This is a genomic window from Kurthia sp. ISK08 (genome assembly GCF_046159805.1).
In the GTDB taxonomy this organism is placed as follows: domain Bacteria; phylum Bacillota; class Bacilli; order Bacillales_A; family Planococcaceae; genus Kurthia; species Kurthia gibsonii.
Genome location: NZ_JBJXHL010000005.1, coordinates 1 through 57,671 on the forward strand (window position 1 = coordinate 1; position 57,671 = coordinate 57,671).

62 protein-coding genes (1 of these 62 running past the window's edge) are annotated in these 57,671 nt (G+C 35.2%); 49 read left to right on the top strand and 13 right to left on the bottom strand.

Annotated elements, in window-relative coordinates; all coding sequences use genetic code 11:
• Positions 1–269 precede the first annotated feature (269 nt).
• Entirely contained in the window at positions 270–1,172 is a 903-nt protein-coding gene (locus tag ACKVQX_RS10075; RefSeq protein ID WP_409136274.1) for an EamA family transporter, read from the bottom strand.
• An 87-nt stretch (positions 1,173–1,259) separates the two neighbouring features.
• On the opposite strand from ACKVQX_RS10075, the gene ACKVQX_RS10080 reads away from it, so the two are divergent.
• Positions 1,260–1,958 (top strand): Crp/Fnr family transcriptional regulator, encoded by a 699-nt coding sequence (locus ACKVQX_RS10080; RefSeq protein WP_068456661.1) that lies wholly within the window; start codon positions 1,260–1,262, stop codon positions 1,956–1,958.
• Between the two features lie 41 nt (positions 1,959–1,999).
• Here ACKVQX_RS10080 and ACKVQX_RS10085 read toward each other — a convergent pair whose 3' ends face one another.
• Positions 2,000–2,566, bottom strand: a complete 567-nt coding sequence (locus tag ACKVQX_RS10085; protein ID WP_068456658.1) for a GNAT family N-acetyltransferase — start codon at positions 2,564–2,566, stop codon at positions 2,000–2,002.
• A gap of 159 nt (positions 2,567–2,725) precedes the next feature.
• Here ACKVQX_RS10085 and ACKVQX_RS10090 point away from each other — a divergent pair, with 159 nt between their 5' ends.
• The gene (locus tag ACKVQX_RS10090) at positions 2,726–3,676 is read left to right on the top strand and encodes a carbohydrate kinase (protein WP_087680987.1); all 951 of its coding nucleotides are present in this window, start codon (positions 2,726–2,728) and stop codon (positions 3,674–3,676) included.
• Between the two features lie 43 nt (positions 3,677–3,719).
• Here the strand turns inward: ACKVQX_RS10090 and ACKVQX_RS10095 are convergent, their stop codons facing one another.
• Positions 3,720–4,385: a histidine kinase gene (locus ACKVQX_RS10095; RefSeq protein ID WP_231726961.1), complete on the bottom strand. Its 666-nt coding sequence runs from the start codon at positions 4,383–4,385 to the stop codon at positions 3,720–3,722.
• 271 nt (positions 4,386–4,656) lie between these two features.
• Here ACKVQX_RS10095 and ACKVQX_RS10100 point away from each other — a divergent pair, with 271 nt between their 5' ends.
• The 10 genes from ACKVQX_RS10100 to ACKVQX_RS10145 all read left to right on the top strand — a co-directional run bounded on the left by ACKVQX_RS10100 (position 4,657) and on the right by ACKVQX_RS10145 (position 13,216).
• Entirely contained in the window at positions 4,657–7,053 is a 2,397-nt protein-coding gene (locus tag ACKVQX_RS10100) for a Na+/H+ antiporter subunit A (RefSeq protein ID WP_068456652.1), read from the top strand.
• Positions 7,043–7,471 carry a Na(+)/H(+) antiporter subunit B gene (locus ACKVQX_RS10105; RefSeq protein WP_409136275.1) on the top strand — a complete coding sequence of 143 codons (429 nt, stop codon included), beginning with the start codon at positions 7,043–7,045 and terminating at the stop codon, positions 7,469–7,471. The genes ACKVQX_RS10100 and ACKVQX_RS10105 overlap by 11 nt, the downstream gene beginning before the upstream one ends.
• Positions 7,472–7,474: 3 nt before the next feature.
• Positions 7,475–7,813: a Na(+)/H(+) antiporter subunit C gene (locus tag ACKVQX_RS10110; protein ID WP_068456644.1), complete on the top strand. Its 339-nt coding sequence runs from the start codon at positions 7,475–7,477 to the stop codon at positions 7,811–7,813.
• On the top strand, positions 7,806–9,293 hold the full coding sequence (locus ACKVQX_RS10115; RefSeq protein ID WP_068456641.1) for a Na+/H+ antiporter subunit D: 1,488 nt from the start codon (positions 7,806–7,808) through the stop codon (positions 9,291–9,293). The genes ACKVQX_RS10110 and ACKVQX_RS10115 overlap by 8 nt, the downstream gene beginning before the upstream one ends.
• A gap of 1 nt (position 9,294) precedes the next feature.
• Positions 9,295–9,780: a Na+/H+ antiporter subunit E gene (locus ACKVQX_RS10120; protein WP_068456639.1), complete on the top strand. Its 486-nt coding sequence runs from the start codon at positions 9,295–9,297 to the stop codon at positions 9,778–9,780.
• A complete protein-coding gene (locus ACKVQX_RS10125; RefSeq protein WP_325943513.1) occupies positions 9,777–10,061 on the top strand; it encodes a Na(+)/H(+) antiporter subunit F1 in 285 nt (94 codons plus the stop codon). Before ACKVQX_RS10120 ends, ACKVQX_RS10125 begins: the two co-directional genes overlap by 4 nt.
• Positions 10,039–10,407, top strand: coding sequence for a Na+/H+ antiporter subunit G (locus ACKVQX_RS10130; protein ID WP_068456630.1), 369 nt, complete (start codon positions 10,039–10,041; stop codon positions 10,405–10,407). The genes ACKVQX_RS10125 and ACKVQX_RS10130 overlap by 23 nt, the downstream gene beginning before the upstream one ends.
• On the top strand, positions 10,404–11,021 hold the full coding sequence (locus tag ACKVQX_RS10135; protein WP_338838445.1) for an NAD(P)H-binding protein: 618 nt from the start codon (positions 10,404–10,406) through the stop codon (positions 11,019–11,021). The genes ACKVQX_RS10130 and ACKVQX_RS10135 overlap by 4 nt, the downstream gene beginning before the upstream one ends.
• Before the next feature lie 18 nt (positions 11,022–11,039).
• Positions 11,040–11,708: an ankyrin repeat domain-containing protein gene (locus tag ACKVQX_RS10140; RefSeq protein ID WP_082701491.1), complete on the top strand. Its 669-nt coding sequence runs from the start codon at positions 11,040–11,042 to the stop codon at positions 11,706–11,708.
• A 98-nt stretch (positions 11,709–11,806) separates the two neighbouring features.
• Complete coding sequence (locus tag ACKVQX_RS10145) at positions 11,807–13,216, top strand: C69 family dipeptidase (protein WP_409136276.1); 1,410 nt, start codon at positions 11,807–11,809, stop codon at positions 13,214–13,216.
• Between the two features lie 193 nt (positions 13,217–13,409).
• Here the strand turns inward: ACKVQX_RS10145 and ACKVQX_RS10150 are convergent, their stop codons facing one another.
• Entirely contained in the window at positions 13,410–14,543 is a 1,134-nt protein-coding gene (locus ACKVQX_RS10150) for an FAD-dependent oxidoreductase (RefSeq protein WP_409136277.1), read from the bottom strand.
• A gap of 102 nt (positions 14,544–14,645) precedes the next feature.
• Between ACKVQX_RS10150 and ACKVQX_RS10155 the strand changes: the two genes are divergently transcribed.
• From ACKVQX_RS10155 to ACKVQX_RS10190, 8 genes are all read left to right on the top strand, one after another.
• A complete protein-coding gene (locus tag ACKVQX_RS10155) occupies positions 14,646–15,890 on the top strand; it encodes a hypothetical protein (protein ID WP_368634318.1) in 1,245 nt (414 codons plus the stop codon).
• Positions 15,891–16,304: 414 nt separating this feature from the next.
• Positions 16,305–16,595: a DUF6509 family protein gene (locus tag ACKVQX_RS10160; protein ID WP_068456613.1), complete on the top strand. Its 291-nt coding sequence runs from the start codon at positions 16,305–16,307 to the stop codon at positions 16,593–16,595.
• A gap of 140 nt (positions 16,596–16,735) precedes the next feature.
• Complete coding sequence (locus ACKVQX_RS10165; RefSeq protein WP_068456609.1) at positions 16,736–17,881, top strand: VanZ family protein; 1,146 nt, start codon at positions 16,736–16,738, stop codon at positions 17,879–17,881.
• Between the two features lie 124 nt (positions 17,882–18,005).
• The gene (locus ACKVQX_RS10170) at positions 18,006–18,773 is read left to right on the top strand and encodes an ABC transporter ATP-binding protein (protein ID WP_409136278.1); all 768 of its coding nucleotides are present in this window, start codon (positions 18,006–18,008) and stop codon (positions 18,771–18,773) included.
• The gene (locus tag ACKVQX_RS10175; protein ID WP_409136279.1) at positions 18,760–20,649 is read left to right on the top strand and encodes an ABC transporter permease; all 1,890 of its coding nucleotides are present in this window, start codon (positions 18,760–18,762) and stop codon (positions 20,647–20,649) included. The genes ACKVQX_RS10170 and ACKVQX_RS10175 overlap by 14 nt, the downstream gene beginning before the upstream one ends.
• A gap of 2 nt (positions 20,650–20,651) precedes the next feature.
• Positions 20,652–20,999 (top strand): YxeA family protein, encoded by a 348-nt coding sequence (locus tag ACKVQX_RS10180; RefSeq protein WP_087680977.1) that lies wholly within the window; start codon positions 20,652–20,654, stop codon positions 20,997–20,999.
• Positions 21,000–21,037: 38 nt separating this feature from the next.
• On the top strand, positions 21,038–21,412 hold the full coding sequence (locus ACKVQX_RS10185) for an HsmA family protein (RefSeq protein WP_068456596.1): 375 nt from the start codon (positions 21,038–21,040) through the stop codon (positions 21,410–21,412).
• A gap of 8 nt (positions 21,413–21,420) precedes the next feature.
• Positions 21,421–21,684 carry a hypothetical protein gene (locus ACKVQX_RS10190; protein ID WP_336663754.1) on the top strand — a complete coding sequence of 88 codons (264 nt, stop codon included), beginning with the start codon at positions 21,421–21,423 and terminating at the stop codon, positions 21,682–21,684.
• Between the two features lie 46 nt (positions 21,685–21,730).
• Here ACKVQX_RS10190 and ACKVQX_RS10195 read toward each other — a convergent pair whose 3' ends face one another.
• Together ACKVQX_RS10195 and ACKVQX_RS10200 are read right to left on the bottom strand one after the other, a co-directional pair.
• Complete coding sequence (locus ACKVQX_RS10195) at positions 21,731–23,161, bottom strand: HAMP domain-containing sensor histidine kinase (RefSeq protein ID WP_336663755.1); 1,431 nt, start codon at positions 23,159–23,161, stop codon at positions 21,731–21,733.
• Positions 23,158–23,847 carry a response regulator transcription factor gene (locus ACKVQX_RS10200; RefSeq protein WP_068456587.1) on the bottom strand — a complete coding sequence of 230 codons (690 nt, stop codon included), beginning with the start codon at positions 23,845–23,847 and terminating at the stop codon, positions 23,158–23,160. The genes ACKVQX_RS10195 and ACKVQX_RS10200 overlap by 4 nt, the downstream gene beginning before the upstream one ends.
• 108 nt (positions 23,848–23,955) lie before the next feature.
• Between ACKVQX_RS10200 and ACKVQX_RS10205 the strand changes: the two genes are divergently transcribed.
• Positions 23,956–24,459, top strand: a complete 504-nt coding sequence (locus tag ACKVQX_RS10205; protein WP_368634316.1) for an HPP family protein — start codon at positions 23,956–23,958, stop codon at positions 24,457–24,459.
• On the opposite strand, the gene ACKVQX_RS10210 is transcribed toward ACKVQX_RS10205, so the two are convergent.
• Positions 24,460–24,906, bottom strand: coding sequence for a hypothetical protein (locus ACKVQX_RS10210; protein WP_068456581.1), 447 nt, complete (start codon positions 24,904–24,906; stop codon positions 24,460–24,462).
• Positions 24,907–25,080: 174 nt separating this feature from the next.
• On the opposite strand from ACKVQX_RS10210, the gene ACKVQX_RS10215 reads away from it, so the two are divergent.
• Together ACKVQX_RS10215 and ACKVQX_RS10220 are read left to right on the top strand one after the other, a co-directional pair.
• Entirely contained in the window at positions 25,081–26,199 is a 1,119-nt protein-coding gene (locus ACKVQX_RS10215) for a YibE/F family protein (RefSeq protein ID WP_368634315.1), read from the top strand.
• A complete protein-coding gene (locus ACKVQX_RS10220) occupies positions 26,196–26,972 on the top strand; it encodes a YibE/F family protein (RefSeq protein WP_068456575.1) in 777 nt (258 codons plus the stop codon). The genes ACKVQX_RS10215 and ACKVQX_RS10220 overlap by 4 nt, the downstream gene beginning before the upstream one ends.
• On the opposite strand, the gene ACKVQX_RS10225 is transcribed toward ACKVQX_RS10220, so the two are convergent.
• Positions 26,969–27,130, bottom strand: a complete 162-nt coding sequence (locus ACKVQX_RS10225) for a hypothetical protein (RefSeq protein WP_156422384.1) — start codon at positions 27,128–27,130, stop codon at positions 26,969–26,971. The genes ACKVQX_RS10220 and ACKVQX_RS10225 overlap by 4 nt on opposite strands.
• An 81-nt stretch (positions 27,131–27,211) precedes the next feature.
• Positions 27,212–27,694 (bottom strand): hypothetical protein, encoded by a 483-nt coding sequence (locus ACKVQX_RS10230; RefSeq protein WP_068456572.1) that lies wholly within the window; start codon positions 27,692–27,694, stop codon positions 27,212–27,214.
• 200 nt (positions 27,695–27,894) lie between these two features.
• On the opposite strand from ACKVQX_RS10230, the gene ACKVQX_RS10235 reads away from it, so the two are divergent.
• The 5 genes from ACKVQX_RS10235 to ACKVQX_RS10255 all read left to right on the top strand — a co-directional run bounded on the left by ACKVQX_RS10235 (position 27,895) and on the right by ACKVQX_RS10255 (position 32,140).
• Positions 27,895–29,049: a betaine/proline/choline family ABC transporter ATP-binding protein gene (locus tag ACKVQX_RS10235; protein ID WP_068456569.1), complete on the top strand. Its 1,155-nt coding sequence runs from the start codon at positions 27,895–27,897 to the stop codon at positions 29,047–29,049.
• Between the two features lie 24 nt (positions 29,050–29,073).
• Entirely contained in the window at positions 29,074–29,730 is a 657-nt protein-coding gene (locus tag ACKVQX_RS10240; RefSeq protein WP_068456566.1) for an ABC transporter permease, read from the top strand.
• 12 nt (positions 29,731–29,742) lie between these two features.
• On the top strand, positions 29,743–30,651 hold the full coding sequence (locus tag ACKVQX_RS10245) for an osmoprotectant ABC transporter substrate-binding protein (protein ID WP_087680971.1): 909 nt from the start codon (positions 29,743–29,745) through the stop codon (positions 30,649–30,651).
• 2 nt (positions 30,652–30,653) lie between these two features.
• Entirely contained in the window at positions 30,654–31,349 is a 696-nt protein-coding gene (locus tag ACKVQX_RS10250) for an ABC transporter permease (RefSeq protein ID WP_068456563.1), read from the top strand.
• A gap of 104 nt (positions 31,350–31,453) precedes the next feature.
• Positions 31,454–32,140 carry a dihydrolipoamide acetyltransferase family protein gene (locus ACKVQX_RS10255; protein ID WP_068456561.1) on the top strand — a complete coding sequence of 229 codons (687 nt, stop codon included), beginning with the start codon at positions 31,454–31,456 and terminating at the stop codon, positions 32,138–32,140.
• 40 nt (positions 32,141–32,180) lie between these two features.
• Here ACKVQX_RS10255 and ACKVQX_RS10260 read toward each other — a convergent pair whose 3' ends face one another.
• The gene (locus ACKVQX_RS10260; protein ID WP_121176529.1) at positions 32,181–33,371 is read right to left on the bottom strand and encodes a class I SAM-dependent rRNA methyltransferase; all 1,191 of its coding nucleotides are present in this window, start codon (positions 33,369–33,371) and stop codon (positions 32,181–32,183) included.
• A 246-nt stretch (positions 33,372–33,617) separates the two neighbouring features.
• On the opposite strand from ACKVQX_RS10260, the gene ACKVQX_RS10265 reads away from it, so the two are divergent.
• Positions 33,618–34,523, top strand: a complete 906-nt coding sequence (locus ACKVQX_RS10265) for an NlpC/P60 family protein (protein WP_325943502.1) — start codon at positions 33,618–33,620, stop codon at positions 34,521–34,523.
• A gap of 259 nt (positions 34,524–34,782) precedes the next feature.
• Positions 34,783–35,592 carry a YitT family protein gene (locus ACKVQX_RS10270; RefSeq protein ID WP_409136326.1) on the top strand — a complete coding sequence of 270 codons (810 nt, stop codon included), beginning with the start codon at positions 34,783–34,785 and terminating at the stop codon, positions 35,590–35,592.
• A 128-nt stretch (positions 35,593–35,720) separates the two neighbouring features.
• Here the strand turns inward: ACKVQX_RS10270 and ACKVQX_RS10275 are convergent, their stop codons facing one another.
• Entirely contained in the window at positions 35,721–36,050 is a 330-nt protein-coding gene (locus ACKVQX_RS10275; protein WP_068456545.1) for a heme oxygenase, read from the bottom strand.
• A gap of 466 nt (positions 36,051–36,516) precedes the next feature.
• Between ACKVQX_RS10275 and ACKVQX_RS10280 the strand changes: the two genes are divergently transcribed.
• The 9 genes from ACKVQX_RS10280 (at position 36,517) to ACKVQX_RS10320 (ending at position 45,525) form a co-directional block, all read left to right on the top strand.
• Positions 36,517–38,076: a sensor domain-containing diguanylate cyclase gene (locus ACKVQX_RS10280; protein WP_338838460.1), complete on the top strand. Its 1,560-nt coding sequence runs from the start codon at positions 36,517–36,519 to the stop codon at positions 38,074–38,076.
• Positions 38,077–38,229: 153 nt separating this feature from the next.
• Positions 38,230–38,679: a helix-turn-helix transcriptional regulator gene (locus ACKVQX_RS10285; RefSeq protein WP_068457578.1), complete on the top strand. Its 450-nt coding sequence runs from the start codon at positions 38,230–38,232 to the stop codon at positions 38,677–38,679.
• Between the two features lie 88 nt (positions 38,680–38,767).
• Positions 38,768–39,595, top strand: coding sequence for a hypothetical protein (locus tag ACKVQX_RS10290; protein WP_409136280.1), 828 nt, complete (start codon positions 38,768–38,770; stop codon positions 39,593–39,595).
• Between the two features lie 136 nt (positions 39,596–39,731).
• Positions 39,732–40,427 carry an ABC transporter ATP-binding protein gene (locus ACKVQX_RS10295; RefSeq protein ID WP_087680965.1) on the top strand — a complete coding sequence of 232 codons (696 nt, stop codon included), beginning with the start codon at positions 39,732–39,734 and terminating at the stop codon, positions 40,425–40,427.
• The gene (locus ACKVQX_RS10300) at positions 40,417–41,703 is read left to right on the top strand and encodes an ABC transporter permease (protein WP_409136281.1); all 1,287 of its coding nucleotides are present in this window, start codon (positions 40,417–40,419) and stop codon (positions 41,701–41,703) included. Before ACKVQX_RS10295 ends, ACKVQX_RS10300 begins: the two co-directional genes overlap by 11 nt.
• 333 nt (positions 41,704–42,036) lie before the next feature.
• Entirely contained in the window at positions 42,037–42,801 is a 765-nt protein-coding gene (locus ACKVQX_RS10305) for a GTP cyclohydrolase II (protein WP_068456526.1), read from the top strand.
• On the top strand, positions 42,764–43,858 hold the full coding sequence (gene ribD / locus ACKVQX_RS10310; RefSeq protein ID WP_409136282.1) for a bifunctional diaminohydroxyphosphoribosylaminopyrimidine deaminase/5-amino-6-(5-phosphoribosylamino)uracil reductase RibD: 1,095 nt from the start codon (positions 42,764–42,766) through the stop codon (positions 43,856–43,858). Before ACKVQX_RS10305 ends, ribD begins: the two co-directional genes overlap by 38 nt.
• 7 nt (positions 43,859–43,865) lie before the next feature.
• Positions 43,866–44,948: an FAD-dependent monooxygenase gene (locus tag ACKVQX_RS10315; RefSeq protein ID WP_409136283.1), complete on the top strand. Its 1,083-nt coding sequence runs from the start codon at positions 43,866–43,868 to the stop codon at positions 44,946–44,948.
• A 13-nt stretch (positions 44,949–44,961) separates the two neighbouring features.
• Positions 44,962–45,525, top strand: a complete 564-nt coding sequence (locus tag ACKVQX_RS10320; RefSeq protein ID WP_409136284.1) for a 5' nucleotidase, NT5C type — start codon at positions 44,962–44,964, stop codon at positions 45,523–45,525.
• Positions 45,526–45,958: 433 nt separating this feature from the next.
• Here ACKVQX_RS10320 and ACKVQX_RS10325 read toward each other — a convergent pair whose 3' ends face one another.
• Positions 45,959–47,455 carry a catalase gene (locus ACKVQX_RS10325; RefSeq protein WP_068456511.1) on the bottom strand — a complete coding sequence of 499 codons (1,497 nt, stop codon included), beginning with the start codon at positions 47,453–47,455 and terminating at the stop codon, positions 45,959–45,961.
• 399 nt (positions 47,456–47,854) lie between these two features.
• On the opposite strand from ACKVQX_RS10325, the gene ACKVQX_RS10330 reads away from it, so the two are divergent.
• The 10 genes from ACKVQX_RS10330 (at position 47,855) to ACKVQX_RS10375 (ending at position 57,363) form a co-directional block, all read left to right on the top strand.
• Positions 47,855–48,913, top strand: a complete 1,059-nt coding sequence (locus ACKVQX_RS10330; protein WP_068456508.1) for a nitric oxide synthase oxygenase — start codon at positions 47,855–47,857, stop codon at positions 48,911–48,913.
• A 20-nt stretch (positions 48,914–48,933) separates the two neighbouring features.
• Complete coding sequence (locus ACKVQX_RS10335; RefSeq protein ID WP_325943494.1) at positions 48,934–49,401, top strand: DinB family protein; 468 nt, start codon at positions 48,934–48,936, stop codon at positions 49,399–49,401.
• A gap of 202 nt (positions 49,402–49,603) precedes the next feature.
• Positions 49,604–50,800 carry a M20 family metallopeptidase gene (locus ACKVQX_RS10340; protein ID WP_409136285.1) on the top strand — a complete coding sequence of 399 codons (1,197 nt, stop codon included), beginning with the start codon at positions 49,604–49,606 and terminating at the stop codon, positions 50,798–50,800.
• Positions 50,787–51,599: a VOC family protein gene (locus ACKVQX_RS10345; RefSeq protein ID WP_068456499.1), complete on the top strand. Its 813-nt coding sequence runs from the start codon at positions 50,787–50,789 to the stop codon at positions 51,597–51,599. The genes ACKVQX_RS10340 and ACKVQX_RS10345 overlap by 14 nt, the downstream gene beginning before the upstream one ends.
• Before the next feature lie 40 nt (positions 51,600–51,639).
• A complete protein-coding gene (locus ACKVQX_RS10350) occupies positions 51,640–52,614 on the top strand; it encodes an aliphatic sulfonate ABC transporter substrate-binding protein (protein ID WP_409136286.1) in 975 nt (324 codons plus the stop codon).
• Positions 52,615–52,626: 12 nt separating this feature from the next.
• The gene (locus ACKVQX_RS10355) at positions 52,627–53,385 is read left to right on the top strand and encodes an ABC transporter permease subunit (protein WP_068456494.1); all 759 of its coding nucleotides are present in this window, start codon (positions 52,627–52,629) and stop codon (positions 53,383–53,385) included.
• 15 nt (positions 53,386–53,400) lie between these two features.
• Entirely contained in the window at positions 53,401–54,162 is a 762-nt protein-coding gene (locus ACKVQX_RS10360) for an ATP-binding cassette domain-containing protein (protein WP_087680956.1), read from the top strand.
• Between the two features lie 137 nt (positions 54,163–54,299).
• Complete coding sequence (locus ACKVQX_RS10365; RefSeq protein ID WP_409136287.1) at positions 54,300–55,472, top strand: MDR family MFS transporter; 1,173 nt, start codon at positions 54,300–54,302, stop codon at positions 55,470–55,472.
• 212 nt (positions 55,473–55,684) lie between these two features.
• The gene (locus tag ACKVQX_RS10370) at positions 55,685–56,242 is read left to right on the top strand and encodes a C39 family peptidase (RefSeq protein WP_068456475.1); all 558 of its coding nucleotides are present in this window, start codon (positions 55,685–55,687) and stop codon (positions 56,240–56,242) included.
• A gap of 14 nt (positions 56,243–56,256) precedes the next feature.
• On the top strand, positions 56,257–57,363 hold the full coding sequence (locus ACKVQX_RS10375) for a hypothetical protein (RefSeq protein WP_409136288.1): 1,107 nt from the start codon (positions 56,257–56,259) through the stop codon (positions 57,361–57,363).
• Positions 57,364–57,492: 129 nt separating this feature from the next.
• Here ACKVQX_RS10375 and ACKVQX_RS10380 read toward each other — a convergent pair whose 3' ends face one another.
• Positions 57,493–57,671, bottom strand: partial view of a CynX/NimT family MFS transporter gene (locus ACKVQX_RS10380; protein WP_409136289.1) — the final stretch only. The gene runs 1,033 nt beyond the window's last position; 179 of the gene's 1,212 nt are visible here — the last part of the coding sequence; its start codon lies beyond the right edge, outside the window — the gene reads right to left on this strand; it ends in the stop codon at positions 57,493–57,495.

A 57,671-nucleotide genomic window follows, 5' to 3' on the forward strand; every position in this document is an offset into this window, starting at 1 on the left:
CTAAAATAATCACTCGTCTGAGTGGTTATTTTTTTGTGTTTCAAAAGGGGGAAACCCTTGAAAAGATTCAAGGAGGACTGCCAAAGAGCACGACATCCAGATTGCCAAAAAACGCGACGTCCTGTCGCAAAGGCGATCCATCTACCTCCATGTACAAGGTAATGGCAATCCGTATCACATTCAGGCCCTTACTTGTAATATAGTAGAGAATTCGTCCTCTTGTATTAACTAAACAAAGACCCCGACATGTAAAATGCCGGGGTCTTTGTTTAGTTTGTATTTAGTTTATGCTTTCTATTTTCTAGAAGAGTCGGTAACGTCATACCAACTAATACAAGAATAATCCCTACAATTTGTAAAGCAGATAAACTCTCATTTAAAACAATAACAGAAGCCATAATCGCTACTGGTAGTTCGGTTGCACTTAGTATAGATGCAGTTCCACCACCCACTTTTGGTACTGCGATTGTGAATAGAATAATCGGTAAGATAATCCCGAAAAATCCAAGTGCTAATCCAAAATATAATAAGCTCGACGTGAATAATGTGCCATTCCACATAACTTCTGGTGCTTGGAAAAATGATACTACAACCAATGCAATTAGAGCCATAATCGTCATGCGTGAGATAGTTGTAACACCTTCTACATGTTTGGAATTGAATTGCATAAAGCAAGCAAAGCTAAATGCAGCTGCAAAACCAAATAGCCAGCCTTTCCAACTAAGTCCAGATAAATCAACATCTAAAACACCAGCTGCTAATATTGTGCCTCCAATTAAAAAGACTAGACTAAATAATTCAATACGCTTTGGTAAACGCTTATGAATTAGACAATCTAAGAATAAGCCAATCCATGTAAATTGGAATAACATAACTACAGCAAGGGAAGCAGGTAGATAATGAATGGACTTACCATACACAATCCCTGTAATCCCTGTGAAAAGACCTGCACAGCATATAATGAGCAATCCCTTTGCGGATAGCTTAGGGAGAGAACGTTGCGTTATAATAAAGAGAATAAACGCTAATAAAAAACCGATCGCATATTGACTCTGTACAGCTTCTGCTGTCGTGAATCCATGTGCCATCGCGACCTTAATAATTGTAGATAAAATACCATAACTGCTAGAAGCAATTACAATTAGTAAGGGGAATAATAACTTCTTATTCATCATGCCAACTCCTATTTAATTCTTTTAATAGTGTATCAAGAGAAAAAATAATAATATAGGACATATGTCCAGAAAAAGAGGTTTTGTATGAAATTAATTGAAGACCCTCAAATTTTAGAACAATACATTCGATTACATCGATTTGAACAAATATTTACGAACATTGAGAATGTACCATTTAAAATATTTGAAGTAGCAGAAGGAGAAAATTTAATGAGTGAAGGAGAGGAACTAACCTCTTTGTATTATCTTGTAGCAGGACGTGTAAAGGTCACTTCTAGCTTACATACGGGGAAGTTCCTTTTACTTCGTTTTAACCATCCTTTGACCGTTTTAGGTGACTTAGAATTAATTCGTCAGGTTCCAGTACAGTCACAAGTTACAGCAGTTATTGACAGTATTATTATGACATTGCCTTTTGACTATATAAAACAGTATGAAATGCAAAATCCTTTATTTTTACAACAGTTATTGCAGCATATTAGTTATAAGTTACAAACGAATACAGTTGCGACACGTGTGAATTTATTAGAGTCTGTCGAAAGTCGTTTTGCAAGCTTTCTATTATCGACTGTTAGCTCAGATCCGGATAATAACTTCGGACAGGAACTACAGACCATGCGGATTGCAGAGATTGCAGATTTATTAGGTACTTCACACCGACATTTGAATCGAGTTGTTAAAAAATTGGTTGAAGAAGGTGTTATTAAACGTGAAAAACGACATCTTATTATTTTAGATGAGCGTCGATTAAGTGATTTATCACAAGGTATTCGATTTGAATAAATAAAAAGAGGAAACACATATCAGTGTCGCCTCTTTTAAAATTATTGAACTACTTTTACCATATGGTCGAACTCTTCACCAATAATCATCCAAGGTTCTGAATACACATAACCTATTTTTTCATATAAGTGACGTGCACGTTTTTTTTGTAACTCGACACTTAACGATAATTTTGGGTAACCCTGTTCTTTACATAACGTTTCCGCATATTTTAATAAGATTGTGCCAATTCCTTGACCTCTAAATTGAGGGTCGACACAAACAGTATCAATATAAAATTCATCTGGGTTTGCTTCTACTTCGATTGTCTGAACAGGTGCGTTTTTAGCAGCTAACCACTTTTCAAGTTGCGCATCGAGTGATACGGCTTGATCACCACCATACACGACCATCATACCTGCCACTTCACCATTACACTCGGCAACGTATGTGTTGAGGTAAGAGTTTCGGTTATCCTCACGCTCAAACAGTTCAATCAGCCCTTCAATGACTGCTTCAGGTGTCTCCTCTCCTGTGATACGATTAGCAATCTCGCCAATAGCATCTACAATAAGTGGCGCAACCTTTGAACCATCTTTTATCTGCGCTTGTCTAACTTTGATCTCCATTGTTATCAAACTCCTTTGTACACTCGCCATTATAACAGATTTGTTTCATAAAGTATAAAAAAAGGGTATTTCGAAATAAATAAGTCTTAAAAGATACTTTTGTGTTGTCAGACTTCATGGTACGATAGAAGGAAGATATTTTATGAAGGAGCTTAATACATGTTACAACCAACTAGAGATTTCGTCTTGATTTACGGGGATGCTTTTGTAGATTACATTGCAGATGATGTAACGAATACAACGTTTACAAAATATTTAGGAGGCACAACGATTAATGTCGCAGCTGGAGTTAGTCGAATTGGTGCACCTTCTGCAATTATTACAGTAACAGGGGACGATGAAACTTCTCAATTTGTACGCAATGAGTTAAAAAATGAAGGGGTTAACACAGAGTATGCGCAAATTATTCCAGAAAAACGTGTAACAGGTGTAGAAGTACATCTGACAGAAGATTATGATCGTATTTTTACGAATTATTCAGATGAGACACCAGACATTCAAGTCGATCCAACTCATTTAGATGATCGTGCTTTTGAACGTGCTTCAGTTTTTAGTTTTTGCTCAAATACGATGTTTCAAGAGACAGCGCTTGAAACGACACGTGCAGCAGTAAAAAAGGCAATCGAGAAAAATTGTTTAATTGCGATGGATGCGAATATTCGTCCATTACGTTGGGAAAGTCCTGAAAAGTGTTTACAAACGATTAGTGAGTTTTTACCGTATGTAAATGTAATGAAATTAGCAGATGAAGAACTATTTTTCATTACACAAACTAAAACGATTGAAGACGGAATTAAAGCATTAGCAAAATATGATTTAAAGATGTTAATGATTACAGTTGGTGAAAAAGGGACATATGTTGTATTCAATGGAAATGTACAACATGTACCTTCAATTGAGATAAATTGTGTGGATACGACTGGTGCAGGTGATGCCTTCATGTCAGGTATTTTACGTTCGATTCACTTATATGGTTTACCGAAAACGGAAAAAGAAGCATATGATTATGTTTTCTTTTCAAATCAATTAGGTGCTTTAACTGCTACAAGAGCAGGTGCAATTACTGCAATTCCGCACTTACATGAAATTGATCGATTAATTAAGCCATAAATAATGAAGGAGGGAGCTCAATATGGGCTTCCTCCTTTATTACTTACATATTTAATTCTTTAATAATACGTTCATCATGTATATAACCATCATCTACTTCAATTTCATACGTTTTACCTTTGTACATAAATTTAAAGCGACCGTTATCAAAATCTGTACTTAGCTCTTTATAAAAAAGTCCTTCACAGATGAACTTATCAGGTAAATCGAAATAAATACGATAGACACCTTCATCATCCACTAGATAAGCGCGAATCGCTTTCTCATAAAGGTGATCTTCTACGTGGATTTGTCGATCAACAGATACAACATGGATGTCAACGAAAGGTAATGCTTTTAGCAATTGATTAATAAATGAGCCTTTCGTAATTTCTTCCCAGCGACTTTGTGCAGTTTGTCCGATAATTACTTGTGTAATATTCAGGTCATTACAAACTTCTGCAATGACTTGTTGAATGGGACGATCTTCATTTGTTTTTAAAATTAAATCATCAATCTCAAATTCTACAGCTAGATTTTGCCAATGTAAAAGGTCAGCTTCTTGTGATGAGTCAAATTCTTCTCGAGATTGACGACTGATGTTCAGTACATATAAAGGGCAATCAAGCATTGTAGCAATTTTATGTCCACGACGAATTAAACGTTCGCCATTTGGTCCGTAATATACACATACTAGTATGCTTTCGTCCATACGTCCATGGAATTTCAAATAAAATCACCTGTCCTTTTAAGTCATAAATTTTCAGTAGTAGATAACGCTTCATACATGAAAGAAATGCTTATTTCATGTATAATTTACATATAAATGTGTTTAAAATAGAATTTTTCCTTACTATTTTATTTATAACACATTATACAGTTAATTCCAAAAAGACGAAACGTTTTTATTTGCTGATTCAACTCCTTATTATGGTGAATCTGCAACCAATAATCAAGTAATTCAAAAAAACAGCATATATTAGCGATGGAGGGATATTTATTTGATTACAAAATGGGCTATTTTATTACCCTTCTTCATGGCAATCCTCATTCCTATTTTCCACACAAGAATTCGTAAGTTTCATTTAGGGTGGGTTGCTTTAGCAGTACCTTTTATACTTTTTATTGCGTTACTACGCTTTCTTCCACAAATCGCATCAGGCGATACAATCTCTCATTCATGGCGATGGATTCCGTCTTACAATTTGACGTTTACTACATATTTAGACGGTTTGAGTATGCTTTTTGCATTACTCATCACAGGGATTGGTGCACTCGTTATTTTATACTCCATATTTTATCTTTCAAAAAAAGAAGCATTACACAAGTTTTATTGCTACTTACTATTATTTATGACCGCCATGTTAGGCGTTGTCTTTTCAGATCATCTTATTATGTTGTACTTCTTTTGGGAGCTTACAAGCATTGCCTCATTCTTACTAATCGCTTTTTGGCATCATCGAAAAGCTTCACGTCGTGGCGCACAAAAATCCATGTTGATTACAGTCACAGGCGGCATCATCATGCTGATGGGTTTTTTAATTCTCGCACATGAAATGGACAGCTATAGTATCCGCACAATCATCTCTACGATTTCAATCGAAAATTTAAATAGATCACTATACTTAGCCATGCTTTTTGTATTACTTGGCGCATTTACAAAATCTGCTCAGTTTCCATTCCACATTTGGTTACCTGATGCGATGGAAGCACCTACGCCTGTTAGTGCTTATCTACATTCAGCTACGATGGTGAAAGCCGGTATTTATATTGTGGCGCGCTTTACACCAATTTTTGCATACAATCTTTCATGGTTTTGGATTGTGAGTATTGTTGGACTTATTACATTATTCTGGGGTTCTTTTAATGCTGTTAAACAGAACGATTTAAAAGCACTTCTCGCTTTTTCAACGGTTAGCCAACTTGGGTTAATTATGAGTTTGCTTGGAATGGGTTCCGTTGTATATGCCACAACAGGAGAAATAACGGACGTTATCTATACACAAGCAACGTTTGCTGCACTCTTTCATCTAGTTAACCATTCCACATTTAAGGGTGCTTTATTTATGATGGTTGGTATTTTAGATCATGAGGTCGGAACACGTGATTTACGACGATTAGGTGGTCTCATAACGATTATGCCCATTACGTTTTCAATTGCTTTAATTGGTGGGTTCTCAATGGCAGGTTTACCATTATTTAATGGTTTCCTCAGTAAAGAGATGTTTTTTGAAGCGACACTAGCTATTCAAGAGATGAATGTGCATAGTTGGATTGTTTTATTCCCTGTAATCGCTTGGGTTGCAAGTGTTTTCACATTTGTTTATTGCTTTATTTTAGTCTTTAAAACATTCTTCGGTTCAGCAGACAAGCTACCGACAGATCGTAAAATTCATGAAGCGCCGATTGGCATGCTGATTTCACCTATTATTTTAGCTGTATCGATTATCTTCATCTTCTTCTTCCCAAATATTCTTGGGAAATTCGTAATTGGTAGTGCGATGCAAAGTGTTTACCCAACAGTACAACCATTTGAGCAGATGACGCCTACAATTGCGGCATGGCATGGATTCAATACAGCGCTCTTTATGACAATAGGTGTTATTGTATTCGGGATTATCTTGTATCTGGCATGGCCAAAATGGAAGCGCCTATATAATCGTCTTCCTGAAAAATGGACACTTAATTATTTATATAATCAGTTGCTGGAAGAAGCTGAGATTGTCGGAAAATTCGTAACAGATTTATATATGACGGGGTCAGTTCGTCACTATTTAATGTATATTTATGTATTTTTTATTCTCATTGTAGGTGGTTACTTTATTCAAAGTCATATTTTCGCAATTGATTTAGAAGATCAAGCACCTGTGGAATGGTTTGAGATTTTATTGATGATTGTTATGGCAGGAGCAGCTATCTTCTTGCTATTCGCGAAATCAAGACTGACAGCAGTTGTATCAAATGGTGTTCTTGGTTTAGGTGTCGCGATGTTATTTGTTGTCTTTAGAGCACCTGATTTGGCACTTACACAACTCGTTGTTGAATCAGTGACAACGGTATTGTTTTTATTAAGTTTTGCTTATTTACCTGAATGGTCGAAGGAACAAAAGCCAAAAGCAACAAAGTCGATGAATTTGCTGATTTCTCTTGCAGCTGGTGCGCTTGTTATGGCCATCTCATTTACTGTATTGAATTATAGTGAGTTCAAAACCATTTCAGGATTTTTTGAAAATGCCTATGAATTAGCTGGTGGTGCAAATATTGTTAATACAATTTTAGGTGACTTCCGAGCTTTTGATACGATGTTAGAGGTTGTCGTGCTTCTCATTGCAGGCTTAGGTGTGTATACACTCATTAAGTTTAGAGCAAGAAAGGGGCAGAAGAAATATGAAGATTAATGATGTTATTTTAAAAACGGTTGTACAATTTGTTATCTTTATTATTTTAACAATTGCTATCTATCTATTCTTTGCAGGTCACTATACACCAGGCGGCGGCTTTGTAGCAGGTTTAGTATTAGCTTCTGCTGCCATACTACTGTATATCACGTATGATACTGAAAAAGTTAAGAATGGGTTGCCGATTGATTTTAAAATCGTTGCAGCAATTGGTGTGGCGTTAGCGATAACAACTGGGATCGTGCCAACTTTATTTGGGAAACCCTTTTTGAATATGAGTTCGATGTCAGTACATTTCCCCTTAATTGGAGAAAAGGAAATTGCGACAGTCATGTTGTTTGAACTCGGTGTTGCACTAACAGTCGTAGGTGTCGTGATGACAATTATTTTAAGTATTAGTGAAGGGAGAGATGATTAATTTATGGAGACACTCATGGTTTGTTTAATCGGTATTTTTGTAGCAGTGGCCACTTATCTTCTCCTTTCAAAAAATCTAATCCGTATTATTTTAGGAACGGCCTTATTATCACACGCTGTTCATTTATTAATTTTAACAATTGGAGAAGTGAAAAAGGGGGACGTTCCTTTACTAAAAGAAAAGCCAGGACCCTATACAGATGCACTACCTCAAGCGTTAATTCTAACCGCAATTGTGATTAGCTTTGCTGTAACAGCATTCTTATTAGTACTAGCTTACCGTGTTTATGCGACGAATAAGACAGATAATGTAGAAAAGTTAAGGGGCGATGAATATGAATAATTTAGTTATCATGCCCATGCTTATTCCGTTATGTGTAGCAGTCATTTTAATTTTTTTCCGTACGTATATTAAATTACAAAAAATTGGTGTCTTATTTGCGATGCTGCTGCTCATTGTTACGAATATTTTTCTTCTCGTGACGGTAAAAGAACAAGGTATTCAAACATTATACTTTGGTGGTTGGGAAGCACCCTTTGGTATCACATTCGTGGCGGATTCATTTGCGATGTTGCTCGTTTTAACCGCAAGTATTGTGGCATTATGTTGCTTTCTATACGCTTTTTCAACTTTAACAGAGGATTATGCGAAAAACTTTGCTTATCCATTAATGCTGTTCATGATTGCCGGAGTGAATGGTTCATTTTTAACAGGGGATTTATTTAACTTATTTGTCTGTTTTGAAGTAATGTTATTAGCTTCATATGTATTGATTACACTTGGTGGTGGGAAAGAGCGTTTAAGAGAGTCCTTAAAGTATGTCATCATTAATATTTTTGCTTCATGGCTCTTTTTAGTAGGACTTGCGATGATCTACGGTACGCTTGGTACATTGAATATGGCACATCTAGCTGAGCGTGTACATCAAATCCATCAAGGACCTGTTTTAACAACGGTTGCACTTATTTTCTTAATTGTATTTGCATTAAAAGCAGGACTCTTTCTATTTTATTGGTTACCAGGATCGTATCGTGTTCCTGAAACAGCCATTGCAGCATTGTTCGGTGCCTTATTAACGAAGGTAGGCATCTACGCATTATTCCGCACATTCACATTAATTTTTACTGTACAAGAAAATATCACGCATACATTAATCGGTATATTAGCTTGTGCAACCATCATACTTGGAAGCTTTGGTGCGATAGGTTACCGCGATTTACGTCAAATTGTTGGCTACAACGTGGTCATCGGTGTAGGCTTTGTCTTACTCGGTTTGTATGCGAATCAAACAGAGGCACTGGAGGGCGCTATTTATTATTTTATGCATGATTTTATTGTGAAAGCTCTCTTATTTTTAATGATTGGTACGATGATTTATATAACAGGACGTATTCGTTTTGATGAAATTAAAGGATTGATTCATCACTTTCCACTCTTTGGTTGGCTTTTTTTCCTGATGATGTTATCACTTGCTGGAATTCCTCCATTTAGTGGTTTTATCGGTAAGATGCTACTTGGTATTGGATTAGTTGACGAAGGTATGTACATTACTTTATTACTCGGTTTTTTATCAAGTATTGTGATGTTGTACTCACTATTACGCGTCTTTTTAAAATCAATTTTTGGTGAGTCTATGGCAAGTCATCAAATGAAAAAGTGTATTCCATTTAGTATGATGTTGGCGATGATTTTGCTTATGATTTGTACAATTGGTTTAGGGGTAGGTGCAGAAGTAGCAGCGCCATTTGTGAAAGATGCTGCACATGTATTAACAAATCCATCGGTTTATATTCAAGCCGTTTTATATCCAGAGGGGGGCTAACATGTTATTTCAATTATTTTTAAACATGGTGATAGCGGTTCTATGGATGCTTTTAAAAGATGAGGATAGCGTGAATTTAACAACATTTTTTACAGGGTATTTGATTGGATTACTCGTAATGTATTTAATGCATCGATTTTTTGGACAGTCTTTTTACATAAAAAAAGTCTGGTCTATTATAAAATTATTATTCTTATTTTTAAAAGAACTGATTGTTTCAAGTGCGGTTGTTTTAAAGCAAATTTGCAGTCCTAAAATGAATATTACACCGGGGATTTTCACTTATGAAACAGCACTTCAAAGTGATTTAGAGATTACAACACTTGCTTTGTTATTAACACTAACCCCTGGCTCTGTCGTCATGGAAATTACAGAAGATGGACATACTTTTTATATTCATGCGATGGATATAGAACAATCAAAAGTAGATGTACTTCGTTCTATGAGTCGATTTGAACAGGCAATTATGGAGGTGACACGTACGTGATTACACTCATTTTGAAAGTGGCGCTCGTCTTTTTTGCGCTAACTATCGTTATTTCGTTTTATCGTGTAGTAAAAGGGCCTTCGATGCCAGATCGCATCGTTGCCTTAGATACAATTGGGGTTAATCTGCTATCAATGATAGCTATCGTCTCCATTGTATTTGAAACAAAAGCTTATTTAGAAGTAATCTTAATCTTAGGAATTCTTTCTTTCATTGGTACAATTGCTTTTAGTAAGTTTTTAGAGAGGGGAGTCATCATTGAACATAAATCAGATCGGTGAATGGATTGCTGCTTTCGTCCTTTTATTTGCTAGTATGATGAGCTTGGTGAGTGCTTTTGGTTTACTTCGAATGCCTGATGTTTATACACGTTCACATGCGGCAACAAAGAGTTCAACACTTGCCGTTATGTTAGCTCTTGTAGGAGCCTTCCTTTACTTTTTTGCACATGAAGGTGAAGTGAGCGTTCGTTTATTACTTGGAATTGTCTTTGTCTTTTTAACAGCGCCTGTAGCAGGACATCTCATTTGTCGTGCTGCTTATCGTTCAGGTGTACCGCTTGCAGAACAGTCAGGTGAAGATGCTTTAAAAAAATTCATACCAAAACAGCAGGAGGAGAAAAAATGAAAATAGCTATATTCGGTGCGACAGGGCGAGTAGGTTCTATTTTTATGCAACATGCCTTAGATGAAGGATATGAAGTACAAGCGCTCGTTCGTAAAGGGCGAGATGTAACACCTCACGCAAACTTAACAATTATACGTGGGGATGTAACAAATATAGAGGATGTAAATCAAACAATTGATGGTTGTGATGCGGTATTCTCGGGCTTAAATACAGACGGTACAACAACGCTCTCACAATCAATTGCACATATTATTGAGGTAATGGAGAACAAAAAGATTGATCGTATCGTCACTATAGGGACGGCTGGTATTGTAGAAAGTCGAGTGGAACCAGGGAAACTACGCTATTTATCAAGTGAATCACGCCAGCGAGTTAAGTTCGCTGCAGGTGAACATGAGAAAGTGTATCGTGCTTTGGCAGAAAGTGGGCTTGATTGGACGATTATTTGTCCGACTGCATTAGTGAGTGAGCCGCGTGTAGGTGTATATCGATATGAAAAAGATTATTTGCCGCTTGATGGACGTCGAATTTCTATTTATGACACAGCAGACTTAGCTTTTGAAGCTTTACGTGAACATTTATTCACACATAAACGAGTAGGAATTGCTTATTAGTAAGGGGGCGTGATGCAAATGGACAAGCAAGGATTTGTATCATTTATTAAACAGTCAATTAGCGGTGCTTTTATGAGTGCAAGTGCAAAAGAACCGCAGCCAGAAACAGAAAAAGAACGTTGGTTTCGTGCAGTACAAGAAAGTGACATCTATGCATTAAAGCACTTATTGAAATTAGAGTTCCCAATTAATCAAGTGAATGAACGTGGGCGTACAGCGCTCATGATTGCCACATACAATCGAGATGAAAAAACAGCTGCTTTTTTAATTGAACAAGGGGCAGATGTGAACAAGCGAGACGATCGTTTAAATTCACCTTTTCTTTACGCCGCGGCAGAAGGCTATTTAGAAATTTTAAAGCTGATGGGTTCAAAAGGCGATGTGAAAGTCGTGAATCGTTATGGTGGTATTGGGATTATTCCTGCGAGTGAGAGAGCACACTTGGAAACATTGGAATGGTTATTAAAAAATACAGCGAGTGATGTGAACCATGTGAATAATCTTGGTTGGACAGCTCTTTTAGAAGCAATTATTTTAGGGGATGGCACAGATAAATATGTCAAAACAGTACAATTGCTTTTACGTTACGGTGCAAGTCCGGATATCGCAGATCGTGATGGTGTAACTCCGATTGAACATGCTGAAAAATTAGGTTACACGAAAATTTTAAAACTGTTAGAAGCATAAAAACACCCTATACAAGAGGAAAGGGTATACCTTTTGTATAGGGTGTTTTTTGCGTCATGCTATAATTTTAGACGAAGATGAAAAAGAAGGGTGATACGATGAAAAAAAGAAAATTTGGTTCATGCACAACGATGCTAGTTGGGAAAAAAGCGAGTATAGATGGTTCTACGATGATTGCACGTAATGAAGATAGTGGGACAGCTAATAAAAATCCACAACGATTTATTGTCATGAATCCAGAGGACCAACCGACGTACTATACATCGGTTCAAAGTGCATTTGAAATGCAATTACCAGAAAATCCGTTACGTTATACTGCAACACCTGATGCGATGGAAGGGTTCGGTATTTGGGGAGAGTCAGGTATTAATAGCGAGAATGTTGCGATGACAGCGACAGAAACCATTACAACGAATTCACGTGTATTAGGAGCCGACCCACTTGTTGAAGATGGAATTGGTGAAGAAGATATGCTGACAATTGTATTGCCTTATATTTATTCTGCAAGAGAAGGTGTCGAACGTTTAGGTGCTATTTTAGAAGAATATGGAACATATGAATCGAATGGGGTTGCTTTTTCAGATGCAGATGAGATTTGGTATATGGAGACAATTGGAGGACATCACTGGGCGGCTATTCGTATTCCAGATGATGCCTATGTTATCGCTCCAAACCGTTTTAATATTACGCATTTTGACTTTGCGTCAGATGATACACTTTGTTCAACAGGATTGAAGGAATTCATTGAAAAACATCATTTGAATCCTGATTTTGAAGGAACAAATTTACGTCATATTTTTGGAAGTGCGACGGTAAAAGACACGCGTTATAATAATCCGCGCGCTTGGTATATTCAAAAACAATTTAATCCTGAGCTAGAATATGAACCAACTGAACAGAATTTACCATTTATCTGTTATGCAAATCGTAAAATTTCAGTTGAAGATGTGAAGTGGGCGTTAAGTTCGCATTTTGAAAATACACCGTATGACCCGTATGGTGAGGGCGAAGCGAAAGACCGCGAATTATTCCGTACAATCGGTTTGAATCGTAATCAAGAGAGTCATATTCTGCAAATTCGTAATGATGTACCAGCGCATATCGCAGGAATTCACTGGCTGGCATTTGGTCCAAATACATTCAATGCGATGGTGCCATTCTATGCGAATGTGACGGATACACCTGCCTGTTATCGTGATACAGAGGAAGATTTTGATATTACGAAGATGCACTGGTTAAGTCATACAATTGCGTTACTAGGTGATACGAATTTCGGATTGTACCATGACATGCACAGTGCATATGAACAAAAAGTAGTCGCTGCTTGTCGTAATTTACAACAAAATGCAGATGAAGAAGTAGAATTACAAGATGATTTACACAGCTATTTAGAAGCAGTGAATGAGCGCTATGCAAAAATCGCTTTTGATGAGACGAATAAATTACTTGGTAATATGGTGCTGGCAGGAACGAAGAAGATGAAATTGAGCTATAGTTTATCTGATTAACACGAGCATAAAATAGAAAAGAGACTGAGACAAAAGTATTTTCAACATGGCAAATCCCTTATGATTTTTCAAAATCATAAGGGATTTGTTCATTCAGATCAATTTCCGCTTCGAAAAACGAATAGAGGTAGGCAAGAAAAGAACGCAACGTCCTGTTGTAAATCTTGCCCCACTACTTAAAGTAATTTATGTTTTAATCTTTGAATAAAAAATCGAGTCTTTTTAATAATAAGGCTGAAGGGATGAATGGGAATACAAAATCACGACTTTTCGTAAGTAATGGATTCTCCCACTGAGCTGCCCAGCCAATCTTACGAGATAAAGTTGTTACTTTTTTTGTTTTAGCGTGTCGTTTTTGATTGTAGTACGTAGCGGCTTGTTGAAAATCTTTAAAGTCGTGTAGTGCTTGTGAGAATACGAGTGCATCTTCAATCGCCTGTCCAGCACCTTGTCCCATATTTGGCGTAGTCGCATGTGCAGCATCTCCAAGTAAAATACAGCGATTAAAATGATAGGTCTGAATCGGTTTTAAATCATATAGATCATGCGTTAGAATGAGCTCTTGGTCCGTTTGACGAATGAGTTCAGCTACAGGCTGTGGGAAGTCTTTGAATAAATAAGCAATCTGTTCTTTTTCGAGATGGTGTAAAAAAGGATCTTGCTCACGCGCATTGACGCACGCAAACCAATATACCTGTCCATCTTTAATTGGTGCATAACCAAATCGTCCGATTGAATCCCATATCTCCACAGATGTATGTGGTTGTACAAGATCACCTGCTTTTGCGACACCACGCCAGCACATATAACCAGCATAACGTGGTTTACTATTTAGTACATATTGTTGACGAATGGGCGAATGAAGTCCATCTGCTGCAATGACATAATCGCATGTAACGGTTGTTCCATCTTCAAAATGAACGATACAACCATCTTCTAACTGCTCTACTTGAATGCAACGTTTGTGCAGATGAAGTGTATGTGGAAGCAATTGATCATAGAGTGCTTGATGTAAGTCGGCACGTTGGATTGTGATATTCGATTGTCCAAAACGTTTTTGGAATGAACTAAAGTCGATGGAATTTAAAAGGGTTCCTTTTTTATTTAAAAATAATTGTGTTTTTAAAATCGTTCCATTTTGTTGAATGGCTTCACCAATACCTAATTTAACAAGAGCTTGCATCGCATTTGAACCAATCCCAATTCCAGCACCAATCGGTTTAAAAGATGAAGCTGCATCATATACGTGAACATCTAAGCCTTGTTGTTGAAGTGCGTAGGCAGTACATAAACCACCAATTCCTCCACCAATAACGATGAGATTCATAGAAAAAGCCACCTTTTTAAAGTAATATAGTTAGTATAAAGGGAAAAATAGAAACTTGCTTGTACGATGCTTTAGTTTCTTTATGGGAGGAAGGACAATGATATGGAAGATCAACATGCACAAGTTTGTCAGATAAAAAGTGAAAAGATTGAACAGATGAAAGCGCACTACATACAAGATGCAAAGAATCGATTACCACAGTATTTCTCACCTGAAAAAAGAATGTCTACGAGTCAAAGTTCGATTGAACAACTTCAACAAAATGGCTTGCCAAAAGAAATATTTTGGAAGATGGTTGAATACAATGTGAGTGCAAAAGAAGGATTATCTTTATCAAAGTTAGATGAGATTTCAGAATATATTGATTTTCTAGCTTCTGAATATGTTGTGTATCATGAACGTGTGAAGCGTGATTATGTAGGTGAAGAACGCACACAGCAAATTCAAGAACTAGAAACGATTTTTAAACGTTGTTTTGAGCGTATGGCAGCGGTTTATACGCGCTCAGTTGGTAAATTTTTTGAGCGTAATGATATACCGAATGAATCACAAGTTATGCAAAAATCGATTGCAGAATTATTTTTACGTAAAGTACATCAATATAATGAGTTTATTCAAATGGAACCAGATTACGCGGAAATTCAAGGTACGAATGAAGAATGGTTACTACGCGATTCCTATTTTATGGGGGATGTTCTTCGGTTAATGGTGTCTAAGCTCTATACACAATGTACAATCATGCCAGCTGATTTATATAGTGAAGCAGATTTGTGTGTAGCAGCGACGATTTATCAATCTGCTCAAAAATGGCTCATTCCACAAAAATCAACAGCTGTTAGTGAGGAACAGTTAGGAATAGAACTCGGTTTATTTGCGATTAAATTTCAAGTGGCACTGACAAAAGAAGATTTATCGCTCCATTTTAAAGAAAAGCTCGCAACAATTTTTGATTCTTTTTATGCGTACAAAATAGAAGATTTAAATCAACGACATAAAGAGGCACAAGAGCATCTATATAACCGTGAACAGGCACGGTATGCACCGTTAGATGAAGAAGTTGTGCGTTATTGGACGCGTACGATGTGTGAAACGCTCGATCATAAAGGCATTTCAGCTATTTTTGAAGAAGTGATTCCATATGCTTTTGAAGAATTTAAAAAGAAAGTTCAACAAGGAAGTAAATTAGAACGTTATCAAAAGAATAATGAATGGGATCATTTTTACGCAGGTTCAGAACAAGTAAACTACCGACAATCAGCCGCATTCACTTATAAATTACGTTTAAATGACTGGCATTATTGTTTGGATAAAATGAATATGGATTCTAATTGGTATTACTTAAAATAATATGTAAATATAATATCGGAAGAGGTTTAAAACATTGTAATGTGGGTAATTGTATAAAGACCTGTTAATAAATGTAAAAAAACTCAGTTTATTACTTGGAGAGACGTCAAAAAGTAATACATTTGTTAATGGGGAAATCACTGCGTATGGAACTCCAATGCTGTATGCGGTGATCGTTCGACTATATTGAGAGCACCCTCCCATAATATTGGTCTTGTTCAGCCAATTGGTGCTTTCAAACTCTACATATTGTTTGTTAGAGTCATACCTAAGAAATGCTTAGCTATTTATTAACTGAGCATCAGTAGGAATCGTTTCATTGAACGATTCCTACTTTTCTTTAGCGCGTGACTTTACTAATTGAAAAATTACGCTATCATTAACATAGATGAAACATTGAAGGAGCGAACTAGATTGAATATTTTATCGTATATGATGGAAGAAATTTTAGACCCAACCAATATTATTGAAGGTGAACGTTACGAATTTCTATTAGAGTTAGATATTGATGAAGAAGATGAATTATTCCAAGAAGGCGGAATTGATGCACGCGTCATCGTTTCTAAAAAAGAAGATGCATATGCGATTGTGACGTACTTTTTAATTGCTAAACGTGATCAAAGCTACTTAGAGTTTGCGCTTGAAGAAGATGAAGAAGAAGAAATTTTAGCATTTTGTAAAGAGCATATTCTAGCAGGAGAATAATAAATTAGACTATATAAGAAACAGTAGAATTCAGCTGTTTCTTATTTTTATTCGAATAGATTTGATTTTTTCTAAATAAAAAAGGGAAAAGCAACTTCAGAGAAGAAGAAAGCGTTTGAAAGAAAGGGGAGGGATGTCAAATGATGGCGTATTCTATGCCCATCTTAACAGCAGCGATTGTTTTTGGAATTGTAGCAGTAGCAATCTGGATTCCGTGGTTAATCTATACATATCGAAAATATGGATATTTACCACTATCGGTTCTAGTTATTTCGTTCTCATTTATATTTTATAGTTTAGCTGCATTTTTTTTAGTGATTTTACCACTACCAGCAACACGCGATACTTGTGCGATGCAAGCACCTAATACACAGCACTATTCATTAATTCCTTTTAAATTTATAGAGGATACACTCAAGGGAAATTGGTTAGATATTAAAAATCCAGCAACGTATGTCTTATTATTTAAACAACCAGCATTTTATCAAACCTTCTTCAATTTCTTATTGTTGTTACCTTTAGGTGTGTATTTACGCTATTACTTAGTTGAAAAAGCATACTGGTGGAAAGCAACAATCGTCTTATTTTGTACAACATTATTCTTTGAAATCACGCAATTAACAGGTATTTATGGTATTTATAATTGTGCGTATCGTTTATTCGATGTGGATGATTTAATGATGAATACATTTGGTGGTGTGATTGGTTACTTTATCGCGCCAGCTGTTCTTGCTGTATTCCCATCGAAGAAAACAATTGAGGAAAGAGCCGCTTATTTAGTTGAAAAAGATGAAGTGAAACCAATGTCTGTGCTACTTGCCATTTTGATTGATTTATTCTTAGTAGATTTATCACGTCAGTGGATTATGGTGTTCACAAAGCATAATGAAGTAACGAGCTTTATCGTGACGACACTATTACTCATTGTATTCCTCGTATTGATTCCAATTATTTGGAATGGTCGAACATTGGGAACGGCTGTTATGCGCTTCCGTTATTCAAGTAAGTTATCGAAAAAGACGACGATTTCACGCTTAATTAAGCGTTTTATTGCCATCTATGTTGCTTATTTTGTAGGCGTGATCGCAGGAACACTTGATAATATTCATGTGACGATGAACTCGCCATACTATGAGGCATCTGTGTTTTTAGCACTTGGTTCTACAATAATCTTCTTCATTTTGACGATTGTAATCTTCATTCATATCATGCTTGTGATTTTTGGAAAAGGAAAACGTCGTTTCTTCTTTGATGAAGCGGCAAATCTATTTACGACAAGAAAATAAGGAGGAAGCAGTTGGTTTTATACCAACTGTTTTTTTAATTGTAAGGATTTCGTAAGGTTGCGCTTCATTTATTGTAAGGATGGGAAGGTATAGTGAAAGTAAGAAAAAGAAAGAGGTGTAAGAAATGAATCCAATCTTGCAAATTCAAGATGTACAAAAGACATTTGGAAAAGGAGCGAATCAGTTTACAGCACTACGGGATATTAATTTTACAATCCAACAAGGTGAGATGGTTGGTATTATGGGACCAAGTGGTGCTGGTAAATCAACGCTTTTAAATATATTAGCAACAATTGATACACCAACAAATGGCAAAATATTTATGAATAATCAAAAGTTGCATGAGTTAAAAGAGAAGCAACTCGCCGATTTTCGTCGTGAAAATTTAGGATTTATCTTTCAAGACTATAATTTACTCGATTCTCTAACAGTTCGTGAAAATATTTTATTACCTTTAGCGATTTCAAAAGTACCAGCCGCTGAGATTCGAAAGCGTGTGGATGAGATTGCACGTTTATTTGGAATTGAGACGTTATTTGAAAAGTATCCGTATCAAATATCAGGTGGGCAAAAACAACGTACAGCAGCCGCGCGTGCATTAATTACACAACCAGCATTGATTTTAGCAGATGAACCAACTGGGGCACTCGATTCCAAGTCAGCGATTGATTTACTCGAGAGTTTAAGTCGCTTGAATGAAGACAAAGGTTCAACGATTATGATGGTAACACATGACGCATTCGCAGCAAGTTTTTGTCGACGTATTCTCTTTATTAAAGATGGACGCTTATCGCATGAATTACATCGTGAACAACAAACACGTAAACAATTTTTCCAGCAGATTTTAGCATCCGTTGGCAGTATGGGCGGTGAGATGGATGACATTATTTAGTCTCGCACGAAAAAATATTCGACGTAATTTATCACAATATGGACTGTATATCGCCTCCATGATTTTTAGTATCGCTATCTACTTTACGTTCGTGACGATGAAGTATAACGAGACGATTGCAGGAGAAGTAGAAGCTTCTAAAAAGATTGCTTCCATTATGTCGAGTTCATCTGTTGTACTCTTAGTATTTGTGACAATTTTTATATTCTATTCAAATGCTTTTTTCATGAAAAAAAGAAAAAAAGAAGTAGGATTATACGCACTACTGGGTGTACGTAAAAGACAAATTGGCTTTTTACTCTTCTTTGAAAATTTATTATTAGGCATTACATCTCTTATTTTTGGTATCTTCTTTGGTTTTTTAGCTTCTAAATTATTTTTATGGATGTTATTAAAAATGATGGATTATGAAGCTGTAGCGCATTTTACCTTATCAATAGACGCCGTTATCAATACAGTTTGTGTTTTTCTTATCTTATTTTTAATTACATCTATTCAAGGCTATCGTGTGGTATATCGATTCCAATTGATTGAATTATTTCATGCAGAAAAACAGGGAGAAAAAGTACCTAAGCCGAATGTTTGGTTGGCATTACTTGGAGCTAGTTTAGTAGGTGTTGGTTATTATATCGCACTAGCTAATATGATGACATCACCAGTGTGGAAGTATCTGAGTGCTGCAGCACCGCTTATTATTTTAGCTTGCGTTATTATTGGGACATATTTAATCTTCCATTCTTTCATTGGGTATTGCTTAAAGATGATTAAAAAATCAGAAGGATTCATCTGGCAAAATTTAAGACTTTTAACTGTTTCGCAGCTACTCTATCGTATTCGAGGTAATGCGCAAACTTTAACTGTTATTGCTGTATTAAGTGCTACAACGATTACAGCAGGAGGAGCAGTTTTTGGATTATATTACAATACAAAATCAACAGTTCAACAAGCAGATCCCTTCACGTATATGTATGTTGAAACAAAAAATACACCAAAACTGAATCAAAAAGATGAAGCATTTAAAATTCTTTATACAGAATTTGATGCGAAAGAGTTATCAGATGCTTTTGGTCCTTATGGAAAAAGAAATTATACAGTGATGGCAGTAGATACGTACAATCAATTGGCGCGTTTATTAGATAAACCGACTGTTGAAGTAGCAGGAAAAGAAGCTATTATCATCGACCCAAGTTACGATGAGCGCTATTCACCTGACTATAAAGATAAACAATTAGATGCTATGAAAGTGAAGCAATCATTACGTTTAAAAGATGTTACAAAAGAAAATGTATTAAACAGTTCCATTGCCTATACGACATTAATTGTGACACCAGACGTATTTAAACAGTTGCAAAATACAAGTGAGAAAATGACAGTTCATGCAGTAAATGAACCGAATTTGACAGTAGTAGAGGCAAAGAAAATTCAAGATAAAATGCCAGAAGATGCACGTTTTTCTAGCTATCCGATTGATGTGAAACAGAACATGGAGAGTGTCGGCATTATCTTATTTGTAGGTAGTTTCTTAGGATTTGTATTTTTACTTGCAACAGGCAGTATTATTTATTTTAAAATTTTAACGGAAGCAGAAGCAGATAAAGGTCAGTTTATGATTCTACACAAGATGGGTATCAGTATGAAGAATATGAAATATTCGATTGCCGCACAAGTCGGTGTGATTTTCAGTGTCCCATTAATTGTTGGTATGATTCATAGTGCAGTCGCTTTAAAAGCAATTTCAAGTGTGCTTAATATGAATATTTTTGTACCAGTATGTATTTGGATGGGGATTTATAGTGTAATTTATGCGATTTACTATATATTCACTGTAAGAGCCTATACAAATATTATAAAAAGAACAATTAGAAATGAGGGATAGATATGAAAAAAGGTTTATTTATCTTTTTGGGAATTATTGTTATATTAGCAGGTGCTAGTTATGCGGTGTTAACACTAGATTTCAATCGATTTAATAAAGAGAGTTACTATATTCAAATTACGCAAGATGGTGAGAAATTAGAAGATCGTCTCGATAATGGTGAAACGATGGTTCGTTATGGTTATAAGGTAGATGCTATAAACGAAGATGGAAAACATAAAGAACTAGAATTTTCAGCAAATAAACAACTACGAAAAGGTGCGTATTTAATGCTCTATGTAAATAAAGAGGGTGAAGTTACCTCTTACGATGAAGTGAGTAAAAAAGATATGCCAAAAGATGCTTCTTAATTTTAGCAACATCATTCCATAAGAAATGAGGGATAGCTATGTTAATTACAGCAGTAATTTTTATCACATCCGCCTTAATTTTTTATACAGTAGGTGTATGGTCCGAAAAAATTCAAAAGACTTTAAAACCTTGGCATGTAATTGTTTTTTGGCTTGGTTTAGTATGTGACACGGTAGGTACTACGTTAATGGGACGTATGGCATCAAGTGGCTTCATCTTTAGCTTCCATGGTATTACAGGTACAATTGCGATTTTGTTAATGTTATTCCATGCGATTTGGGCGACAGTCGTTCTTGTTAAGAAAAATGAAGACATGATGGCGAAATTCCATAAATTTAGTATCGTTGTGTGGGTTATTTGGTTAATCCCTTATATTTCAGGTATGATTTATGGAATGACAACAGAATTATAAGAAGAAGAGTGAGGATACCAATTCTCACTCTTTTTTATTTTATGGATGAAAAAACATGGCTAGAAGTACAACAAGCAATTGATGAAGGACAGGAATTGAGTTTTGATTATAGAGGAGAGGAATGGTGGATTAGTCGAATAGATGATGAAAGAAGTTTTCTATTAACACGTTCTTCAGATGGTCTTACGCAATATTTCAAAACTGCAGAGGAACTATATGAAAAAGGAATGATTGATGGAAGACCATTCATTGAACGCATTGCAGAATTATAAAGAGGAATTAAAAAACACCGAAGCATAAGTTTCGGTGTTTTTTATGTTATTGAAGTGGGAGGATAATTGAAATCGTCGTACCTTCGCCTTCTTTACTCTTAATATAGACGACACCATCATGTGCTTGAATAATATCTTGAGCAATTGCCATGCCGAGACCAGAACCTTGTGTATCTTTTGTGTTCGTTCCGCGATAATAGCGATTGAATAAAAATGGCTGCTCATCTACAGGAATACCTTTTCCAAAATCAATAATCTGAATTGTTGCAAAATCTGTGGATAACTTTTCAGAAAAATAGTTTTCGTATTCTTGTGGATAACCTGTGGATAAGTTGATTTGAATATCTGTATTTTCTGAATTGTGGATAAGTGCATTATAGATAAAATTTAATAATGCACGTTTAAATAAATTCGAATCCAAGGTTGCAGATAATGTTTCAGATTCAGCTTCAAATGTAATAGAACGTGTTTGATAAATCGGATCGTTTAAGACATCAATTACACATTCACGAACGAAAGAAGAGAGTAAGACTTTTTCTTTCTGAAGTGGGAATGTACCGCTCTGTAGCTTAGTTGTGAGGTTTAAATCATTTAGTAAATCGCGCATGTAAAGTGATTTTTGCTCAATAATTTGTGTATAGGTCAGGCGTTCCTCATCTGTTACATCTGCTTGTAATAATTCTGCGTAACCTTGAATCGAAGCGAGCGGTGTTTTTAAATCATGTGATACATTTCCAATCCATTCATTTCGCATTTGATCGAGCTTTTTTCGTTCCGTTTCAACACTCTTTAACGTTGTGGATAAATCATTCATATTCTCAAAAACTTCTCGATAAGGTCCGCCTTTAACGGAAATTTTTTCATAGTCTTGATGTTTTAAACGATGAATTCCTTCGATGAGTTTATACATTGGTTTTGTTAGTCGACTTCCAAATAAAAAACCGACTAGTGTAGCGATTAATAAATCGGCAACTAAGAATACTAAAAAGAGTTTGGTAAAAATATACGAGATTTGATCAAAATTAAAGTTGTAAACAACCCGCATTAATTTCGGATCTTCTATCCCGAAAAAATAACTCAAATTTTCGGCTTCGCCGACAAAAACAGTTGTTTTCCCATTCACTTCTTTATACTTATACATCTGAACAATTTCCACAGGACTATAACTAGTAGGTAAAGAAGCAGGTGTTTGATAGGCAGCGACCTCTTTTCCTTCCTTATTTAAAATTTGGACCCATGCATGATTTTCTTCTAATATTTTTTGCCCGCGATTCGTAATAGTCGGTTTCCCGTTCTTCACGATAATTTCATCTGAAAAACGTGTTGCAGTCACCTCTACAGCTTCAGGTGAAGTCGCAGTCTTTTTATAAGACTGAATAAATAAAAGTGCAATCAGTAAAAGTGTGTTCATTACAACAATCAAACCGACAATTAATACGATGGATACGAGAAAACGTCTAGTTAAGCGCCATTTCATGATTGCACCAACTTATAGCCTAAACCCTTAACTGTTATTAAGTAAGTTGGTTTGGAAGGTGTATCTTCAATTTTTTCACGCAGTCGGCGAATATGAACCATAACGGTATTGTCTGAACCGTAAAAATCTTCACCCCAAACACGTTTAAAAAGTGTCTCTTTACTTAAGATTTGATTCGGATGATGCATAAATTCACGCATTAACCCAACCTCTTTTGCAGTAAGCGGTAGTACTTCGCCATTTTTAACAATCTCAGATTCCTCAGATTGAAATGAAAAAGGACCCACTTGTATTTTAGGAAGTTGTTGCTCTGCATAACTTGATCTTCGAAGCTGTGCTTTGACACGATAAGCGACTTCTTTTGGTGAAAAAGGTTTTGTAATATAGTCATCTCCACCAATTGCGAGCCCAAGTAATTTATCAATTTCTTCATCTTTTGCTGAAATAAATAAAATTGGAATGGTTGAAATCTCTCTGATTTTTTTACAAAAATCATATCCGTCACCGTCCGGTAACATGAGATCTAATAAAATTAAATCGGGCTGGAATTCCTGAAAAACCGTCCAAGCATCTTGTAAAGTATGTGCTTTTTGAATCGCTGAAAATCCCTCTTTTACGAGGACATGCTCTATTAATTGTGCTAAATCTTCTTCATCATCAATAATTAAAATTTTATCGTGTACCATTTGGACACCTCCACTCAATATAATAACAGTAAAAAAAGTATAAAAATAAAATTGTTTCAAAGGAAATTTTGCGTTAAAGTATTCAATAGTAAATTTAGGAGGAAGGAAATGAATTATTTTAAAAAAATGAAGGGCGACGCAAAAAGCCCACTACAAGTAAATGGAAAAGACTTATTTACAGCATTCGTCGGCAGCTTCTTGACTATTATTTTATTATTAGAATTAACAGAGATGACGGATACACCGTGGTTTATGGCATCATTCGGTTCAAGCTGTATTTTAGTATTTGCGAGTTGGAATGCACCACTTGCACAACCAAGAAATATCGTCGGTGGACATGTCATATCTGGTTTTGTCGGTTGGGCAGTAGCAGGATTAGTTGGCACAACACCTATGACGCTTGCACTAGCAGTAGCGGTTGCAGTTGTCTTTACAATAGCATTACGTGTAACACATCCACCAGCGATTGCGAATGCACTCATTGTTATGATTGGTGGTTATCACTTTGAATATCTCTTTACCCCCATTCTACTTGGTTCATCTCTTGTAGTAGTAATGGGTTTACTTATTAATAACATGCGTAGAACACGCAGATATCCTGTATTTTGGTAACTATTCTACAATCATTGCATTAATATCTGTAAAATGTAGTACCAGTATTTGATGTAGTGCATAGACTTGTTGTTTCATATTTTGAAGCGTAGAATCATCTAAACTTATAGGCTCCATTCTAAGTAAGTCATAGAGATAACGTTCATAAGCATGAAAAAAGCTATGTGCAAAATCATCTATTGGACAAGAAAAGATTAAATCTTGCTCATCTAAAATGATGAGTGTTTTTTGTATAATCATACAATGATAGGCTGTTTGTTCTGTAGATATGTCAAAGTGGTGTACATCATTTTTGTAATAATTTAATAAACCATCACCCAGTGATAGTAAAAGAGAATAGTCATCTTTTGTATGTAAAATAATTTTATGTTGACCATCTTGTAGATATGAAATCGCAAAATTATTGTGTAAATCATTAAATAAATGGAATTCTAATCGTAATTTCATCTAAAAACTCCTTTACTGAAATTTATTACGTATAACAATAACAGGTGTTGGTAAAAAATAACATCGTACTTTGTCACTAGATGACATGAATTTCGCATATGTTATGCTACGAAGTAAGAAACTTTTATGTAAGTCATACGTTTAAAAATAGACTTTAAAATTAAGGAGGGGAATATGAATTTAGTTAAGCAAAGAAAACCTGCCAAATCAATTCAAAAGGGAGCTTTGGCTGTATTACTTATATTGTCAGTAATCAGTTCGCTCTTTTTTGTGAATCATAATGCCTCATTCTATGACGAAACAATTGCAGAAGTGACACAGACGAAACTCCTTCAAAAAGAGCAAGTAACGGATGAGTTTCAAAATCGCGATACTATTTATCATCAAGAACTGACAGCGAAAATTTTAAATGGTAATGAAAAAGGAAGAATCATTCAGTTACAACATACATATACTGCTTCAGGTGGCTTCGATGATGCCTACCATGAAGGAAATAAGCTTTTCGTGAAGAAGAATGTAGAGAATCAATTTGATATTACAAGTATGAAACGCGACCATCTCCTTCTAGGAGTGGTCTGGTTACTCATCTTGATACTCATCTTTGTTGGACGAAAACAGGGTGTTCTTTCATTGCTTAGTTTAGTCATTAATATGGGGATCATCGCATGGATTATTCAAAGCTATACAAATTGGGACGATTATTTAATCCCACTTTGCATGCTTGGTTGTGTTCTATTTACAGTGATTTCATTAACGCTTGTCAATGGATGGAATGAGAAGACATTTACAGCGATTCTCGCTACGCTCGTCGGTACATTTATATCTTTTGGTATTGCCGTATTCGTATTATGGCTCACAAAAGAAAATGGCATGCGTTATGAGGAACTACAATTCATTACAAGACCTTATAAAACATTGTTCTTTGCAGGACTTCTTGTCGCATCACTCGGTGCAGTCATGGATATTGCGATTACGATGTCGTCTTCTTTATTTGGACTGTATGAAAAAAATCCGCATATCTCAATCAAACAGTTAGCAAAATCAGGAAGAGAGATTGGGAAAGATATTATGGGACCTATGACGAATATTCTATTCTTTGTCTATGTGAGCGGTTCTATTCCAATGATGATGTTGTTCTTTAAAAATCATGCAACATTTACCTATACACTTTCAACCAACCTCACATTGGAGATTGTTCGAGCACTTGTGGGCGGCCTCGGGATTGTTTTAACGATTCCCATCTCTTTATTCATCGTTCTATTCTTCATTAAGAGAAAGCAGGTGAAGCAATGAACAGTTTAGTCGTCCTCGCGATGTTACTCGCGATTCTAATGATTGGGCTTGGGGGTAAAAAAGGACTGCGCTCATTCATCACGCTGTTTATAAATTTTGCTTTGTTCATTGTCTTACTATTCTTTATGAATATTCCAGAAGTGAATCCAGTCATTTTAACGATGATTATCTGTATCATCATTAGTTTTATTAATTTATTTTATATTAACGGAACGAATACAATGACAAAAACAGCATTTGCTTCAACGGTTTTCACGACACTCCTTTTATCTGGGCTCATTCTTTACTTTGCCAATGCAACATTCATTCAAGGGTTTGGTAAAGAGGAGACGGAAGAGTTAAGCATGGCTTCTTTACGAATTGGTATTGATTTTTCAAAAGTAGCTGTCGCAGTTATTATGATGAGTACGATTGGAGCGATTACAGACGCTTCGATTGCCATTGCTTCACCAATGAAAGAGATGCATCAACTTAAGCCTGATATTGATCGTAAAAACCTCTTTATTTTTGGTTTATCCATCGGTAAAGATATTATTGGAACAAGTATGAATACATTATTTTTTGCTTTTGTTGGGAGCTACTTAGCACTACTTATCCTATTTAGTGATTTATCGTATTCATGGAGTGAGATGATTAATTCAAAAATATTTAGTGGGGAAGTTGTAACGATTGCTTGTTCAGCGATTGGTTTAATTGCGGTCATTCCAATCACTGCTTTTTGTACGTCGTATGTACTAACGAAAAAAACGCCACCTTCTCAGCAAGAGAATTAGCGTTTTAAAGCACCTTTGAGTTCACGAATGCCATAAAAAAGCATGAGAAGAGATGCAGGTATAAAGCCGATTAAAAAAATAACATCGGATAGCTGATTCATGACAAATAATATGAACCAAATGAATGTGAATAATACGATATAAGAAACGGTATTCATATTTTTCCTCCTGTATCATCATTTGCTCAAAAAGGACTTCGGCTTTTATGTCGAGGTCCTTTTAGTATGAGCAAAATCTAGTTAGTCATTTTTAGGTTCTTCAATAATCGTTGTTGTCGTCAGTGCAGATGTAATTAAGTAAATGACAGCGACGGTAATACCTGAACCGAGCCAAGTAAATTCAATTCGATTGAATAAGTTAACCAAAATTTGATGGAAAATAAATAAACAGATGCCGTATTGAATTAATGTACTAATAATACTAACGCCCATATTGTAATCCATATTCATCGATGCCATCGTAAATAAACCGAGCAAGTCGATGACGAAAACAACTGCTAAGACTAATAACAAAAACCAGCCGAAATATAGTGCGTTGCGATACCAATGATCATATAAATCTAAATGTGCAAGTTCGTATTTGGCAAGTAGAATCGATAAACCAAAGAATCCGAATAGTGGCACAGTTAGTAATAAGGCAATGATACATAAAAGCAATAAACCAAGAAAAATAAAACCTGAACAACCTGATACTTTAATTTTAAATTGACGATTTTTAAACATAGAATCCCTTCTCTACCACAAAGGTTTGTAAATGATATTACAGTGCGTATTGTCCCATTATAATGCACTTTTTCCCACAATGCACCTGAACTGCAAATTTGGAAAAAAAGCTTATTATTGGTTAAATATTAAAAAAGTGAGTAAAATATATGTATTCGGGTAACTAAATGGAACTTACAGAAGGAAGGAGAAGTTGTATTATGTTAAAACTAGAAAACCTTTCGAAAGTCTATCGAGGAGGAAAAAAAGCCGTAGATGATTTGAATATTGAAATCAAAAAAGGCGAATTTGTCGCATTTATCGGTACATCTGGTAGTGGTAAGACGACCGCTCTTCGCATGATTAATCGAATGATTGAACCAACTAGCGGTAAAATTCTTATTAATGACGAAGATGTCCGAAAGAAAAACCCTGTTACATTAAGACGTAGTATTGGTTATGTAATTCAACAAATTGGCTTAATGCCACATATGACCATTCGAGAAAATATCACTTTAGTACCTAGATTACTAAAGTGGGATAAAGAAAAAAAGGAAAAAGCAGCAGAAGAACTGATTAAACTTGTGAATCTGCCTGAAAGTTACTTAGATTTATATCCAACACAGTTATCTGGAGGTCAGCAACAACGTATCGGTGTATTACGTGCGTTAGCAGCGAACCAAGATTTAATTTTAATGGATGAACCATTTGGCGCGTTAGACCCGATTACGCGTGATACCTTACAAGATTTAATGAAAGATTTACAACAACGTTTAGGCAAAACCGTCGTTTTTGTAACACATGATATGGATGAAGCAATCAAACTAGCAGACCGAATCTGTATTATGCATGACGGAAAAGTCGTTCAATATGATACCCCAGATAATATTTTATCCAATCCCGCAAATCAATTCGTAAAAGATTTCATTGGCTCACACCGCCTTGTACAAGAAAAACCAAGTGCAAAAGTCGTGGATGATGTCATGATTACACCAATTACAATCTCACTAGAAAAAAGCTTAGACGACGCGATTCACAAGATGGTGAAAAGTCGTGTAGATACACTATTTGTCGTTGACGGCAATAACATTTTAAAAGGCTATTTAAGCGTTGAAAATATTACATCTGAAAGACACCGAACATCGAGTGTGGCAGATGCAATGGATAAGGACGTCTTTTTTGTATATAACAATTCCCGTTTACAAGATTCTGTACGTCGAATTTTACGTCGAAATTTAAAAAATATTCCTGTTGTAGATAGTGACCATCGATTAGTTGGTCTAATTACACGTGCGCATATTGTAGATATTGTATATGACACAATTTGGGGCGATGAGGCCGCTGAAGAAGTCCGTAATGAAGCATCAAATGAATGATGAAATAAAGGATGTGAAACAGATATGGGTGAATTTTTTACAGCAGCAGGAGATTTTTTAGTAAATAATAAGCAAGAAATTTTAGTTAAAACATGGGAACAATTTTATATCTCTATGTCAGCATTATTATTAGGTATTATCGTCGCTGTTCCAGTAGGCGTTCTATTATCTAAAACTGAAAAAGTCGCAAAAGTGGTCATGGGAATTACAAGTGTGCTTCAAACTTTACCATCTCTAGCGATTTTAGCACTGATGATTCCAATTTTAGGAGTTGGGAAAATTCCAGCGATTGTTGCGCTATTTATTTATACATTATTACCAATTTTAAATAACACATTTATTGGCATGCAGTCAGTCAATAAAGATTTACGTGGTGCTGGTATGAGTATGGGAATGACCAAGTTCCAAAGTATTTATTTAGTAGAGTTCCCTCTTGCAATTCCTGTTATTATGGCAGGTATTCGTCTATCTGCAGTTTATGCAGTATCATGGGCAACTTTAGCTTCGTACATAGGAGCTGGAGGTCTTGGGGATTTCATCTTTAACGGATTAAATTTATATCAACCTGAATTCATTATTGGCGGTGCTGTATTTGTAACGATTTTAGCATTATTAATTGATTTTATTTTATCGAAAGTAGAAAAAATAGCGACGCCAAAAGGCTTACGAGTAGAACGATAGGAGGGGTAATTTATGCGGAGACTGAAATGGATTGTTTTCATTTGTAGCATAATGCTCATCTTATCTGCTTGTTCATCTGGAAAAGATGAAACGATTAAGATTGCTACAGTGACTACAACAGAGAGTGCTATTATGGGGAATATGGTTAAACTCATGATTGAGCATTATACAGATGAAAATGTACAAATGATTAATAACTTAGGTTCGAGTGTTGTCGTACATCAAGCTATGTTAAATGGTGATGCAAATATTTCAGCGACACGTTATACAGGAACAGATTTAACAGGTGCTTTAGGGCAAGAAGCAATTAAAGACCCAGAAGAAGCAATGAAAAAAGTACAGGAATTATTCCAAAAAGATTATGATCAAACGTTTTTCGACTCATATGGCTTCGCAAATACCTATGCATTCATGGTAAGTAAGGAAACAGCGAAAAAATATAATTTGAAAAAAGTAAGTGACTTACGAAAAGTTGCAGACAAAATGCAAGCTGGTGTGGATACATCGTGGATGAATCGTCCAGGAGATGGTTATAAAGCATTCGTAAAGGAATATGGTTTTGACTTTAACAAAGTCTACCCAATGCAAATTGGTCTTGTATATGATGCGGTTGAAGCTGGAAAGATGGACGTTGTATTAGGTTATACGACAGATGGACGTATTTCGAGTTATGACCTTGTTGTATTAGAAGATGATTTAAAATTCTTCCCACCATATGATTGTAGTCCACTTGCAACGAATGAATTACTAAAAACACATCCAGAAGTGAAAAAAATTCTAGAAAAACTTGTCGACAAAGTATCTACAGAAGAAATGCAGAAATTAAATTATGAATCAGATAATAATTTATTAGAACCAGCTGTTGTCGCACAACGTTTTTTAGAAAAACATAATTACTTTGATGATAAAGGGGGAGAATAGGCATGGAAAATATGAATACCTTCCAGCAATTCTTTTACTACTTTGATGAAAATGGTAGTTATGTATTTATGCAATTTGTTCAACACTTTTTAATCTCAATCTATGGTGTATTAATTGCAGCCGTTGTCGGTATTCCTATCGGCATCCTGATTTCAAAATATGGTCGACTTTCAACATATGTCATTACCATTGCAAATATTATTCAAACGATTCCTGGTTTAGCGATGTTAGCCATTTTAATGTTAGCTATCGGTTTAGGTCAAACAACCGTTGTTGTAGCAGTATTCCTATACTCACTATTACCGATTATTAAAAATACCTATACAGGAATCAATAATATTAATAAAGATCTTACCGATTCAGGTAAAGGAATGGGTATGACAAAACTACAAGTCCTGTATATGATTGAGTTACCACTGTCACTATCCGTTATTATTGCAGGTATTCGCATTGCGCTTGTTGTCGCAATTGGAATTACAGCGATTGGTGCATTCATCGGAGCAGGCGGTTTAGGAGATATTATTATTCGAGGTACGAATGCTACAGATGGTACAGCGATCATTTTAGCAGGTGCGATTCCAACAGCTCTAATGGCAGTTTTAGCAGACTTAATTTTAAGTTTTATTGAACGAAAGATTGACCCTGTGAAAAAGAATCGTAAATTAATTGAACCAAAAATTGAATCATTAGAAGAGTAACAAAAGGAGAAATCGTCAAATGGCGGTTTCTCTTTTTAAATACATTGAAATCTATGTCGAAAGGGGATAGCATACAAAAGAGAAGTTCAAAAGGAGAGACAGAGATGACGGAACATAAAGAAGAACGCATTCCAATTGTCGGTATGCGTAAAAAAATCTATAAAAATTTAGTGCAATCTGCTTTTACGATTCCACATGCAACAGGTATGGAAGAAGTGCAAGTAGATGCGCTCATTACGTATAAGAAACAGCTAGCTGAGCAATCAAATGTACATATCACCTATTTACCAATCATCATGAAAATAGTGGCACAAATGCTTCAAAAGTATCCAATCTTTAATGCGACCATTGATGAAAAAGCAAATGAGATTGTATTGAAAAAAGCGATTAATTTAGGTGTAGCAACTGCAACAGCTGAAGGGTTAATCGTTCCTGTTATTAAAGAAGTGGAAGAGAAAACAATAGAAGAAATCGCTATAGAACTGCAAGATGTGACAGAACGTGCGCGACAAGGTACGCTGAAAATTACCGATATTGCTGGCGGCACATTTACGATTTCAAATACAGGAGTAAAAGGTGGCACATATGCTACGCCGATTATTAATTTCCCCCAAGTTGCAATTTTAGGAGTTCATGCAATGAAAGAGCGCCCTGTGATTCTACCAGACCGCACGATTGGCATTGGTACGATGATGGGTATGAGTCTATCATTTGATCATCGAATCATAGATGGAGACCTTGTTGGGTTATTTATGAATGATTTAAAAGAAGCTATTGAGAATATACATTAGATAAAAAAACGCACCGACCCGTTAAGTCAGTGCGTTTTTATTAGTTTAATTTTTGAATGAAGCAAACTTTTAAGTAGTTGAATTCAGGGAAGTCGCGGTTTGCGCGGAAATCTTTTGGTAATCCGAATTGCTCTACAATTTTATATTTTGTATTTGTTTCTTTACATGCTTGGTCGATAAATGTTTTGAATTTTTTCATACCGAAGCTGGCATTGTTTGTTGAAGCAACGATGATTCCTTTTTTTGCTGTAATTGAAAGTGCATCAGCTAATAATTTTGGATAATCTTTGGCTGTTGAGAAAGTCATCTTCTTCGTACGTGCAAAACTTGGCGGGTCTAATACAACTAAATCAAATTTTAATTGATGGCGTTGTGCATATTTGAAGTAGTGGAATACATCCATTACTTTGATGTCCTGTGCCTCAAAATCAATACCATTCACACTGAATTGTTCAATTGTTTTTGAAAGTGAGCGTTTTGCTAAATCGACAGAAGTTGTTTCTCTAGCGCCACCAAGAGCAGCAGCTACAGAAAATGCACCTGTATAAGAGAAGGTATTTAACATATTTGTACCTTCTGCATATTGATCGCGAATTGTGCGACGTACATCACGTTGGTCAAGGAAGATACCTGTCATAGCACCGTCATTTAAATCAATCGCAAAGTTCATGCCATTCTCTTTAATGATAATCGGGAACTCACCCGGTGTACCTTTTACAAAGTCATCTTCTTGTTCAATATACATACCTTTTGTATCGAAGCGTTTTTTCTCATAAATAGCTTTGTAATTTGTTAATTCATCAAGTGCTTGAATAACAAAGTCTTGATAACGATAAATACCATCGCTATACCAATTGATTAAGAAGTAACCATCATAATAATCAATTGAGATTCCACCAATACCGTCACCTTCGCCATTAAAGACGCGGAAAGCAGTTGTGTCTGCATCATTGAAGAAGTTTTCACGTAGTTGTAGTGCGGCACTGATTTTCTTTGTAAAAAAAGCTTGGTCGATTTCTTCGTGTTCCTTCGTTGTTAACACCCAACCAATACCTTTATTTTGAATACCGTAATAAGCCTTTCCTAAAAAACGATTATGGACATCCACTAATTCAAAAAGTTCGCCTTCATTTTCTAAAAGGTCTTTATTCGATACAGCATCGCGATGGACAAGTGAGTAGCCTCTTTTTAAGTCAGCGATAAAATCGGGTTTTACGCGTAATGTTTTCATAAATAGTATAGTTCATCCTTTATTTTCATAGTTTCCTCTATTATCGCACTTTTCTCTCAGAAAAGCGAAACCGTTCTTTTGTTACATACCGTAATATTCTTTAATGTTTTTGTAATCGAAATGTCGTTGTTTATGTTTAAGTATTTCTATAGACTAGGTTACGTGGTAATGATAAAAAAATATGATTTGTGAAGAAAATACGTTTATATATATCAATTTAATGAAAAAACCGGGGGAACATATACAATGAAGAAGCAATTAATCGCAGTAACAACAGCAAGTGCCATCGCATTATCAGCAGGTTTAGCAGCGACACCAATGACAGAAGCATCAGCAAAAAGTAGTGTATCTGTTACTAAAAAAGCATCTGGAACATACGTTGTAAAAACAAAAAAGAATGTATATTATCAAGCGAATAAGAAAAAAATTGGTACTGTATCAAAAAATGCAGTTGTTACATTAACACATAAACGTGTAGTAAACGGTAAAACATGGTACAAAATTAAATATGGTAAGAAAACAGGTTGGGTATTATCAACAAACTTATCAAAATTAACACTTTCAAAAACATCAAAAGTATCAAAAAGCTTTAAAACATCTGCAACAAAAAATGTATACTCAGCAGCAGGTGGTCACAATAAAAAAGTTGGTACTGTGAAGAAAAATACAGTTGTAAAAGCAACGTATAAGCGTACAGTAAACGGAAAAACATGGTATAAAATTAGCTATGGTAAAAAAACAGGTTGGGTTGTCGGCTCAAACCTAAAAAAATATGTAAAGAAAACTTCTACAAGCGGTAGTAAATTAATCTCAACAGGCGCACAATACTTAGGTGTACCTTATGTTTGGGGCGGAACTTCTCCAAGAGGATTTGACTGCTCTGGTTTTACACAATATGTTTATAAAAAAGCAAATGGTAAGTCAATTCCACGTACAAGTGGGGCACAATACGCAGCTTCTAAGAAAGTATCAAAATCACAATTAAAACAAGGTGATTTAGTATTCTTCTCAGTAGGAAGTAGCCGTATTACCCATGTTGCAATGTATGCAGGAAATGGTAAATTGTTACATGCTGCTGGAAATAAAGTTCAATATCAATCATTAGCAGGTTACTGGGATCGTTATGTAGTAGGCTACGGTACATTCCAATAAAATATATAAAAGATATGAATTCTGTAAGTGGGTTCATATCTTTTTTTATTTAATAAAATACAAAATTTTCTAAAATTTCAAATGAAATCACATGATTTTCATGTTTTTTTGAAAACTCCTTGTAAATACGACCTTATTAGTGGGAATTTTGCGTATTTATTTCTAAAATAAGAGTATAAAGTAAAAAGAGGAGAGTTTGATGAAGAGAGAAGCAAAGAAAAGAAAAATACAAAGAATTTTATGGCGAGTATTCGCTGTTATGTCTGGTGCGTTAATTGCGGCATATGGATTAGAAGCAATTTTAATTCCAAACAGTGTATCAGATGGAGGCGTAACAGGTATTAGTATCGTCTTATCAGAATTAATTGGCCTACCTTTAGGGGTATGGATTGCGATTTTAAATATTCCATTTGTTTGGCTAGGGTATAAACAGATTGGTAAAAGTTTTGCGATGTATTCGACGTTAGGGATTGCGACATTAGCTGCGGGTACTGTCGCAATGCATGATGTTCGAACAATTATTGAAGGTGACACATTACTGATTACCGTAGTAGGTGGGATTATTATCGGTTTTGGTATGGGTCTTGCACTTCGTAATGGTGGTGCCCTAGATGGAATCGATATGTTTGCCGTGTTACTATCACGTAAATTACCATTTGGTACAAGTGATTTGATTTTATTCTTGAATATGTTCGTTTTCATTTTAGTATCATTCGTGTTTGGATTCAAAGGAGCGATTTTATCGGGTCTTGCTTACTTTATCGCTTCAAAAGTAATTCATATTGTCGAAGAAGGCTTAAGTGGTGCGAAAACATTTAAAATTATTACGAAAGATCCGGATACATTGGTTGAAACAATTCGTGATCGTTTAGGCCGTAGTGCAACATTAACAGATGTGTATGGCGGCTATTCACATGAAAAATTTAAAGAAGTTACATGTGTGATTAACCGATTAGAAGACACAAAAATTAAATCAATTATTTTTGAAATTGACCCTGAAGCTTTTGTTACGGTGTATGACATGGCAGAAGTAAAAGGCGGAAACTTTAAGAAACGTAATATTCACTAATCTAGGTGGATACATATATGAAAATCCCGTATGATTTCCGAATCATACGGGATTTTCTATGCTTTAAATAGTATTATCTTTTTTAGCCTTTATTTAGGAAGGCTAAAAGAGATAAAGTAGCTTGTATTTTACGCTTCTGTTGATGTCACGATTTCTGAAATGACAATTTGGCTACCTAACATTGGTGATTCTTTCGGTGCTTCGCCTTCTTTTGGTTCAGGGCGTTTGTGAGATTCTTTAAATGCATCGCTATTACGCCATTCGTGGAATCCATCCAGTGATTCCCAAAACATATTGACACTCATTTCATCATAATCTTCAAAGTCGCGTGCAATCGCCACTTCTGTTTTGATGAAGCCAGGGAATTGTTTTAACGTGTCGCCACCTTTTGTAAAGTTTGGAGCCATTTTTTCAGCAAAGCCTTTTTTTACTTTAATACGGTTTGTTACGATAAACATATGCAAAACTCCTCTATTCGATAATGTGTAACTTACTAAAAGAGTACTCCACTTATTAAAAAAAATGCAAACGGTAAGAATATAAAAATAAAAAAGACTACCTCATGCAGATAGTCTTTTTCCATATATTAAGGAGAGTTCTACATAGTCGTGCGATATTTAGAAGGATTACAGCACTACTTGGGGAATAGTTCTGATCTAAATACGTAGAACATGCACTTGAAAACTAGCAACTAGATAATGCTAGTCTGTTGAATAGAATAAAAGGGGGACTAAATCCTAGTATTCTACTCCACATTTGAATTATAGGATGAAAAAGGAAATTCTTCAACATAAATTTACTAAAAATAGTAAAAAAGAACATAAATTACAATATAATAGTATAAATAAGTTTTAAATTGTTTTCAATTATAATTGGAATATTTTATAATTAAAGGAAATAGTAAAAAAGAAGTGAGACGATGAAATGAAAAATAATAAAATAAAACTACAGTATCTTATCATCGGTGTGGCTTTACTAGCATTTATTTTGACAAGTATCGTATCAATTTGGAGCGGTTATAAATTGAATAAAGCGAACTTGGGTGAAAGTACGATGGTTACAAATCGAGTCTATGCTCAAAAAGTAGCAGAGACGGCTAATAATTATTTAGCAGAGCAACAGAAAATTTTAAAGGTTAATGCGAAGTATATTGCAGAACGTATAGATGACCAATCAGATTTAGAAAAACATGCAGATTTTATACGAAATCAGACGAGTGCATTCAACTCGATTGCAATTGTTAATAAGAAAGCAGTTGTTCTCGCAACGTCTCCACAATCGTTAGATTTAGTTGGTGTAAAATTAACAGCTGAAGCAACGAAAAAAGCGATTAAAGAACAAAAGCCCATGATCTCTCAACCTTATACGAGTGTGAGTGGTCGGTTGATCGTTTTTGTAACGACACCTATCTTTTCAGAGAAAAATGAATATCTTGGTTTAATTGGTGGCACGATTTATTTAAAAGAAAAAAATATTTTATATAAATTATTAGGTGCACATCCATATGATGGTCAATCAACTGTCTATGTTGTCGATCGAGATGGTACGATTATTTATGATGAGCGAAAGAAAAATATTGCGCGTGATTTACCTGATAATGACATTATAAATATGGCGATTCATAAAAAAACAACAGGTGTTGTTAAAGGAGAAAATACAGAGAATCAAATTGCTTTTGCAGGATATGCACATGTTAAAAATGCAGATTGGATGGTTATTGCACAACGACCTGCTTCCGCAGTTGAAGCGCCGGCTAAACAATTATTCAAGCAGATGTTTTTAATTGCACTACCGTTCTTAGCTATTTCTTTAATTATTGTTATTTTCCTATCATACCGCATTGCAAAACCGCTTCAACGGTTAGCTCAGTTGACAGAGAGCAGTAAATTGAATGATGAGGAAAATAATTTCCGTTCTGTTCAGGCTTGGTACTATGAAGTGATTCAATTGAAAGAAGCGCTTATTCAAAGTTTTAGTCATTTACATGAACAAGTATTGGAGTTAACAGGTAAGTCAGAACGCGATGGATTAACAGGTTTATATAATAGACGAACACTGGATGATCGTTTAATGTCTTGGACGAAGGAACAAAAAAGTTATGCAGTCATTATGTTTGATGTCGATCATTTTAAAAATGTAAATGACACATATGGACATGATGTGGGTGATGAAGTTCTTCGTTTTATCGCAGCAGCTATGTTACAACATGTAAGAACGACCGATTCATGCTATCGTTTCGGTGGTGAAGAATTTGTTATTTTATTACCGGGTGCTTCGGTTGATGTAGCCTATGAACGAGCAGAAGAATTGCGACAATACTTTGAACAAACAAATAGCCCAACATCACTACCAATTCATATTTCAGCAGGTGTGGCAGAATGTCCAAGTGATGGAGTAGAAGGAAATGGTGTTTTAAAGAAAGCAGATCAACTTTTATATGAAGCGAAACAAAATGGACGTAATCAAGTAAGAAAATCGAACTAAGACAATAGCAGTGAACAAAGGGTAAAAATTAGATGAAGTATATAAAATAGATGTCTTTTCTGCTTTTCCTATACGAATGATTGGACTTTCAAAAAAGAGTTCGATAAAATGATGTTTCAGTGTAAAGTTACACACTATAGAAAAGGTGAGAGTATGAAACGTGAAGAAATGATTACGATTGTTTCCCAAAAGATGAAATTAATTCGAACAGAATACAATTACACCCAAGAGCAGATGGCAGATATTTTAGGAATCTCTAAAAAAACACTGGTTCAAATTGAAAAACAACGCATTGAATGTGGTTGGACAGTAGCTGTCGCTGTATGTACACTTTTTCGAAACAGCATGATTTTACAAACAGCGCTAGGTGGCAACCCACTTATGTTTATTTCATTAATTGCGAATGAAGGATTGATTCACGTAGATAAAAATGAAGTGAATGATAAGTTATGGTGGCGTACAATTGAGAATAAGACGAATTGGCGCATCCAACAAAACCTTGTGCACACATGTTTTCGTATTTTAAATCCAGAGGGTCGTATTATTTTTTATACATTCTCTAAAGATATTGCATTAGAAGAATTCCAAAAGCATATTTTTTAAATTTAAGCCTTTCTTTTTCAAACATCCGTTGAAAAAGAGAGGTTTTTATTTATTTAATGGGTAAAGAATTGAAAGGGGGACAAATAAAATGAAGAAAAGGATCATCATAACGATTAGTGTGATATTAATAGTGGGTGTATCAATTTATTTTTTGGTCTCCTTTTTAGAACATAAAAATAAACAGCAACAACCAGTTCAAAAGGAAACAAAAGAAATCGACTATGAACACATGATAAAAAATCCAAAAAACTATGTCGGTCATTCAATTGAAGCTGAGGGTTTAGTAGATGATTCAAAATATATTAATGGAAAAGGTGTTTACTCAGTCATTTTATTAAAAAAGGGTGAATATACAACAAGTGTAGTTATTGTTGAGACAGATAAAAAAGAAGCATTAGCGCAACAGTCCTACATTCGTTTTGAAGGAGAAATTACAGGTATCTATAAAGGAAATTTGGACTTAGGTGTACAAGGGGATTTGGTAGAGATTCGGACGAAAGAAGTCATTATCGAAGAAAGTGAAAAGAGTCCGAATATGGTCAATGTTGAAATAAACGAACAAGGTAATTTTGGAAATGTACATGTTGAAGTAGATAAGGTGCGCATGTATCCAAAAAGTACACGCATTTATTTATTTTTATACAATAAAAATAATACTCGTATTTATTTGAATGATTCATCTATTAAACTCTATGCAGATGGGAAAGAAATACCATCCAAGTATGAAGTACTCGATCAATCTATTCGTCTTGCCCGTTCACTAGAACCAAATAAAGGAACGAGAGGCGTGATGTCATTTGAAGTAGCCCCGAAAGATACAAAAAAGCTCGATTTAACTTTTGAAATGACGATGGTCAATCAGAAAAAACCAATTCAGTTCTCACATGAGATGAATATGGAGGTCATAAAAAAATAATAAGCTAAAAGTCTATGTGATTTTTATCAGATAGGCTTTTTTTCTTTTCTTAAGAAAATCTTCATTTTTATCCTCCTTAATTATTAAGATTTATTTCCTATACTGAAGATAACAAAGAAAAGAAGGAGCTATGAACATGATTACATTAACGAATATATGCCATACATTTTCGATTGGTAAAAAAGGTCAAGAGCGACAAGTACCTGTTTTAAAAGATGTAAATCTTCAAGTCGAATCGGGTGAAATCGTCGCAATTGTCGGAAAGAGCGGTTCAGGGAAGTCGACTTTATTAAATACGATTGCTGGGTTTTTAAAACCAGATGAAGGCAAGATAGTTTTAAATCATAAAGATACAACGCATTTATCAGAAGCAGAGCATGCAAAATTTCGCCTGAAAAATGTAGGTTTCATCTTTCAAAATTTTCAATTGATGCCAGGGTTAACGGCTTTTGAAAATATTGAATTACCTCTTAAAATTCAAGGAATGGGAAAGAACGCTCGTTTTCAAACTGTACGAAAAATAATGGAGCGCGTGGGTTTGAATGAAGTACTTGATCACTACCCCAATGAATTATCTGGTGGACAGCAACAACGTGTATGTATTGCGCGTGCACTCGTAACGAATCCATCGATTATTTTGGCAGATGAACCAACAGGGAGTTTAGATTCAGAAACAGAAAAAGAGATTCTAGAGCTTATTCAATCATTGAATCAATCACTCGATTTAACTTTTGTCATCATTACACATGATGAAGAAGTAGCGAATAGTGCACATAAAAAATACCGTATGCATGACGGGCAATTACAGGAGGCGATTTACAGTGCAGTTTAAAGATCAATTAGATTTTGTGAGACAACATGTAAAAAAGAATCGTATGCGTATTTTCACGACAATTTTAGCGACTACAATGGGCTGTGCGTTCTTAATCGTACTTGCTTCCGTCGCATTTGGTTTACAAAATTCATTGAAAAAAGAAGTATTATCAGATGATACACTAACACGCATCGAAGTATATAATGATGGCAATAAGGAAATTGAACCAACTGAAATTAAAAAGATGAAAAATGTGAATGCGGTGACGATGAACACGCTCATTCAAACGGGTAATTTAGAAGCAAATATTGATGCGTATAAAGGAAGTCCGGAAGTCATCTTAACGGATTTTAAAGAAAATGAAAAAGCCAATTTAAAATTATCAAAAGGTACATATCCAGAAAAAGCAGATGGTGTAGTCGTTGGTTATAATGTTGCACAAATCTTGCTGTCAAAAGAAGATGAGAAAAAGTTAGAGAAAGATGCATCAAAAATTAATATAGGGATTCAAGAAAGTATGATTGGAAAGAAAATCACACTTAATTGGAAAAATGAAGAAACGAAGAAAAAAGTAACACGCACATTTACAATTGAAGGTGTGGGACCGAAGCCTAAAAAAGAGTGGGAACAAGATGGAACAATTCGAATTAGTAAAGAAAACGAAGAAGCACTTGTACAAGATTTAAAAACACTTTATGGTAAAAAGCTTAAAGCGGAAGAGATGATTTATCGTACAACGGCTGTTTATGCGACGGATCTTGAAGCGGTGACGGCGATTAATAAAGCCTTGCAAGACGAAGGTTACGCAACTTATACAGTTTCACAACAATTAGAAGAAATGAACTTATTATTCTTAGCGCTAAAAGCAGGATTAATCTTTGTTGGAACGATTGCAATTTTGATTGCATCTATTGGGATTTTTAATACGATGACGATGGCTGTGACAGAACGAACACGTGAGATTGGTGTTATGAAGGCAATTGGTGCTAGTCCAAAGCTAATTCAGCGTCTGTTCGTGATGGAGAGTGCTTACATTGGTGTGATTGGAACAGTCATTGCGGTTATTATTTCATATATTGTTAGTTTTGCGGCGAACTATGCGATTCCGAAAATCTTGTATATGGCAACAAATGAAAAAGAATTCTTAACAACAGAGATTCAATTTTCAGCGATTCCATGGCAGTTAGTCGTGATTGCGGCTGCAATTAGTATTGGTGTAGCCATTCTATCTGGTTGGAGACCTGCAAGAAAAGCAACAAAAATTGATGTTATCCAAGCTTTACGTCAAGATTAAAAATGAAGAGACTTGACACATAAGTATAAGAAAAACCAGAATCGCGCTGTAGCGTGGTTCTGGTTTTTTGTTGTGAACTTTAAAAAGGAAAATAAAGTATTTAGTCCTATCCTCGAGATGTTCTCTGTTGAAAATACTTCTGTCTCAATTGTTTACTTTCTTCATATGAAAACTATGGTTCTAAATTCAAGCTTTTTTATTGCTAAAAGGGTAGAATATTTGTTATGAGGTAATCCATATGTTCAGGTCAAATTACTAGACAAATGATGACGACTTATTTAAATTAAATCACAGACACTGATTAAAAAATAAAATTGTAATGAGGTAATTCATATGACAATCAACAATAAAATTTTAAATAAAATCCAATTCACAGAACGTAATGAAAATGAAAAATTAAGCGTTGTAGGCCCTATTCGCTTACCAATCAAACAGGGTGATTTTGAAGCGACATTTCAGTGGTATTGTTGGAAAGATGTTCCAGCATCTGTATCAAAAGAAGAAATGATTGAACTACTACCATCTATGAATCTAGCTTTCGGACAACAGTCATCGGTACTGGTGTACGGTGATTTTGCGAACTCTGAAGATGCGATTATTCGTATGCATAGTATTTGTCATACTGGGGACATCTTTGGTAGTCAACGTTGTGACTGTGGCTATCAATTACATGAATCGATGAAAATGATTGTCGAACATGGTTGTGGTGCGATTTTCTATTTAGCTGACCATGAAGGGCGTGGCATCGGTCTATTCTCTAAATCCCTTGCTTATTTATTACAAGATGATGGTCTTGATACGGTAGAGGCGAATCATGAACTAGGTTTTGAAGATGATATACGTTCTTATGAGGATGCGATTAAAGTACTTGAAGTGTTACGCCAAAAACCTGTAACACTGATTACGAATAATCCGAAAAAATTAGAAGCGTTAAAATCACATGGTTTATCTGCGAAAGGGCATATTCCTTTATGGGGTGGAGTAACAGATAGCAACCGTTACTATTTAGAAACAAAAGTGAAAAAAGCAGGTCATATCTTAGGTGAGGGTGGTGTCGATAATGCAGAACGATCAGTATTACATGAATCTCGCGATTGAGCTGGCAGCGAGCGCAAAAGGTAACACAAACCCGAACCCACTTGTTGGGGCTGTTGTTGTAAAAGATGGTGTCATCGTTGGTACAGGGTTACATCGAAAAGCAGGAGAACCACATGCAGAGGTGCATGCTTTTCGTATGGCAGGAGATCATGCGAAAGGCGCAACATTGTATGTAACACTTGAACCTTGTTCGCATTACGGTAAAACACCACCTTGTGCAAATTTAGTAAAAGAATCAGGCGTGAAACGTGTTGTTGTAGCGATGCAAGATCCGAATCCAGAAGTAGCTGGTCGCGGTATTCGCTTACTTCGTGATGCCGGAATCGAAGTAGAAGTCGGTTTACTAGAAGAAGAGTCACGTCGTTTAAATGAACGCTTTATTCATAATATGCTGACAGGACTTCCTTTTGTGCGCTCAAAATTTGCGATGACATTAGATGGTAAAATCGCGACTTATAATGGACATTCACAGTGGATTACGGGTGAAGCAGCACGTTCTAATGTGCACGAATTGCGTCATGAAGTAGATGGAATTCTTGTTGGTAGTCAGACAGTTTTAAATGATAATCCAGCATTAACAACGCGTCTAGCAGACGGACGTGAAGGACGAAATCCTGTACGTGTTGTATTAGATGGTCAATTACGTACACCAACAGATGCACAAATTGTTGATACTACTGTTGCACGTACAATTATTGTGACATCTAAAGAACATGAAGCGCGTACGAAAGAATATCCAGGTGTAGAGTTCATCTATGTATCTATAAAGAATGACAAACTAAACTTACAAGAAGTTTTACCGGCACTTTATGAAAAAGGAATTACAGATTTACTTGTTGAAGGTGGAGGCACAATTAATGCGTCATTCTTACGTGAAGGCTTGATTGACCAAATGATTGTCTATATTGCACCGAAAGTATTGGGTGGTCGTCATTCGATTACACCATTTACAGGTGATGATGTTAAGACAATTGATGAAGCGATGCCATTATCATTTGACCAAGTGGAGCAAATTGGAGAAGATTTACGTATTATTGCGTATCCAAAGAAGGATTGAACAACGAATGTATAAAGAAGTAGATATAAGTATTGTAGGCGGTGGCCCTGGTGGGATGTTACTCGCCTACTTACTTGCGAAAAAAGGGATTCATGTACTCTTATTAGAGCGTACAAATGAATTAGCGCGTGCCTTTCGTGGTGAACATATTAATGAAGATGGTGAAGCAATTTTAAAGTCATATGGACTTTATGAAGCTGTTGAAAAACGTGGTTTATTAAAGATGGAAGCGGTAGAGTATTGGCAAAAAGGTGAGAAAATTAAAACGATTTTACCTGATGCATCTGTAGGGCATTTAGGTATTCATATGCCACAAGCACATCTACTTGAAGCGATTTTAGAGCAAGCAGAGGCTTATCCAACATTTGAATATCAGCTCAATACACGCGTAACAGAATTACTGCAAAATGAAGAAGGACGTTATATTGGTGTGAAAGCAAGACAAGGTGATATGGAACTGACGGTCATGAGTCATTTAGTAATTGGAGCGGATGGACGCTATTCAACTGTACGAAAAAAAGCACAGCTTCATCTGACAATTCGTAAACATGGTTTTGATTTATTGTGGGCGCGTATTCCGGCTCCAACAAATTATGAACCCGTTATAAAAATGGCTCTTGTTGACGGTATGCAAATTTCGCTATTTGCGCAAACGAATGGTTATGTACAAATCGGATGGCATATCGAAGAAGGTAGTTACGGGGAACTAAGAAAACAACCGTTTGAACCATTTATTACGAAGTTAGTAGAGGCTTTTCCAGATTTACGTGAAGCAGTACAGTTCCATATACAGTCTTGGCAGGATTTTGTCGTGCTTGACGTATTTAGTAGTCAAACAGAGTGTTGGGGAGTAGAAGGGCTCGCTCTAATGGGGGATGCTGCACATACGATGACACCAACAGGCGCATATGGTCTAAATGAAGCATTAAAGGACGCTGTGGCATTAGCTGAGTTGATTGATGAACAAACAATTCAACGACTTGAGTTACTTACATGTGAGCGTCAACGCAAGGATGAAGTAACAAAATTACAGGCGCTACAAAGAGAGAAAGAACAACAATTTGCAGCGCAGTTTTTAGTACATGTATAAAGGGGGAAGTTCGATGCGATTTGGTTTTGATATTGACGATACATTAATTGATTTACGTCGACATGCCTTTTATTTATATGAAGAAAAGTTAGGGCGAAAAGCTTCGATTGAAGCGTTTGAGCAATTGAAAACCGTAGCGATTCATTCTTTATTTGATTTAACGAATGAAGAAGGTAAGAAGATGTGGCAAGATACAATGGAAGACATCTATTTCACAAACTGTCCCTCTTTTGATATGGCAAAAGAAGTAGTGAATGGTTTAGTAGCTGCCGGGCATGAAGTATTTTATGTGACAGCACGTCCAAAACACTATTGTGAAAAAACACGTGAATGGATGAAGGCGCAAGGATTTCCGGTAGTAGATACCAGGTTCTTCTGTGGTATGGAAGACCACGAAAAGATTGATACAATTCGTAATCTACATCTCGACTACTATATTGATGATAAACCAGCTGTACTCGATACATTAGTTGGCATTGATACAATGTTATTAATTAAAGATCAATCATATAATCAAGATGCGACGCGTTATCCACGTTTATATCAGTGGAATGAATTTAAAGATTTGGTGAAATAGCAAAAAGTGCTTTAGCATAGGAAAATGCTAAAGCACTTTTTATTTATTAATAAATTGTACGGAACTCGATTTCATCGCTATGTTTTCTAAATAACTCCTCAATGGTTATACCATTAATTTTGGCTATTTGCACAAATTGATGGTTATCATGTGTATAATCGCATATTGCTTCTGAATCTACGATTAATGATCGGCCCTCTTGGAAATTTGAAATGAACTATTCTTTATTCTTATAAGTAAATTCAATTTCATGACCGATTTCAAGCAATTGCATGAGTGTCTCAAATGTGGCGTTTTCTAAATGATTATATGGTGTTTCGCTCAATTCATTTCACCCCGTAAAAATTTGTTTCCATTATTTTATTATTTAAAATAAATAATCCAATAGAAAAAGAGAGCTTGAACATTAATCCAAGCTCTCTTTTTAACTTTATTAGAAGTATTTAATCTCTTTATTCAAGTCGATTTTTGAAATATCCATACCCAATGCTTTGGCTACACCTTCACCGTAAGCAGGGTCTGCTTTGTAGCAGTGGATAATATGGCGTTCTTTGATGAAATCTTCAACAGGAGCCATATCTTCAGCAGTATTATTGAATAATTGTTGTTTTTGATCGTCATTCATCAGACGGAATAACTTACCTGGTTGCTCGAAGTAGTTATCATCATCTTCACGGAAGTCATAAATATCTGCTGGTCCATCTAATTCAAGTGCAGGGTCTTTATATTCTGGTTGTGGATGTAACGCACCATAGCTGTTAGGGAAGTATGTGATTGCAGAGCCACGATTACCATCTGCACGACCTTGACCATCACGGTGATACACCATGAATGGGCATTTTGGTGTATTAACAGGGATTTGGTGATGGTTTACACCTAAACGATAACGTGCTGCATCTTGATACCCGAATAAACGAGCTTGTAACATACGGTCAGGTGAGAATGAGATACCTGGTACAACATTTGATGGTGCAAATGCTGCTTGTTCTACATCCGCAAAGTAGTTTTCAGGGTTACGATTTAATTCGAATTCTCCAACCTCAATTAATGGATAGTCTGCTTTATACCAAACTTTTGTTAAGTCGAATGGATTGTCAGGATGATTACGCGCTTGTTCTTCAGTCATCACTTGGATGTACATTTTCCATTTCGGGAAATCACCTTTTTCAATCGCGTTAAATAAGTCACGTTGAGATGATTCACGGTCTTGTCCTACTACTTCAGCAGCCTCTGCATTTGTGTAGTTTTCAATTCCTTGTTGTGTGCGGAAATGGAATTTTACATACACACGTTCATTATCTGCATTAATCATTGAATACGTATGAGAACCGAAACCATGCATGTTACGGTAACCTTTTGGAATACCACGGTCAGACATAACAATTGTTACTTGGTGTAATGCTTCAGGTAACATTGTCCAGAAATCCCAGTTGGAATTCGCATTTTTCATATTCGTTTTTGGATCACGTTTAACAACGTGGTTTAAATCTGGGAAGTGAAGTGGATCACGGAAGAAGAATACAGGTGTATTGTTTCCGACCATATCCCAATTCCCTTCTTCAGTATAGAATTTCAAAGCGAAACCGCGAATATCACGTTCAGCATCTGCTGCACCACGTTCACCAGCTACTGTTGAGAAGCGAGCGAACATCTCTGTTTGCTTACCTACTTCTGAGAAAATTTTTGCTTTTGTATATTTTGTAATATCATTTGTTACAGTAAATGTACCGAATGCACCAGAACCTTTTGCATGCATTCGGCGCTCAGGAATTACTTCACGATTGAAGTTTGCTAATTTTTCAATTAAAAATACATCTTGTAAAAGAATGGGACCGCGTTTACCAGCAGTCATACTGTTTGAGTGACTTACAACAGGTGTACCTGTCGCAGTTGTTAAGCGTTGATGGTCTGTATTTTTGTTTTCTGTCATAAAATAATACCTCCTGAAAATTTATAAGATTTCTACAGCGAACTGTAGACAATAACAAGCTATAAATATACTGTAACATACATTATAATTAAAAGTAAATAATAATCATTCTATTTAAGGAATTCCTATAAATAAAACATCACTTCGAGTAGTATTCCCTATTTACAACATAAATAAACATTTATTTAAAAGAAAAATGTGTTTTTGCGAATTATAATATAAGTAGTTTTGTAAATGATTTATTTATCATTCTCAATTAAATGAGAAAAAAGATGTAATTGAAAATATGAACAAATGTTTACAAGTATTTAAAGTACATCTTTCGAATTAGTTAAATTAGTCTTTTATCTCACAGTAGATTATTTTATGATAGGTAAAGTATGAAATGAGGTGTTCTATATGTTGGAAAAAGCACGTGCTTTTATAAAACAATTCGGAAAAGAAATGAAGAAACCAATTGAGCAACGCTTAAAAGAGATAGAAGAAGAAATTATAAGCACAGGTACATATACTCATACAGAAGAAGAACTAGTTTATGGCGCAAAAGTTGCGTGGCGCAACAGCAATAAGTGTATTGGTCGCTTATTTTGGAATAGTCTACATGTGTTCGATCATAGACGTTTAGAAGATGAAGAAGAGATTTTTGAAGCACTAGTCGAGCATATTCGCTATGCAACAAATGGTGGGAAAATTCGTCCAACGATTTCTATTTTTGCACCTGGACGTGTGCGTATTTGGAACGATCAATTAATTCGATATGCAGGTTATGAAAAAGACGGACAGGTGATTGGTGATACGGTATCACTTGATGTAACTAAAAAATTTCATGAACTGGGCTTTCCTATGGGAGATCAGCCATATGATATTCTACCACTTGTTATTCAAGTGGACGATAGACCTCCTAAAATGTTCTCGATTCCGAAAGATGCTATTTTAGAAGTTCCAATCACACATAGTCAGTATCCTAAAGTAGAACAAATTGGTATGCGCTGGTATGCAGTTCCGATTATTTCAAATATGGGGTATGAAGTTGGTGGTATTACATATGAAGCGGCGCCATTTAATGGTTGGTATATGGGTACGGAGATTGGCGCGCGTAATTTAGCAGATGAAGATCGTTATAACTTTTTACCACAAGTAGCAGAAGCGATTGGTATTGAAGCCAAAAGAGCGCATACGCTATGGAAAGATCGCGCGCTAGTTGAGTTGAATTATGCAGTGCTAGAATCTTATAAACAAGCGGGTGTGAGCATTGTTGATCACCACACAGCAGCACAGCAGTTTCAATTATTTGAACAACAAGAAGAAAAAGAAGGGCGTGATGTGACAGGGAACTGGACATGGCTAATTCCACCTTTGTCACCTGCAACTACACACATCTTTCATCGTCCTTATAATAATACAAAAAAATCACCAAACTATATCTATCAACAGAAGCCATTTCACCTAGAAAAATAGTTTTCGAAAGGAACAGAAACATGATTTACAGTAAAGAACGAATTATTACTTTGATGCGTGGGAGTATTCAAAGAGTAATTCGTTATATTGATTTATCAGATAATCTACTACGCATACCGATGGAAGTAGATAAGTGGAGTATATTTGAAACAATAGGTCATCTAACTGCTTGGGACCAGTTTATTTTGAAAAAACGATTACCTCATTTAATTCAAGGTATTCCAGTCTCTCCTATTTATAATATTGATGTACACATTGAAAAGTATATGAAGGATATTTGTCAAATTCCAACATATGAAATATTACGTTATTTTATTCAAGTAAGAAAAATGTTAATTACACAGATTATGCAGATTTCTGATAAAAGCTGGTGCAGAGTTGTGAAAATCGGTCAAAAAGAACAAACGATGGCGCAATACTTTCAACAATTAATTGAGCACGACGAAAAATATTTTCGACAAATTGATAGATATTTAGGAAAGCATTAAGAGAAATTCAGAGAAATCATTGTAAACAGATGGTTTCTCTTTTTAGTATTATAAAAGTATCCTTTTATTTTAAATTAAGAAAAATAAATCATTTTATAAAATTTGGATAAAAAGGTTGTTTTTATTTATTCTTTATATTATGATACGAATTATATTAAAACCTAGTAAATTGATAAGTATAATAATGAAAAGGGGATTTCATATGAATGAATCGATTCGAAAAGTGCAATTTCAGCTTGAAGAGCAGTTACCAGAAGTAATTGAGTGGAGAAGGTATTTACATCAGCATCCTGAATTATCTTTTCAAGAGAAAAAAACATCACAATTTATACTAAATGAATTAAAAAAGTTACCTTTAGATATAAAAGAAAATATAGGTGGTCATGGTATTGTCGCTACATTAAGAGGGAAGTCAGTTGGACCAGTCGTTGCGTTTCGAGCTGATTTTGATGCATTACCGATTCAAGATTTAAAAGATGTAGCATATAAATCAAAAAATGACGGTATTTCGCACGCTTGTGGACATGATGGACATAGTGCTGCTCTCTTAGGATTTGCAAAAGTACTTTCTAAATTTAAAGAACAGCTACATGGCGCAATCGTATTTATTTTTCAACCGGCAGAAGAATTACCACCAGGCGGTGCGAAATTTATGATTGAAGAAGGAGCACTTGAAGATGTAGATGTCATTTTTGGTGCACACCTTGATACTTCTGAACCTACGGGAACTATTTCAATTGGAGCAGGCTATCAAATGGCTGCAGTTGATCGGTTTAAGATTACATTACAGGGACTAGGAGGTCACGGTGCAAGACCACATGAAACAAAAGATGCAATTGTACTCGGTTCTAAAATAATTAGTGACTTGCAGCAAATTGTATCGAGAAGAATTGATCCTTTCTCACCAGCGGTTGTTACTGTGGGGATTTTTCAGTCAGGGAGTGCATTTAATATTATTGCAGATTCTGCTGTAATCGAAGGTACAGTACGCACAATGACAAATGATGTACGCACCAAAATCCAAGAAGAGATTGAGTTAATTGTGTCAAAAGCAGCTGAAGGAGCGCATGCAACATACGATTTAAAATACATAAATGGTTATCCAGCACTGTATAATCATCCAGTAGAATCTGAATTAGTTACACAACTTGCTTCAGATTTACAAGTAAAGGCGCTTCAACCAGTTATGGGAGCTGAAGATTTTTCTTATTATTTATTAGAAAGACCAGGAACATACTTTAGAGTAGGTGCTCACAATGAGCAGGAGAGTACACAATTTTCGCATCATCACCCTAAATTCGACTTTGATGAAAAAGCATTACTAAATATGCAACAAACATTTTTAAAAATTGCAGCACATTATGTACTAAAGGAGGAAGAAGTTCATGCCGAAATTTGAATTTGACCATGTTGTACACTTTTTGAATCAACCAGAAGCGTTTATCCATGAACTAAATAAACAAAATATTCATGCAGTTGAAGGAGGAAGACATGAAGGGCGAGGAACGTATAATGCATTAAGCTATTTTGATTTAAGTTACATTGAATATCTTGGTGCATATGACGAAGAACTTGTACGTAAGAGTAATCCAGCACATCATAGTATGATAGAAACAATTATTGAGCAAGATTTTGAAGAAAGTCTTGTAAGATTCGCAATTCGTACGGATGATATTCAAAAAGCAGCTGCACGTTTTAAAGAAGCAGGTCTAACTGTTACAGGACCAGATGCAATGTTTCGAAAAAGACCAGATGGTAGCGAAATTCACTGGCAATTACTCTATATAGGTGAAGAAAATAATAAGTTACCACTTCCTTTTATTATTCAATGGAATCAATCAGATGAGGAACGCCGTAATGAACAAATTCAGCAGGGAGTAATTGGTCAGCAACTACCGAATACAGCATTAGAAGGTGTCGTATTTGTAGTGGAAAATGCAGAAGAAACAGCTAAACGCTGGGGTGGTTATTTCAAACAACAAGTTGGTAAAACATATGTAGACCAGACACTTCAAGCCAAGATTGTAACGATTCCTCTAAATGGAGGAGAATTGTATTTCGCAGAACCTGTAGGTGAAGGTGTCATTAAAAATACATTGCTAACAAAAGGTGAAGTACCTTTTCAAATTAACTTAAAAGGATTTAATGAAGAAAAATTATTTGAAGCACATAATGGCCGTTATTTATTAAAAAAGTAGATATTAAAACCAAGTAATTTTATAAGAAAAGAGGATTTTTATGAAGAAAACAAAATTAACTTTATTAACAGTCATTACACTCGTATTACTTGTTCTCACAGCATGTGGTTCAAAATCTAAAGATACGGATGCTGCAGCAGATAGCGATAAAGTTGTGAAAATAGGTTATCAAAAGGGTAATACAATTAACATTTTAAAAGAGAGTGGCTATTTAGAAAAGAACTTGAAAGAGAAAGGTTACAAAGTAGAATGGCGTGAATTTTCACATGGTGGAACTTTACTAGAAGGGTTATTCACAGGGAATATCGATTTTGGTCATGCTGCTGATGGTTCAGGTATTACAGCGCAAGCAGGTAACAAACCTTTCGCATATGTAGGAGCAGATAAACCAAATCCAGAAGGTATTGGATTACTGGTTTTAAAAGATTCAGGCATTAAGAATATTAAAGAATTAAAAGGTAAAAAAGTGGGTGTATTAAAAGGTGGAAATCATCACTATCTAGCAATGTTAGCAGTGGAAGATGCTGGGTTAAAAGTCGATGATATTGAATGGGTTTATCTACAAGATGCTTCTCAATTAAGAACAGCTTTTGAAACGAAAGCAATTGATGCGCTTGGCACGTATGATCCTTTCTTTGCAGGAGCTGAAACAGATTTAGAGACTGTTAATTTAACAGAAGGAAAAGACTATGACTATCCGAATCGTACATTCTATTATGCAAACGAAAAATTTAATCAACAACATCCAGAATTAGTTGAAGTGATTTTAGATTCGATTGCTGAATCAGATGAGTGGGCAAATAAAAATAAGCCTGAAGTTGTTAAGTTAGTTTCAAAAGCTTTAGGAATTAATGAAAAAGTGATTGAGCGTGCGATTGATCGTCGTACTTATGGTTTAGATCGTTTAGATGAAAAAATTATTAAAACACAACAGGCGCAAGCAGACTACTACACAAAAGTAGGGTTAATTCCACAAAAAATTAATGTTTCTGAACGTGTCAAAGATACCAAATAAGGAGTGAGACAAATGAAAGAAAAGAAGTGGAGTTTTATACCTTGGCTAATCCCTATCGCATTTGTTGGGGCATGGCAATTAGTAACACAGTTTCAAATTGTCTCGACACAACTGGTTCCTGCTCCTTTAACAGTACTGAAAAGCTTTTATCAATTAGTTATTTCAGGAGACTTACTGTATCACTTAGAAGGAAGTCTTGGTAGAGCATTTATCGGTTTACTGATTGGTGGGGGAATTGGCTTTATTTTAGGTATTACCAATGGACTTTCAAAATTTTCCTTTCTTTTTACAGATACGTCTTTGCAAATGATTCGAAATGTACCGAATCTAGCACTTGTACCACTTGTTATTATTTGGTTTGGTATTGATGAAGGAGCAAAAATTTTCTTGGTAGCTATTGGTGTGATGTTCCCAATCTATATTAATACATTACATGGTATCCGAAATATTGATCCTGGTTATATTGAGATGGGAAGAATGTATGGACTAAAAGGCTTTAAATTATTTAAAGAGATATTACTGCCAGGTGCATTACCATCTATTTTCGTTGGTCTACGTTATTCATTAGGTGTGATGTGGATGACATTGATTGTAGCTGAAACAATTGCAACGACAAGAGGAGTTGGCTATCTAGCAACAACAGCTCAACAATTTATGCAATCAGATATAATCATTATTACGATTATTTTATATGCGTTATTTGGTAAATTAGCAGATTTATTAGCAAGATTTGGCGAAAAAAAAGCTTTGCGTTGGCATAAGGCTTATTAAAAAGGAGGAAGGTACATGGTCGTCACAGCTCGTCCAATAACACCTGTTAAATCAAAAAGTGGTGTAGAAATCACATTACAACAAGTCGTGAAAAAATTTGGTGAAAAAAACGTCTTAAAAGAAATTTCTCTCACAATTGAAAGAGGCGAATTTCTAGTAATTGTCGGTAAAAGTGGTAGTGGTAAAAGTACATTATTACGTTTAACAGCTGGATTGGATCAACCTAGTTCTGGCACAATTCAATTTGATGGCCTATCTCCTAAAGAAGCAAAAACGAATGTTCGAATGATGTATCAAGATTCGCGTTTATTACCTTGGAAAAAAGTAATTCAAAATGTAGGGATTGGCTTAGCAGGAGATTGGGAAACAAAAGCAGCGCATACATTAGAACAAGTAGGTTTAAGTGATTTCAAAGATCAATGGCCTTCTAATCTTTCAGGTGGTCAACAACAGCGTGTGGCATTAGCGCGAGCTTTAGTAAATAACCCAGACTTATTATTGTTTGATGAACCGTTAAGTGCACTAGATGCATTAACACGTTTAGATATGCAAAATTTAATTGAACAATTATGGTTAGAAAAAGGCTTTACAGCAATGTTGGTGACACATGATGTACAAGAAGCTGTGAAATTAGGCGATCGCATTATTCTCATAGAAGATGGTGTTGTTGCATTAGATATTCGTAACGATGCTAAAAGACCACGTGGTTTTGATGATGAACAATTAACAAAGCTAGAAAAACAAATTTTAGCACGTATTATGCAAAATCATGAATAAATGAAAAGTCCGATAAGTAGGTAATATTCTGCTTCGGACTTTTTATTTTCACGTAAAAATATTTTGTCAGTCGAAATAATGATAGATTTTCATTTTATTCCTTTATATACTATTGAAATAATAGAGGAGGGGATATTTTGAAAGTCATACAATATTTTCACCCCGTCGTTTGGAATATCTTATTAGGAACAATCTTCACCCGTATCGCAAGTTTTATGACAATTCCATTTCTTGCGCTTTACTTACATAGTGAGTTACATGCAGAACCTGTGACAATTGGTATAATCATCGGTCTTGCGCCATTACTTGCAACGGTTGGAGGTTTTTTTGGAGGTTATTTAACCGATCGATTTGGTCGAAAACTTATTATTTTATTATCTGTTTTTTGCTGGACACTTATTTTTTTAGGCTTTGCACTTTCAACATCCATTGTGGTTTTTGGATTTTTGAGTGCGTTGAACGGACTTTGTCGTTCATTTTTTGAACCTGCAACACAGGCATTGATGGTGGATTATACGACGCCTGAAAAACGTCGTCGTTTATTCTCCGTTCGTTATACAGCGATTAATATCGCAGCAGTAATCGGGCCATCAGTTGGTGTATGGTTAGCAGCGCTATCCAACCCACAAATTCCATTCATTATTACAGCGATTATGTACGCGTTGTATGGTTTAGCACTAGTATTTATTTTGAAGAAATATGCGACACAAGCCGTAATCAAAGCAACAAAAAGTATTACAGCTGTATTCCAAGTGGTTTTCACCGACCGAAAATTATTATTATTACTTGCAGGAGACATTCTAGTTTCTGTTGGCTATTCTCAATTCGATTCGACACTTCCACAGTTTGTCAATGCGACATTAGATGATGGTGTAAAACTGTATTCTGTACTAATTGCTGTTAATGCGATTGCGGTACTTATTTTGCAGTTACCACTTAGTGTGATTAGCGAACGAATTTCAACGATTCGAACATTGATTTTAGGGATTGTATTTTTTGCGATCGGTTTTGTATTATTTAATATTTCAGAGAGCTGGACGATGTTTATTATTGCGATGATTCTCTTTACAATTGGTGAAATTTTCGCATTCCCGATGATGAATGCAGTCATTGAGGAGATTGCGCCAGAGGACCGGAAAGCGACGTATCTCGGTGCGTCACAGCTTAAAAATCTCGGTAGTTTTATGGGGCCTGTTCTTGGAGGGTGGTTATTAATTCAATTCCAAGTGGGGGTATTTCATATTATTGCGGTGATTACGCTGTGTAGTATTCCATTTTTTTATTGGACGTTTGCTAAAAAAGAAGCATAAATATAAAAAGGCTAGGAGCTATGTATATTTCATACATAAATCCTAGCTTTTTTTATTGTTTGTAGAAGGGAGGAGGAACTTATCACAGCGAAAAAAATCGTTTTAAAATTTTATCACGCGCAAACACGATTTATCGTAAATGTGAGTGCTGCGACCGCGTTCGCGATCTCTACTTTAAGATGTGCGTGTATGATGCGGAGCATGGAAAGTTTTTGGTTGGCACGATTTACCTTTGCAAAAATTGTGGTGTTGCTGCTGGAATATCCGCTTTAAGTTTTCATAAAACAAAAATAAATTCAAAAGAGAAGTTGCCTACTCAGGAACACTTCGGTAATACAATTGGTACCTTACCAAATAAAGGCGGAACATCTTCTACTTATCTTACATCAGGACTAAATAAATATAAAACTGCTTTAAAATTTAAAGATACTCCTTACATCATGGGAAATGTATCACAATTTTCAAAACCTGAAGATAAAATTGCATCACGTATAACATCTACATTAAGTAGTAACTCTACTGCACCGATATTATTGACTAGAACTTACAAATTAAATAAAAAATATACTAAAAACTATAGACATTATGTTACTGTAAGTGGATATAAGACTAAAGATAAAAAAGTACGTTTAATAGATCCTAATCATCATACAGAATTTACTGGAGGCAAAGCTTATTGGACAGATTTAGGTAGCAAAACTAAAAATGGTGTTACAAAGTCTGTGTATAATGCCGATGTTGAAGGCAATAATGCCGTAATGATTTGGTAATTGGAGTGGACTAATTGAAGAAAAAAATATTATTTCTAAGTATTATTGTATTACTAATTATTATTGTTATCTTTTTAACAATACTTTCAAAAGAAGAAAAAAATAAAACAAAACATATAACAAAAAACCCTACAAATTATTTAACTATACAAGATGAAGAAAAAAACAAAACAATCAAATTACCTTATACAGAACCAACAAGCTATGTTACAACAGAAGAATTTATTTACGCTACTGTAGATGATCCAAATTCAGATTCTATTTCTAATCAAGTTATTCAAATAAACCGAGAAAACGGAAAGTACAAAACAATCTTTCACTCGAAATATCCAGTTGCAGCTACACAAGGTCTAAAAGCTGATAAAGAATGGATTATTTGGGTAGATGGTGATGACTTTGGAGAAAACAATACATTATATGCCTTTAACGAATTAACACAACAAACAATTTCATTTGGCTCTACAGATGATAAAATCAGTAAAGAATTCCCTGAAATCTCAGGAAAATATGTTACGTGGACAGAACATATTAAAGATACTGAAAAAACTTCAATGATTTTATATGATTTAGAACAACAAAAAGAAATAAAAGTTCAAAATATCAAAAATTATGAGTGGTTAAATTCAGACTATTTCATTAAAAATGACAACATGGTATATGTTGAAAAAGAATCAAAAACAGCTGTCCTTAAAACATATGATATTAAGAAAAATAAACTGAAATCATATCCTATTCCAACAACAGCAGCCGGATGGCTAACTCTAGTTAATCAGAATTTTATTGCCTATGTAGAATATCTAGATGACGAAGATTTAGATTTAAATAAATTAATGATTTATGATTTAAAAAATAAAAAAAATATCAATGCTTTTCCAAATAAAAATAAAGTAAATATAGGTTATCTAAAATATTATGATGAAAATTCATTTATAACATTGGAAAATAATAAATTCTATATTTTCACACTAGACAATAATCAATTTAAGAAACAAATTCTAGAATCTAAATACAATGTAAATCCAGAAAAAGAAGATATAACATATTCAAATAATGAATTTTTCATTTTACAGCATGAAGTTGATTCTGAGCAGTATAAATTAATAATTGATAGTGGCTTATAAATAATTTAAAATGAAAAAACTAGAAATGGTGTTTAATATCATCATTTCTAGTTTTTTCGTTTATTAGATAAATAATTAATTCAGGTCAGTTCCATGTATATTTCATACATAAATCCTAGCTTTTTTTAGTTAGTCATTTGTCACGTAACGATCTTTCGCTGCAATGAAGCTTGCAGTTAAAGAAATTGCGACAACGAAAATATACATAATATTTGCTGCATCGTAACTGTGGTAAATATCGTGAATGAAACCATAGAGTACAGGCCCAATAGCGGCGATTAGATAACCAAGTGATTGGGCGAAACCAG

Coding starts and splice junctions, on each gene's coding strand:
- ACKVQX_RS10285 (WP_068457578.1), top strand. CDS start 38,230: ATGAAACGTGAAGAAATGATTACGATTGTTTCCCAAAAGATGAAATTA.
- ribD (WP_409136282.1), top strand. CDS start 42,764: ATGCAGAACGATCAGTATTACATGAATCTCGCGATTGAGCTGGCAGCG.
- ACKVQX_RS10295 (WP_087680965.1), top strand. CDS start 39,732: ATGATTACATTAACGAATATATGCCATACATTTTCGATTGGTAAAAAA.
- ACKVQX_RS10075 (WP_409136274.1), bottom strand. CDS start 1,172: ATGAATAAGAAGTTATTATTCCCCTTACTAATTGTAATTGCTTCTAGC.
- ACKVQX_RS10115 (WP_068456641.1), top strand. CDS start 7,806: ATGAATAATTTAGTTATCATGCCCATGCTTATTCCGTTATGTGTAGCA.
- ACKVQX_RS10205 (WP_368634316.1), top strand. CDS start 23,956: ATGAATTATTTTAAAAAAATGAAGGGCGACGCAAAAAGCCCACTACAA.
- ACKVQX_RS10350 (WP_409136286.1), top strand. CDS start 51,640: ATGAAGAAAACAAAATTAACTTTATTAACAGTCATTACACTCGTATTA.
- ACKVQX_RS10140 (WP_082701491.1), top strand. CDS start 11,040: ATGGACAAGCAAGGATTTGTATCATTTATTAAACAGTCAATTAGCGGT.
- ACKVQX_RS10275 (WP_068456545.1), bottom strand. CDS start 36,050: ATGTTTATCGTAACAAACCGTATTAAAGTAAAAAAAGGCTTTGCTGAA.
- ACKVQX_RS10180 (WP_087680977.1), top strand. CDS start 20,652: ATGAAAAAAGGTTTATTTATCTTTTTGGGAATTATTGTTATATTAGCA.
- ACKVQX_RS10085 (WP_068456658.1), bottom strand. CDS start 2,566: ATGGAGATCAAAGTTAGACAAGCGCAGATAAAAGATGGTTCAAAGGTT.
- ACKVQX_RS10150 (WP_409136277.1), bottom strand. CDS start 14,543: ATGAATCTCATCGTTATTGGTGGAGGAATTGGTGGTTTATGTACTGCC.
- ACKVQX_RS10320 (WP_409136284.1), top strand. CDS start 44,962: ATGCGATTTGGTTTTGATATTGACGATACATTAATTGATTTACGTCGA.
- ACKVQX_RS10305 (WP_068456526.1), top strand. CDS start 42,037: ATGACAATCAACAATAAAATTTTAAATAAAATCCAATTCACAGAACGT.
- ACKVQX_RS10185 (WP_068456596.1), top strand. CDS start 21,038: ATGTTAATTACAGCAGTAATTTTTATCACATCCGCCTTAATTTTTTAT.
- ACKVQX_RS10280 (WP_338838460.1), top strand. CDS start 36,517: ATGAAAAATAATAAAATAAAACTACAGTATCTTATCATCGGTGTGGCT.
- ACKVQX_RS10170 (WP_409136278.1), top strand. CDS start 18,006: ATGAATCCAATCTTGCAAATTCAAGATGTACAAAAGACATTTGGAAAA.
- ACKVQX_RS10265 (WP_325943502.1), top strand. CDS start 33,618: ATGAAGAAGCAATTAATCGCAGTAACAACAGCAAGTGCCATCGCATTA.
- ACKVQX_RS10345 (WP_068456499.1), top strand. CDS start 50,787: ATGCCGAAATTTGAATTTGACCATGTTGTACACTTTTTGAATCAACCA.
- ACKVQX_RS10230 (WP_068456572.1), bottom strand. CDS start 27,694: ATGTTTAAAAATCGTCAATTTAAAATTAAAGTATCAGGTTGTTCAGGT.
- ACKVQX_RS10260 (WP_121176529.1), bottom strand. CDS start 33,371: ATGAAAACATTACGCGTAAAACCCGATTTTATCGCTGACTTAAAAAGA.
- ACKVQX_RS10135 (WP_338838445.1), top strand. CDS start 10,404: ATGAAAATAGCTATATTCGGTGCGACAGGGCGAGTAGGTTCTATTTTT.
- ACKVQX_RS10315 (WP_409136283.1), top strand. CDS start 43,866: ATGTATAAAGAAGTAGATATAAGTATTGTAGGCGGTGGCCCTGGTGGG.
- ACKVQX_RS10325 (WP_068456511.1), bottom strand. CDS start 47,455: ATGACAGAAAACAAAAATACAGACCATCAACGCTTAACAACTGCGACA.
- ACKVQX_RS10215 (WP_368634315.1), top strand. CDS start 25,081: ATGAATTTAGTTAAGCAAAGAAAACCTGCCAAATCAATTCAAAAGGGA.
- ACKVQX_RS10195 (WP_336663755.1), bottom strand. CDS start 23,161: ATGAAATGGCGCTTAACTAGACGTTTTCTCGTATCCATCGTATTAATT.
- ACKVQX_RS10175 (WP_409136279.1), top strand. CDS start 18,760: ATGACATTATTTAGTCTCGCACGAAAAAATATTCGACGTAATTTATCA.
- ACKVQX_RS10155 (WP_368634318.1), top strand. CDS start 14,646: ATGGAAGATCAACATGCACAAGTTTGTCAGATAAAAAGTGAAAAGATT.
- ACKVQX_RS10255 (WP_068456561.1), top strand. CDS start 31,454: ATGACGGAACATAAAGAAGAACGCATTCCAATTGTCGGTATGCGTAAA.
- ACKVQX_RS10270 (WP_409136326.1), top strand. CDS start 34,783: ATGTCTGGTGCGTTAATTGCGGCATATGGATTAGAAGCAATTTTAATT.
- ACKVQX_RS10120 (WP_068456639.1), top strand. CDS start 9,295: ATGTTATTTCAATTATTTTTAAACATGGTGATAGCGGTTCTATGGATG.
- ACKVQX_RS10290 (WP_409136280.1), top strand. CDS start 38,768: ATGAAGAAAAGGATCATCATAACGATTAGTGTGATATTAATAGTGGGT.
- ACKVQX_RS10225 (WP_156422384.1), bottom strand. CDS start 27,130: ATGAATACCGTTTCTTATATCGTATTATTCACATTCATTTGGTTCATA.
- ACKVQX_RS10090 (WP_087680987.1), top strand. CDS start 2,726: ATGTTACAACCAACTAGAGATTTCGTCTTGATTTACGGGGATGCTTTT.
- ACKVQX_RS10240 (WP_068456566.1), top strand. CDS start 29,074: ATGGGTGAATTTTTTACAGCAGCAGGAGATTTTTTAGTAAATAATAAG.
- ACKVQX_RS10340 (WP_409136285.1), top strand. CDS start 49,604: ATGAATGAATCGATTCGAAAAGTGCAATTTCAGCTTGAAGAGCAGTTA.
- ACKVQX_RS10245 (WP_087680971.1), top strand. CDS start 29,743: ATGCGGAGACTGAAATGGATTGTTTTCATTTGTAGCATAATGCTCATC.
- ACKVQX_RS10250 (WP_068456563.1), top strand. CDS start 30,654: ATGGAAAATATGAATACCTTCCAGCAATTCTTTTACTACTTTGATGAA.
- ACKVQX_RS10335 (WP_325943494.1), top strand. CDS start 48,934: ATGATTTACAGTAAAGAACGAATTATTACTTTGATGCGTGGGAGTATT.
- ACKVQX_RS10080 (WP_068456661.1), top strand. CDS start 1,260: ATGAAATTAATTGAAGACCCTCAAATTTTAGAACAATACATTCGATTA.
- ACKVQX_RS10145 (WP_409136276.1), top strand. CDS start 11,807: ATGAAAAAAAGAAAATTTGGTTCATGCACAACGATGCTAGTTGGGAAA.
- ACKVQX_RS10360 (WP_087680956.1), top strand. CDS start 53,401: ATGGTCGTCACAGCTCGTCCAATAACACCTGTTAAATCAAAAAGTGGT.
- ACKVQX_RS10330 (WP_068456508.1), top strand. CDS start 47,855: ATGTTGGAAAAAGCACGTGCTTTTATAAAACAATTCGGAAAAGAAATG.
- ACKVQX_RS10200 (WP_068456587.1), bottom strand. CDS start 23,847: ATGGTACACGATAAAATTTTAATTATTGATGATGAAGAAGATTTAGCA.
- ACKVQX_RS10235 (WP_068456569.1), top strand. CDS start 27,895: ATGTTAAAACTAGAAAACCTTTCGAAAGTCTATCGAGGAGGAAAAAAA.
- ACKVQX_RS10105 (WP_409136275.1), top strand. CDS start 7,043: ATGAAGATTAATGATGTTATTTTAAAAACGGTTGTACAATTTGTTATC.
- ACKVQX_RS10165 (WP_068456609.1), top strand. CDS start 16,736: ATGATGGCGTATTCTATGCCCATCTTAACAGCAGCGATTGTTTTTGGA.
- ACKVQX_RS10355 (WP_068456494.1), top strand. CDS start 52,627: ATGAAAGAAAAGAAGTGGAGTTTTATACCTTGGCTAATCCCTATCGCA.
- ACKVQX_RS10210 (WP_068456581.1), bottom strand. CDS start 24,906: ATGAAATTACGATTAGAATTCCATTTATTTAATGATTTACACAATAAT.
- ACKVQX_RS10110 (WP_068456644.1), top strand. CDS start 7,475: ATGGAGACACTCATGGTTTGTTTAATCGGTATTTTTGTAGCAGTGGCC.
- ACKVQX_RS10220 (WP_068456575.1), top strand. CDS start 26,196: ATGAACAGTTTAGTCGTCCTCGCGATGTTACTCGCGATTCTAATGATT.